This is a genomic window from Paenibacillus sp. MDMC362, assembly GCF_003269305.1.
GTDB lineage: Bacteria > Bacillota > Bacilli > Paenibacillales > Paenibacillaceae > Paenibacillus_AQ.
This window is the reverse complement of record NZ_QLYT01000053.1, coordinates 57,672-115,342: the sequence shown is the minus strand read 5'-3', so window position 1 is coordinate 115,342 and position 57,671 is coordinate 57,672. Positions and strand designations below refer to the sequence as shown.

At 49.0% G+C, this 57,671-nt stretch carries 61 protein-coding genes, 2 pseudogenes and 1 riboswitch (2 of these 64 cut by a window edge); of the genes and pseudogenes, 42 read left to right on the top strand and 21 right to left on the bottom strand.

Annotated elements, in window-relative coordinates; all coding sequences use genetic code 11:
- The 5 genes from DP091_RS24980 to DP091_RS24960 all read right to left on the bottom strand — a co-directional run.
- Positions 1-54, bottom strand: the start of a protein-coding gene (locus DP091_RS24980) for an LLM class flavin-dependent oxidoreductase (protein ID WP_113060789.1). The gene continues 1,089 nt to the left of window position 1, outside the view; 54 of the gene's 1,143 nt are visible here — the first part of the coding sequence; it begins with the start codon at positions 52-54; the stop codon falls past the left edge of the window.
- Between the two features lies 1 nt (position 55).
- On the bottom strand, positions 56-955 hold the full coding sequence (locus DP091_RS24975; RefSeq protein WP_113060788.1) for an aliphatic sulfonate ABC transporter substrate-binding protein: 900 nt from the start codon (positions 953-955) through the stop codon (positions 56-58).
- Positions 952-1,968 carry an ABC transporter substrate-binding protein gene (locus DP091_RS24970; protein ID WP_113060801.1) on the bottom strand — a complete coding sequence of 339 codons (1,017 nt, stop codon included), beginning with the start codon at positions 1,966-1,968 and terminating at the stop codon, positions 952-954. Before DP091_RS24970 ends, DP091_RS24975 begins: the two co-directional genes overlap by 4 nt.
- Before the next feature lie 114 nt (positions 1,969-2,082).
- Positions 2,083-2,880: an ATP-binding cassette domain-containing protein gene (locus DP091_RS24965; RefSeq protein WP_113060787.1), complete on the bottom strand. Its 798-nt coding sequence runs from the start codon at positions 2,878-2,880 to the stop codon at positions 2,083-2,085.
- Between the two features lie 13 nt (positions 2,881-2,893).
- On the bottom strand, positions 2,894-3,673 hold the full coding sequence (locus tag DP091_RS24960) for an ABC transporter permease subunit (RefSeq protein WP_113060786.1): 780 nt from the start codon (positions 3,671-3,673) through the stop codon (positions 2,894-2,896).
- A 1,209-nt stretch (positions 3,674-4,882) separates the two neighbouring features.
- Here DP091_RS24960 and DP091_RS24955 point away from each other — a divergent pair.
- From DP091_RS24955 to DP091_RS32080, 3 genes are all read left to right on the top strand, one after another.
- Positions 4,883-5,608: an SMI1/KNR4 family protein gene (locus DP091_RS24955; protein WP_113060785.1), complete on the top strand. Its 726-nt coding sequence runs from the start codon at positions 4,883-4,885 to the stop codon at positions 5,606-5,608.
- A gap of 348 nt (positions 5,609-5,956) precedes the next feature.
- Complete coding sequence (locus DP091_RS32085) at positions 5,957-6,253, top strand: hypothetical protein (protein WP_258394685.1); 297 nt, start codon at positions 5,957-5,959, stop codon at positions 6,251-6,253.
- A gap of 35 nt (positions 6,254-6,288) precedes the next feature.
- The gene (locus DP091_RS32080; protein WP_258394684.1) at positions 6,289-6,615 is read left to right on the top strand and encodes a hypothetical protein; all 327 of its coding nucleotides are present in this window, start codon (positions 6,289-6,291) and stop codon (positions 6,613-6,615) included.
- A gap of 83 nt (positions 6,616-6,698) precedes the next feature.
- On the opposite strand, the gene DP091_RS24945 is transcribed toward DP091_RS32080, so the two are convergent.
- Positions 6,699-7,568, bottom strand: coding sequence for a helix-turn-helix transcriptional regulator (locus DP091_RS24945; RefSeq protein WP_113060784.1), 870 nt, complete (start codon positions 7,566-7,568; stop codon positions 6,699-6,701).
- 239 nt (positions 7,569-7,807) lie between these two features.
- Here DP091_RS24945 and DP091_RS24940 point away from each other — a divergent pair, with 239 nt between their 5' ends.
- On the top strand, positions 7,808-8,233 hold the full coding sequence (locus tag DP091_RS24940) for a DUF6157 family protein (protein ID WP_113060783.1): 426 nt from the start codon (positions 7,808-7,810) through the stop codon (positions 8,231-8,233).
- Between the two features lie 143 nt (positions 8,234-8,376).
- Here the strand turns inward: DP091_RS24940 and DP091_RS24935 are convergent, their stop codons facing one another.
- Positions 8,377-9,729, bottom strand: a complete 1,353-nt coding sequence (locus DP091_RS24935) for a uracil-xanthine permease family protein (RefSeq protein WP_113060800.1) — start codon at positions 9,727-9,729, stop codon at positions 8,377-8,379.
- 57 nt (positions 9,730-9,786) lie between these two features.
- Positions 9,787-11,151, bottom strand: coding sequence for a guanine deaminase (gene guaD, locus DP091_RS24930; RefSeq protein ID WP_113060782.1), 1,365 nt, complete (start codon positions 11,149-11,151; stop codon positions 9,787-9,789).
- Positions 11,152-11,417: 266 nt separating this feature from the next.
- On the opposite strand from guaD, the gene DP091_RS24925 reads away from it, so the two are divergent.
- The 4 genes from DP091_RS24925 (at position 11,418) to DP091_RS24910 (ending at position 14,147) form a co-directional block, all read left to right on the top strand.
- The gene (locus DP091_RS24925; RefSeq protein ID WP_113060781.1) at positions 11,418-11,702 is read left to right on the top strand and encodes a hypothetical protein; all 285 of its coding nucleotides are present in this window, start codon (positions 11,418-11,420) and stop codon (positions 11,700-11,702) included.
- A gap of 165 nt (positions 11,703-11,867) precedes the next feature.
- Positions 11,868-12,719: a P-loop NTPase family protein gene (locus DP091_RS24920; RefSeq protein WP_113060780.1), complete on the top strand. Its 852-nt coding sequence runs from the start codon at positions 11,868-11,870 to the stop codon at positions 12,717-12,719.
- Positions 12,720-12,751: 32 nt separating this feature from the next.
- On the top strand, positions 12,752-13,192 hold the full coding sequence (locus tag DP091_RS24915) for a YhfM domain-containing protein (protein WP_113060779.1): 441 nt from the start codon (positions 12,752-12,754) through the stop codon (positions 13,190-13,192).
- 202 nt (positions 13,193-13,394) lie between these two features.
- Entirely contained in the window at positions 13,395-14,147 is a 753-nt protein-coding gene (locus DP091_RS24910; protein ID WP_113060778.1) for a superoxide dismutase family protein, read from the top strand.
- A 126-nt stretch (positions 14,148-14,273) separates the two neighbouring features.
- Here the strand turns inward: DP091_RS24910 and DP091_RS24905 are convergent, their stop codons facing one another.
- Entirely contained in the window at positions 14,274-14,933 is a 660-nt protein-coding gene (locus DP091_RS24905; protein WP_113060777.1) for a DUF6022 family protein, read from the bottom strand.
- A 107-nt stretch (positions 14,934-15,040) separates the two neighbouring features.
- Here DP091_RS24905 and DP091_RS24900 point away from each other — a divergent pair, with 107 nt between their 5' ends.
- The 3 genes from DP091_RS24900 to DP091_RS32405 all read left to right on the top strand — a co-directional run bounded on the left by DP091_RS24900 (position 15,041) and on the right by DP091_RS32405 (position 17,034).
- Complete coding sequence (locus DP091_RS24900) at positions 15,041-15,757, top strand: TetR/AcrR family transcriptional regulator C-terminal domain-containing protein (RefSeq protein ID WP_113060776.1); 717 nt, start codon at positions 15,041-15,043, stop codon at positions 15,755-15,757.
- A gap of 201 nt (positions 15,758-15,958) precedes the next feature.
- Entirely contained in the window at positions 15,959-16,474 is a 516-nt protein-coding gene (locus tag DP091_RS24895) for a DUF4241 domain-containing protein (protein ID WP_113060775.1), read from the top strand.
- Positions 16,475-16,797: 323 nt separating this feature from the next.
- Positions 16,798-17,034 carry a GNAT family N-acetyltransferase gene (locus tag DP091_RS32405; protein WP_113060774.1) on the top strand — a complete coding sequence of 79 codons (237 nt, stop codon included), beginning with the start codon at positions 16,798-16,800 and terminating at the stop codon, positions 17,032-17,034.
- A gap of 799 nt (positions 17,035-17,833) precedes the next feature.
- On the opposite strand, the gene DP091_RS24885 is transcribed toward DP091_RS32405, so the two are convergent.
- Together DP091_RS24885 and DP091_RS24880 are read right to left on the bottom strand one after the other, a co-directional pair.
- Entirely contained in the window at positions 17,834-18,976 is a 1,143-nt protein-coding gene (locus DP091_RS24885) for an ATP-grasp domain-containing protein (RefSeq protein WP_113060773.1), read from the bottom strand.
- On the bottom strand, positions 18,970-19,806 hold the full coding sequence (locus tag DP091_RS24880) for a 2OG-Fe(II) oxygenase (RefSeq protein WP_113060772.1): 837 nt from the start codon (positions 19,804-19,806) through the stop codon (positions 18,970-18,972). The genes DP091_RS24885 and DP091_RS24880 overlap by 7 nt, the downstream gene beginning before the upstream one ends.
- Positions 19,807-19,995: 189 nt before the next feature.
- Positions 19,996-20,082: riboswitch (cyclic di-GMP riboswitch) on the bottom strand.
- A 458-nt stretch (positions 20,083-20,540) separates the two neighbouring features.
- Here DP091_RS24880 and DP091_RS24875 point away from each other — a divergent pair.
- From DP091_RS24875 to DP091_RS32070, 3 genes are all read left to right on the top strand, one after another.
- Positions 20,541-21,497 (top strand): SDR family NAD(P)-dependent oxidoreductase, encoded by a 957-nt coding sequence (locus DP091_RS24875; RefSeq protein WP_181469915.1) that lies wholly within the window; start codon positions 20,541-20,543, stop codon positions 21,495-21,497.
- A 54-nt stretch (positions 21,498-21,551) separates the two neighbouring features.
- Complete coding sequence (locus DP091_RS32075) at positions 21,552-21,839, top strand: hypothetical protein (RefSeq protein WP_258394683.1); 288 nt, start codon at positions 21,552-21,554, stop codon at positions 21,837-21,839.
- A 197-nt stretch (positions 21,840-22,036) separates the two neighbouring features.
- Complete coding sequence (locus DP091_RS32070) at positions 22,037-22,363, top strand: multicopper oxidase domain-containing protein (RefSeq protein WP_258394682.1); 327 nt, start codon at positions 22,037-22,039, stop codon at positions 22,361-22,363.
- Between the two features lie 179 nt (positions 22,364-22,542).
- On the opposite strand, the gene DP091_RS24865 is transcribed toward DP091_RS32070, so the two are convergent.
- Positions 22,543-23,250 carry a hypothetical protein gene (locus DP091_RS24865; protein ID WP_113060770.1) on the bottom strand — a complete coding sequence of 236 codons (708 nt, stop codon included), beginning with the start codon at positions 23,248-23,250 and terminating at the stop codon, positions 22,543-22,545.
- Positions 23,251-23,514: 264 nt separating this feature from the next.
- Between DP091_RS24865 and DP091_RS24860 the strand changes: the two genes are divergently transcribed.
- The 3 genes from DP091_RS24860 (at position 23,515) to DP091_RS24845 (ending at position 25,836) form a co-directional block, all read left to right on the top strand.
- Positions 23,515-23,775 carry a DUF3221 domain-containing protein gene (locus tag DP091_RS24860; protein WP_113060769.1) on the top strand — a complete coding sequence of 87 codons (261 nt, stop codon included), beginning with the start codon at positions 23,515-23,517 and terminating at the stop codon, positions 23,773-23,775.
- Positions 23,776-24,330: 555 nt separating this feature from the next.
- Entirely contained in the window at positions 24,331-25,188 is an 858-nt protein-coding gene (locus DP091_RS24850; RefSeq protein WP_113060768.1) for a hypothetical protein, read from the top strand.
- A gap of 87 nt (positions 25,189-25,275) precedes the next feature.
- Positions 25,276-25,836 (top strand): delta-aminolevulinic acid dehydratase, encoded by a 561-nt coding sequence (locus DP091_RS24845; RefSeq protein ID WP_113060767.1) that lies wholly within the window; start codon positions 25,276-25,278, stop codon positions 25,834-25,836.
- Positions 25,837-25,930: 94 nt separating this feature from the next.
- Here the strand turns inward: DP091_RS24845 and DP091_RS24840 are convergent, their stop codons facing one another.
- From DP091_RS24840 to DP091_RS24820, 5 genes are all read right to left on the bottom strand, one after another.
- Positions 25,931-26,719 (bottom strand): response regulator transcription factor, encoded by a 789-nt coding sequence (locus tag DP091_RS24840; RefSeq protein WP_113060766.1) that lies wholly within the window; start codon positions 26,717-26,719, stop codon positions 25,931-25,933.
- Entirely contained in the window at positions 26,712-28,412 is a 1,701-nt protein-coding gene (locus tag DP091_RS24835) for a sensor histidine kinase (protein ID WP_113060765.1), read from the bottom strand. The genes DP091_RS24840 and DP091_RS24835 overlap by 8 nt, the downstream gene beginning before the upstream one ends.
- Before the next feature lie 140 nt (positions 28,413-28,552).
- Positions 28,553-30,208: an ABC transporter permease gene (locus DP091_RS24830; RefSeq protein ID WP_113060764.1), complete on the bottom strand. Its 1,656-nt coding sequence runs from the start codon at positions 30,206-30,208 to the stop codon at positions 28,553-28,555.
- Positions 30,205-31,314 carry an ABC transporter ATP-binding protein gene (locus DP091_RS24825; protein WP_113060763.1) on the bottom strand — a complete coding sequence of 370 codons (1,110 nt, stop codon included), beginning with the start codon at positions 31,312-31,314 and terminating at the stop codon, positions 30,205-30,207. Before DP091_RS24825 ends, DP091_RS24830 begins: the two co-directional genes overlap by 4 nt.
- Before the next feature lie 22 nt (positions 31,315-31,336).
- Positions 31,337-32,359, bottom strand: a complete 1,023-nt coding sequence (locus DP091_RS24820; RefSeq protein WP_113060762.1) for an ABC transporter substrate-binding protein — start codon at positions 32,357-32,359, stop codon at positions 31,337-31,339.
- A gap of 245 nt (positions 32,360-32,604) precedes the next feature.
- On the opposite strand from DP091_RS24820, the gene DP091_RS24815 reads away from it, so the two are divergent.
- The 6 genes and pseudogenes from DP091_RS24815 to DP091_RS24785 all read left to right on the top strand — a co-directional run bounded on the left by DP091_RS24815 (position 32,605) and on the right by DP091_RS24785 (position 38,900).
- Positions 32,605-32,832 (top strand): glycine zipper domain-containing protein, encoded by a 228-nt coding sequence (locus DP091_RS24815; RefSeq protein WP_113060761.1) that lies wholly within the window; start codon positions 32,605-32,607, stop codon positions 32,830-32,832.
- Positions 32,833-33,095: 263 nt separating this feature from the next.
- On the top strand, positions 33,096-33,470 hold the full coding sequence (locus DP091_RS24810; protein WP_113060760.1) for a BlaI/MecI/CopY family transcriptional regulator: 375 nt from the start codon (positions 33,096-33,098) through the stop codon (positions 33,468-33,470).
- Between the two features lie 8 nt (positions 33,471-33,478).
- On the top strand, positions 33,479-34,846 hold the full coding sequence (locus DP091_RS24805) for a M56 family metallopeptidase (RefSeq protein WP_113060759.1): 1,368 nt from the start codon (positions 33,479-33,481) through the stop codon (positions 34,844-34,846).
- A 293-nt stretch (positions 34,847-35,139) separates the two neighbouring features.
- On the top strand, positions 35,140-36,015 hold the full coding sequence (locus DP091_RS24800; RefSeq protein WP_113060758.1) for a radical SAM/SPASM domain-containing protein: 876 nt from the start codon (positions 35,140-35,142) through the stop codon (positions 36,013-36,015).
- A gap of 304 nt (positions 36,016-36,319) precedes the next feature.
- Positions 36,320-36,487: pseudogene (locus DP091_RS32065) on the top strand (group II intron reverse transcriptase/maturase); the annotation flags it as partial.
- Between the two features lie 937 nt (positions 36,488-37,424).
- The gene (locus DP091_RS24785; protein WP_113060757.1) at positions 37,425-38,900 is read left to right on the top strand and encodes a DEAD/DEAH box helicase; all 1,476 of its coding nucleotides are present in this window, start codon (positions 37,425-37,427) and stop codon (positions 38,898-38,900) included.
- A gap of 129 nt (positions 38,901-39,029) precedes the next feature.
- On the opposite strand, the gene DP091_RS24780 is transcribed toward DP091_RS24785, so the two are convergent.
- Positions 39,030-39,758 (bottom strand): class I SAM-dependent methyltransferase, encoded by a 729-nt coding sequence (locus tag DP091_RS24780; protein ID WP_113060756.1) that lies wholly within the window; start codon positions 39,756-39,758, stop codon positions 39,030-39,032.
- A gap of 25 nt (positions 39,759-39,783) precedes the next feature.
- Complete coding sequence (locus DP091_RS24775; RefSeq protein ID WP_113060755.1) at positions 39,784-39,981, bottom strand: hypothetical protein; 198 nt, start codon at positions 39,979-39,981, stop codon at positions 39,784-39,786.
- A gap of 184 nt (positions 39,982-40,165) precedes the next feature.
- Here DP091_RS24775 and DP091_RS24770 point away from each other — a divergent pair, with 184 nt between their 5' ends.
- Positions 40,166-40,411 (top strand): PepSY domain-containing protein, encoded by a 246-nt coding sequence (locus tag DP091_RS24770; RefSeq protein WP_113060754.1) that lies wholly within the window; start codon positions 40,166-40,168, stop codon positions 40,409-40,411.
- Positions 40,412-40,493: 82 nt separating this feature from the next.
- Here the strand turns inward: DP091_RS24770 and DP091_RS32060 are convergent, their stop codons facing one another.
- Both DP091_RS32060 and DP091_RS32055 read right to left on the bottom strand, forming a co-directional pair.
- Positions 40,494-40,865 carry an MFS transporter gene (locus tag DP091_RS32060; RefSeq protein WP_258394681.1) on the bottom strand — a complete coding sequence of 124 codons (372 nt, stop codon included), beginning with the start codon at positions 40,863-40,865 and terminating at the stop codon, positions 40,494-40,496.
- A gap of 14 nt (positions 40,866-40,879) precedes the next feature.
- Positions 40,880-41,085: pseudogene (locus DP091_RS32055) on the bottom strand (MFS transporter); the annotation flags it as partial.
- A gap of 228 nt (positions 41,086-41,313) precedes the next feature.
- On the opposite strand from DP091_RS32055, the gene DP091_RS24760 reads away from it, so the two are divergent.
- The 18 genes from DP091_RS24760 to DP091_RS24675 all read left to right on the top strand — a co-directional run.
- Complete coding sequence (locus DP091_RS24760; RefSeq protein WP_113060753.1) at positions 41,314-41,745, top strand: NUDIX hydrolase; 432 nt, start codon at positions 41,314-41,316, stop codon at positions 41,743-41,745.
- A gap of 46 nt (positions 41,746-41,791) precedes the next feature.
- Positions 41,792-42,238 carry an NUDIX hydrolase gene (locus DP091_RS24755; protein WP_113060798.1) on the top strand — a complete coding sequence of 149 codons (447 nt, stop codon included), beginning with the start codon at positions 41,792-41,794 and terminating at the stop codon, positions 42,236-42,238.
- Between the two features lie 16 nt (positions 42,239-42,254).
- A complete protein-coding gene (locus DP091_RS24750; protein WP_113060752.1) occupies positions 42,255-42,797 on the top strand; it encodes a histidine phosphatase family protein in 543 nt (180 codons plus the stop codon).
- A 215-nt stretch (positions 42,798-43,012) separates the two neighbouring features.
- Positions 43,013-43,201, top strand: a complete 189-nt coding sequence (locus DP091_RS32050; protein ID WP_074961888.1) for a hypothetical protein — start codon at positions 43,013-43,015, stop codon at positions 43,199-43,201.
- A gap of 217 nt (positions 43,202-43,418) precedes the next feature.
- Positions 43,419-44,027, top strand: coding sequence for a DUF2087 domain-containing protein (locus DP091_RS24740; protein WP_113060751.1), 609 nt, complete (start codon positions 43,419-43,421; stop codon positions 44,025-44,027).
- The gene (locus DP091_RS24735; RefSeq protein WP_113060750.1) at positions 44,024-44,953 is read left to right on the top strand and encodes a sigma-70 family RNA polymerase sigma factor; all 930 of its coding nucleotides are present in this window, start codon (positions 44,024-44,026) and stop codon (positions 44,951-44,953) included. The genes DP091_RS24740 and DP091_RS24735 overlap by 4 nt, the downstream gene beginning before the upstream one ends.
- Before the next feature lie 79 nt (positions 44,954-45,032).
- Entirely contained in the window at positions 45,033-45,479 is a 447-nt protein-coding gene (locus DP091_RS24730; RefSeq protein WP_113060749.1) for a VOC family protein, read from the top strand.
- 223 nt (positions 45,480-45,702) lie between these two features.
- Positions 45,703-45,966, top strand: coding sequence for a B-box zinc finger protein (locus tag DP091_RS24725; protein WP_113060748.1), 264 nt, complete (start codon positions 45,703-45,705; stop codon positions 45,964-45,966).
- A gap of 69 nt (positions 45,967-46,035) precedes the next feature.
- Positions 46,036-46,824 (top strand): prolipoprotein diacylglyceryl transferase family protein, encoded by a 789-nt coding sequence (locus DP091_RS24720; protein WP_113060747.1) that lies wholly within the window; start codon positions 46,036-46,038, stop codon positions 46,822-46,824.
- Between the two features lie 17 nt (positions 46,825-46,841).
- Complete coding sequence (locus DP091_RS24715; RefSeq protein WP_113060746.1) at positions 46,842-48,257, top strand: radical SAM protein; 1,416 nt, start codon at positions 46,842-46,844, stop codon at positions 48,255-48,257.
- Between the two features lie 72 nt (positions 48,258-48,329).
- The gene (locus DP091_RS24710; protein WP_373456950.1) at positions 48,330-49,475 is read left to right on the top strand and encodes an SGNH/GDSL hydrolase family protein; all 1,146 of its coding nucleotides are present in this window, start codon (positions 48,330-48,332) and stop codon (positions 49,473-49,475) included.
- A gap of 234 nt (positions 49,476-49,709) precedes the next feature.
- Positions 49,710-50,768 carry a LacI family DNA-binding transcriptional regulator gene (locus tag DP091_RS24705; protein WP_113060745.1) on the top strand — a complete coding sequence of 353 codons (1,059 nt, stop codon included), beginning with the start codon at positions 49,710-49,712 and terminating at the stop codon, positions 50,766-50,768.
- A gap of 1 nt (position 50,769) precedes the next feature.
- Positions 50,770-52,647, top strand: a complete 1,878-nt coding sequence (locus DP091_RS24700) for a sensor histidine kinase (RefSeq protein ID WP_113060744.1) — start codon at positions 50,770-50,772, stop codon at positions 52,645-52,647.
- Entirely contained in the window at positions 52,640-54,145 is a 1,506-nt protein-coding gene (locus DP091_RS24695) for a response regulator (protein ID WP_113060743.1), read from the top strand. Before DP091_RS24700 ends, DP091_RS24695 begins: the two co-directional genes overlap by 8 nt.
- Positions 54,146-54,259: 114 nt before the next feature.
- Positions 54,260-55,144: a carbohydrate ABC transporter permease gene (locus DP091_RS24690; protein WP_113060742.1), complete on the top strand. Its 885-nt coding sequence runs from the start codon at positions 54,260-54,262 to the stop codon at positions 55,142-55,144.
- The gene (locus DP091_RS24685; protein WP_113060741.1) at positions 55,141-55,971 is read left to right on the top strand and encodes a carbohydrate ABC transporter permease; all 831 of its coding nucleotides are present in this window, start codon (positions 55,141-55,143) and stop codon (positions 55,969-55,971) included. Before DP091_RS24690 ends, DP091_RS24685 begins: the two co-directional genes overlap by 4 nt.
- A gap of 36 nt (positions 55,972-56,007) precedes the next feature.
- Positions 56,008-56,964, top strand: a complete 957-nt coding sequence (locus tag DP091_RS24680; RefSeq protein WP_113060740.1) for a glycoside hydrolase family 113 — start codon at positions 56,008-56,010, stop codon at positions 56,962-56,964.
- 193 nt (positions 56,965-57,157) lie between these two features.
- Positions 57,158-57,671, top strand: the start of a protein-coding gene (locus tag DP091_RS24675) for an ABC transporter substrate-binding protein (RefSeq protein WP_113060739.1). 803 nt of this gene lie beyond the right edge of the window; 514 of the gene's 1,317 nt are visible here — the first part of the coding sequence; its start codon is at positions 57,158-57,160; the stop codon falls past the right edge of the window.

The following is a 57,671-nucleotide window of genomic DNA, read 5'->3' as shown; positions in this document are numbered from 1 at the left end:
ATCCGGCGCGGTTAAATACCAATACACTTCAACGTTCTCTTTGTGTACAGCCATGCTATTCTCCTCCAATTTCTACGGGGACAGGTAAAACCGCCTCTGAAACGATTATTTCTTTGGGCAAAATGTGCTGACGTGCTAACAGATCGGCAACCCGCTGCTGTTCAGTTATGAATTCTTCGGTAATCGGCTGCAGCCCCCAAGGTCTCCGCTGAAGCGCGGCTTCCCATGAATCCACGGAAGGCCAATGGGGCAGGTCCCGGGTAAAAAGCTCTGCCGCTTCGCGCGTATTTTCCTGAATCCAACCATCGGCCTGCTGCAGCGCTTCGACAACGGCCTTGAGCAATTGCGGCCGATTCGTCGCAAAATCCCGGCTGGCAAACCATACGGAACGATGAGAGATATGGGATTCAAGCGGCACCAGCGTACGAATGAGTCCTTTGTTATGCAGCTCCGTCAGCTGCGGATCGTTGCCGACCCAAGCCTCCACTTCGCCGGCCAGCAATGCCTTCGCCCCATCATTGCCTATATCAACTCGAGCGACATCATCATAAAGAAGGCCTTCTCTATCTAGCGCGGTTGCCAGAAAGCTCGTATGCCATGACCCTTCGGAAAGCGCAATGCGCAACCCTTTCAAATCTGCAACGGATTGCACCGGCGTTGCTTTGCGAACGACCAAAGCTCCGCTAGCTGTACGAGGATTAGATACCGCAACGTACACAATATCGATATCCGAAGCTTGCGCGGTTAACGGCGGCGTAGACCCTGTACCTCCAAAGTCGATTTCTCCCGAAGCGATACGTAGGGGCGTCTTCGCTCCATCGGTGTAATCGACCCAAGCAACGGATGCGTCATGGTCTTTAAGAATTTCTTCTAAAAAGCCTAAGCGGCGCAATACGAATAACGAATGATTATTGGGATGAACGCCGATGGTTACGTCTGCTTTACTTTGAGTCATATGAGGGACACTCCTTTAGTAATGTTATATTCAGCCGCAGCTAACGGTTCTGGAAGAATCCAGTCCCATACGTTCACGGGATTCGGGAGGAAACCATGCTCGAACAGGAACCTGCTCTGGGCATCAAGCGCTGTTAAATAGTCTTCGCGCAGTGCCGGTCGAAGCGAAATATTGCGATAAGCGGATGCTACATATTCGGATGAAGCGCCGGTTTCCTTCGTAACGACCCGAATGAAATCATCGGGATGATCTTTGGACCAATCCGCGGCGCGAAGCAGAGAAGTGAGAATCTGTTCCACAACATGTTCCTGCTCCGTCAAGGCCGTATCGACCGTCACGGTTCGGGGCACGCCATTGTTGACTCGGACCAGCGGATCCGGATGGAACCCGAGCTCGATCACTTCCTTCACGGCAACCGTACGAGCGGCCTCAAGCCCGGTAGCTCCTTTGACAAAAACGGCATCGACTTCACGCCGCTGCAGCGCCTCGATCTCGGTATGCCATGAATCCCTTCTTCCTTCAGGAACCGCCTCAAGATGAACGATGTTGACATCATCCAGCGTAAGATTCGCCAGCGAGAGCGCATTATGAAAACCGCGAAGCGCTTGGGCCGCTCGAAAATCAATCTCTAAATAACGATGGCGAGGAATTCCGATTCGTTTTCCACGCAAATCGCCAGGCTCATGAATATCCGAGTCAGGAAGGGTGAGGATCGCTTGATATTCATCGACCCAGCTTAGTCCGATCAGTCGCGTATCGCTCCCGGTTGAGCGTGCCCATAAAGCCGGAATGTTGCCTCCTTCCCGCACCAGGAAAGGCAAGGTGTGATTAAAATGCGCATCAGGCAAAGCATGACTGGTGTCTCTCGTTAGTTCCGCCGCCGTACATCCGGACTTTTCAAGCTCCTGTTGAAGAAGCCCGAGGTCAAGGGCCAAACTGGCTGCTGTCGGAACCGGGCAGCGTGTAATCCTGATTTCCTTCACGATTTCTTGCGGGTTATTGATGTTAGGCATGCTTTCGGGCTCCTTTCTTTTTTCGGTTTCACGTCCGGTCAAAAGTCCTCTTGTGATCCACCTCCTTCAAGAAATGGTTATCGGTTTCCCCTCCAAGCGGGATGGTGTTAGAACCTATGATCCTTTCTTTAAGGGATAGGGGAGGTCTTCTGCTTCATGTCGGCTTGCCATTTCGGTTATGCCCATGACCCGTTTCAGGATGTGATCGATGAATGCTGCCACTTCGGCATTTCCCCGTTGACGCGGACGCGAGAAAGGGACGGCTCGATCCATCGCGATACGGCCTTCTTCAATGAGCACCACGCGGTTGGCCAAAACGACAGCCTCTTCGACATCGTGTGTAATCAAGACGGTCGTGAATTGCTGCTGCTGCCACAGCGATTCGATTAATTGCTGCATTTCAATGCGGGTCAATGCATCCAGCGCTCCTAAAGGTTCATCGAGCAGCAATAATTTGGGCTGGCTGGCGAGCGCTCTTGCTAAGGCGACTCGTTGTTTCTGGCCGCCAGACAGTACGGACGGCCATTCATTGGCCCGTGCACTCAGCCCAACCTGCTCTAAAGCGGCTTCAGCTTTATGACGGTCTTCTTTTCGAAGTCCGATCGCAACATTATCGATGACCTTATCCCAAGGCAGCAGCCTCGCATCTTGAAACATCATGCGAGTTTCGGGATGTACTTGCTGAACCGGATGGTCATTGATCCATATGTCTCCTGACGTGGATGGTTCCAATCCGGCGATCACGCGCAATAGCGTGCTTTTCCCGCAGCCGCTTCGCCCGATGATGGCAATGAACTCTCCTGGCTTCACGTCCAGCTCAATGCCTTGAAGTACAGGTTGTTCGCCAAAGCTTTTCTGTAATCTTGTTGTACGAAGATGTACACCATGGGTAGAGGAATTCAGGGTCGACACATCCTTTCAGAGCTTACTTTTGATAGTTCGGGTTCCATTGTAAAAACCGCTTTTCTAAGAGCTTAGCGATGGAATCGGCCAGCTTTCCAAATAAGGCATAAAGCAAAATGGTAAGCAGAATGATGTCGGTTTGCATGTATTCTCTTGCGTTCATGGCCAGAAAGCCGATACCCGAATTCGTAGCGATCGTTTCGGATACGATTAGGGTCAACCACATGATGCCTAAAGCGTAGCGGAGTCCGACTAGAATGGAAGGCAGTGCGCCAGGCAGAACGACTCTCCAAAAGAGCGAAGCGGAGCGCAGCCCGTATACGTTCCCCATTTCGACCAATCCGTTGTCCACGGAGCGGATGCCGTGCAGGGTATTGATGTAGACCGGGAATAACACGCCGATCGCGACCAAAAATATTTTCGACTCCTCGCCAATGCCGAACCATAGAACGACTAGCGGAATCATCGCCAGATGAGGAACATTGCGTACCATTTGAATCGTTGTATCCAACAATTTTTCAGCGATGGAGGATAAGCCGTTTATAAAGCCAAGCACAAGACCGATCCCCCCGCCGATTAAGAAACCCATGAATGCTCTTTGAAAGCTGATCGAGATATGTTCGATTAATTCTCCTGACAACAGCAACTCCCTGAAAGAAAATAAAACGTCTTGAGGCAGGGGGAGGATTTTCCTCGATATCACATCAAGATTGGATAAGATGGACCACAGAACGATTAGTAAGATGGGGAGAACCCAAGACAAACATTTTCCGATCAATGGATTGGAAAGGAACTTTCTCATCACTTCAACTTCACCTAGCTTTCAAAAAGAGGATGATCAACAATAAAAGGCCACAACTCCAGCAGAATATCCTGCTGAGGCCGTGACCTCCATTTGAATGGTCGGTATCTTTTTAATGCTTAATTATTCCTATAAGTTTAATATGGATTTGATTATACTTCTCGGTTTTGGTTTCGTCAACCGGAATTTCGGATGTATTCATTTCGTGAAAGAGAATTAACTTATCTTGACCCCAATCGTATTGACGATGACACATTGTTAGTTGAAAAGGTGATGCAGAGGCGATATTTAACTGAGCTTATCTAGGGTATGATCAATGCGGATTCACACCGTCAACCTATTTTCTAAGAAGGTATCTCAAAAACGTTTTAACAAAAATAGGACCTTTCTTTTGAAGGAGTTGTTTCATATAGAAAAAAAGAAGCCTAGATAATACTACTAAGCTTCTTTGAATACCTAATTTGAATCATGAATTATGATTGTACAGATACTCGATAATTATATTCTGTAATCCGTTACTGTACTTCATTTCAAAGTAGATAAGGCCAAGAAATATGGCAATCAGCATCAGTAGAACAGACACGATAATTCGAAACTTGCCCATTACCAATTATACCCTACGTTAAATGTGTTATCTAAATCCAACATATGTTGAACGGCGCTGTGCCATTCCGATACATGTGCATATAAAGATGAGCTAGTCACTGTGAACATGAGCGATGCAGCCAAACTTAGTCTAAACAATTTCTCCTTAATCTTAGACATTTCTTCATGCTCCTATAATTTTTTGATCAGGAAAATGATCGTATAAAGTAGAAAACATATAAAATCATTTACCATGTCTATTAATATTTAACAACGGAAATTGAACAAAAGTTATAAAAATATTAGAATTTTTTAATTATTTGGTGTCGATTAGGCAAATGGGTATTTAAACATTATGCTGACTCTTCCTTACTAATCAGTTAAATGGCTAGAATATAAAGTACGGTGAAAATCACGGCTAACCTTTTGCGAAGGATGGACCACACAACCTATAAGTCAGATAGGGAAAACGCAAGGAATACATTTACGATTCAACGGATTGGATGTGAAGTTTCTACTCTGGACTGCAATGATACCTTATTCCTGGGCACATCTTCAAATCTGCAGTATATTTAGAGAAGTAGATGATACCCAAACGCATCACGAGGAGGTTGACCCAACTAAATGGAAGCGAATATAGAAACACTTCTCCGTATATTGGGAGAGCATCATAAAGAGGCCCACGGCATTTCGGAAGCGGACATTCAGGCTAAAGAACAAAGCCTTGGCTTTTCGTTGCCGACTGCATTGCGGGAATATTATAATAATTTGGGACGTTCCCCATATATCACCCAAGGGTGCAATAACCAATATGAACCGCTCCTGCTGCAGGACGTGTTCATTCCCGATGATACTTTTTTTACGACAGACAAGGCGTTTCTGGTCTTCTATCAAGTGGAGGAGTCCGTGATCTATTGCGGGATTCGCATTCAGGATTTGGAGCAGGAAGATCCACCGGTTTACCTGTGCGCGTGGAATTCCCCTGATTGGCAGCTGGAAAATCGATCGCTTCAACGTTTTCTCGCTGGCAAGGCAATGGTTCAGTTAGGAGTTGAGGATCGGCTGCCCTATTGGGCCATTTTTGATGAGAGCATGTGGGGCTTGTCCGATTATTGCAGCAGTATGCATTTGGAGCGAGAGCATGAGCTAGAAGAAGGGTCGGAGCTGAACGCATGGAAAATCTACGTAAAGGACGATGTGCTGATCGTATGTGAACTCGACGTATCCGAAGAGGAAACGGATGAACTGTTGGCCGTATATCTGGTCTCGTTTCAGCGAGCAAGTATGGAGAGGTTGCTGAGCGAGATGGGGAAAGTAACCAACTTGCCTTCATATCGTACGAATCTGTAAGCACAGTGATAGGTTGAGGAAGCGAGTACCACAAGTAACGGCGAATGGTTGATATGGTTATGGTCCAATAGATTGAATGGGGAAATATATTGTAGATTCGTTTGCATCTCGAGAGAGGTGCTTTTTTTTGTTATAAGGTTCTTGACGATTTCTTCACTAATTACAGCAAGATCTGAAAAGTAAGAGGAGGCTATATTTGTTAAGTTATATTCGACAAACATAATAAGGAAGGGGCCCTTAGCAAAAAAAAATCAAAATAACCTTAATGGATAGTTGGAGTCAAAACCTGTCATGTCGAGAAAGGACTTGGCGATCATGTGATTAATATCTAGAAGTGGAGGAATCATCGTGAATATAGAGCTCAATACAGAGGTAAGTAAATCAATAATAACGGCACATGTTCTCAACCGGTGGTCAGGATTTATGGCAATAATAGCGGGGATTCTATATATCGTCATTCAGTTTATCCACCCAACAGATGATATCTCTTCTGTGCACACAAACTCTTGGGTAGTGGTGGCATGCCTGACTATGGCTATGTCGTTCTTTAACCTGATCGGAATTACGGGATTCTATGTACGCCAAGCGAAAGAAGCGGGGTGCTTTGCTTGGTCGGTTTCCTTTTGTTCAATCTGTTCTGGTTAATCTCATTCATTTTTAGTTTCATTGAAGCATTCGTTTTGCCGTTGTTGACAAGTGATGCTGATAAGTTTGTGGTAGGAATGGTTGGGCTCTTTGGAGAAACAGTCAGCGAGGTTAATCTGGGGATCTTCCCAATAATAGCACCGCTCGCGGGTATATTGTATATGCTAGGAGGTCTCCTGCTAGGCATCGCCGCATTACGTGCCAGAGTCTTCCCCCGCCCAGCAGCAATTCTGCTGGCTTTCGCTGCTGTAGTGACCTTTGCCGCTGCAATCATTCCCCATCCGTTTGATCGGGCATTGGCGATACCGATGGGCGTTGCTCTGATATGGATCGGATATATTATTTGGTCGGAACGTAAGTAAACATCGAATTAGAGATGTCTTCGATCTTACCTATATGGATGAAAATAATAGTTTCTCTGACGGTTTGGTTCCTCAGTGCAACATTAAATGTCCAGATCGTCAGGAAGTTTCTTGATGGGTGCATAGATATGGTAGGCTGAATCCAGATTGTGGACGTCATTAAAAACCTGGATAAGTTCAATATCCGATTGATCGGACTCTTGCTTGGAAATTTTTAGGAATCTTGCATAGTCTGTTTTGAGCACTTCTCCAATATCAAGCAGGTCACCAAAATAGTTGAACCTCGCACAAAAAATAGTCGGTACATCAACCGTGAAATAAAAGGGTTTATGAATTTGAATGTCACTTGGAATTCCGAACAGCACTTTGAAACGGGTTGAATTGGGTTGACAGTTTGAATAAATGACAAAACAAGAACCATTTATGTTCTCATCAATATGATTCAGCAGCATTTTTGAATGGGAGTGAATCTTCTGCTTGTAATCATCGGTGGCTAGGTCTACTTCAAAGGCAATCCCGCTGATTCGGGTCTCATTGAACTCTGTCAGAGTGAAGTCCGTGACGATATCACCATTCATATTTTTAAATGGTCTTTTAACTACAGTAGGTATTGGAGTCGGAGTGATCGGTTTGAACCCTGCTCTAAGCGAGCTTGGAGCTACGCCGTAATGTTGTTTGAATGCCCGGGTGAATGAGGCCTGCGTACCAAAGGCTAACTGATAAGCAATATCGGTTAGTGACAAGTTGTTGTTATAAATGAGTGATAAAGCGGCATTCAATCTTCTAGATAGGATGTACTGATTTAACGAACAGCCTATCATGGCAGAAAAAAGCCTATGAAAATAAAATTTGGACATATTGAAAGTAAGCGCAACGGATGACACGGATAAAGGCTGTTCTAAATTTTCCTCAATATGAATCAATGCTTGTTCTACTATCCTATGATGGTTCATACTAACTCCTTCGTCACGCGCTCTAATTTTTTGTGCTAAGTATACCACACGCGTTATACCGCTTAGAAGGCAATTCGCAATCTACTAACCAAGTATGTCACTACTGCTGGGATACATTAGTTGGTATTATGGAAAATTGATTAACTGACCGATTCTGTCAGGGATAAAGGGTTATAATTAGTTTTAAATAAGTCGATGTGTTATGAGCGGTGCTATATATTGGTTTAGGAGGAACGATAATGGATTGGAATTACTATGATACATTTATTACCGTTGCTGCAGATTGCCCTGTTGAGACTGGTACGCAGCCGCCGGACAAGAAAGACGGAAAAACCAAGCCGGGTATCGAGTTTGAGTTAATCACGAATAATCCGTACGCCTATACCCAGGAGGAGCTCTTGTACGAAGTGCATATCCGGCACAAAAACATTCCGGAGACGGAGTTAGCCGAGAGAGGGAACCAGATTCGAGACGAGTTTTTTAGGAAGCCGCAACCATGCTTGAGAGCATCAATGCTCCCGAAGAAATACGGGTGGGGGATTCATTTCAATGCGAAGGGGCAAATCGCGATCGTTCCTGTGGAATCCCCCGACTATTGGCGCTTTGTGGAAGGAGCCAACGGGAAGGTGAAGCTGCTCGCCGCCATGAGGAACAAGAGGAAGTGAGTGCAGTCACAGGTTCAGTAAACACATGTTTGATTTGATCTGTGTCACCCATACAAAAAAACCACCCCTAAACGACAAACGTAGTCTCTTTAGGGGCAGCACCATTTAACTTACATATAACTCCAATTGCCTCGCCCTACAACCTACTTCGCACTCGGCAGCAATTTATTCAACAAGATCGCTGCAAGCGAAGCAGCCAGAATCGGTGATCCGAGTAAATACTGCACGAACGTAGGCAGTGTGTACAAGAAATCTTTAGGAATAAGTACTAACGCTAACGTTAAAATCATCGGGATAGCAATAATGTACATTTCTTTTTCCCCGATTTTCACGTTCTTCATGACCTGGATCCCGTTGATCGAGATGATGCCGCAGACGATGGCGAATACGCCGCCGATGACCGCGGTTGGGATCGAGGAGATCAGCGCGGCCAATTTGCCGGAACAGCCAAAGAGGACAAACCATCCGCCTACCGCCAAGAAGACCCGGCGACTGGCCACACCCGTGATGGAGATAATGCCTGCATTGGTGGAATAGCCGGTAACCGGCGTCGAACCGAGTCCCGAAGCAATCAGGCAGCTAATCCCTTCGCCAATCACCCCCCGGTTAATGTTCTTATCCGTTAACGGTTTATCAATGACGTTACTGATGGCAAACCACGTACCCGTTGTTTCCGCCAGAAGTACGAGATAAATGATGACCATGGTGATAATCGCCGAGAAGTCGAACGAGAAACCAAAATCCTTAAACGGAATCTGCGGCATGCTGAACCACTTGGCGTTTGCGACTGCGCTGAAATCCAGCACACCCATAAAGTTGGCTGATATACATCCGATAATTAATGCAACCATCACGGACGTAACGCGGAATATCGCGCCTCTTGTTCGGAACAGAGAACCCAGGATGACGAACAGGATGAGTGCAGCCGCTGAGATCAGGGCCAGCAGCACATTCTGATTGATGGTAGCGTCCGTGGCGCCGTAGATATTGTCTCTGATGGCAACAGGCAATAACGACAGACCGACGATGAAGATGATCGTGCCCCCGACAATGGGAGGGATGAAGGATTTAACGATTTTATTGAAAACTCCCGTATATCCCAAAATAATGACGAGGATCGCGCCAATCAAGCTCGCGCCCAGTACGGAACTCCAACCCATCTCCCCTCCGCCGCTGGCGGCATAGATGGCGACAATCGCGCCGAGTGGAACATAGGAAGGACCCTGCGCCATCGGCAGCTTCATACAGAAATACGTTTGCACGATCGTGGCAAGCCCGGCCGCAATAAACGTGGATTGGATCAATGCGCTGGACTGATTAGGCGCTAAGCCGATTAACATGGCAATCAGGAAAGGAACGACATAGACGTCCATCGCGACGACATGCTGTAAACCGAGAATGGCGGATTTCCCGAAAGATATTTTGCCATCGGGAGGTACCGTTAAATGCTGTGACTTCGTTTGCTCGTCATTTTGCTTGTCTGCTTGTGTATTCACTCCGCTGGACACCTCGAATGTTAGGATGAATTGCTTTTTGAACAACCTCTATCTTTCTTAACGCGTATGAACCTTTTCCCCTTGCACCCACACCTCGCGGATATGCTCAGGACGTGCCAGATACATGATTTTCTGAAAAATATCTTGTGCGTCTTCATTCTCATCAAAAATCGGCAGCTTGGCGGATGGAAGTCTCGTATCGATCACCTGCACATCCCATGCGTAGTTTTCTTGAATGCGGCCGATCGGCAGGCTCAGACTTTCGCCGCCTCCGGCCGTAGCCAGATAGAATGCCTCATGGACCGTAATCCGCGACTCGGGCACGCCGCGAGCTTCCGCAGGAAGGGAGGTGTTCACGCCATCTTCCAGCATCCTCGAGGACATTACGGCCTGTCTTATATTATCGAAAAGACTCGGTGAGAAGCCGCCGGATAGATCCGAGCCTAAACCGATCTCCACATTTTTGGCGTGGAAGCGGGCGACCGGGATGACGCTGTTGGCGAAATACGCGTTGGATATCGGGCAGTGCGCGATCGCGGTGCCGGTGTCAGCGAACAATTCGGCATCCTGGTCATCGAGAAAATTACAATGAGCCATGACCGATTTATCGCGCAGCAAGCCAAAATCATGCAGGGCAAACGCATCGTTTTTCTGGAATCGATCTTTCACATAATCGTGCGCCCAATCGCTTTCGCTGCAGTGGGATTGCACATACGTATCGTATTTGGCTGCCAGCTCGCCTAGCCCCTTCAGCCCCTCATCGGTGCAGCTTGGAATGAAGCGTGGGGTCACGACGGGATACACGCCTTGTTTGGTAGTCTTGGCGAGCTCCTGTACAGCGATAATAAATTCCTCCGTATCCGCCAGTGCCGTGGATGTGTCCGCATCGCGGTAGTAGTCCGGATTCTGCTCGGGATCGTCCATGACGACCTTTCCGACAAGTCCGCGTTGGCCTTTGCTCGCACAGATCTGGGCTAACAACAAGCTGGCTTCTTTATGCACCGTGGCAAAATAAAGCGCCGTCGTTGTTCCGTTGGCCAGCAGGGTGCTTACCACATCGTCGTAAACCTGTTGCGCAAACGCCAGATCGGAGAATTTGGATTCCAGCGGGAACGTATACGTATTCAGCCAATCGTAGAGCGGAATGTCCAATGCGGTTCCGGATTGAGCCCATTGCGGGGCATGAACATGCAAGTCGACAAAACCAGGCAGGAAATACTGTCCTTCCTCTAGTCGATGAAAGCTGTCGGTGCCTTGATACGTATCCAGCAAGGATTGATAGTCGGCGTCTTCCGGTGCCACGACTCGCTCAATCATGCCGTCCGTGTTGATGCAGTAAAGATAGTCTCTCAATACTTGAATTTCTTTGGGAGATTTGCTTGAAAAAGAAGTCCCTTGAAATAATAACATATATTTACTCATTTTTACCGCCTTAATGTTCGTTTTTTGGAGCGCTTTTGTCATTATAGTCCGTTAAAAAAGAGATGTCCATAGTTTAAAGGCGAATAGATATGAGCTTGAGTTATTAACGAAGATTCCATAGTGATGACAGGTCAGGAACTCGATTGTTTAATTCTGTGTATGGTAGATTATTAAGAGGTGACTAAAGGAAATGAAAATGAAATAGAGAGTAGGACCGTCGGCGGGTTTTCATTACACAATGATGAATGTTAAAGGAGTTCCTGTAGATGAATAAAATTATGACGGTTAGTCTTGCATTTGATCACAAGGAAGAGGGGACGATCTTAGTAGGTATAAATCCTGAACTTGATTCCTTGTCGCATCCCGAAATTAAATCGATGATAGGGGATCGGATCATCTTAAAACATGGTGATCATGAAGCTATACAAGAAGTTCAATCGATACAGATTTCAACTTCGATGGCCAATAGAAAAAACATAGGTATTTGTATCGGTAAGAATATATCAGCAAAGGATATTCATATAGGTTCTAATGTATATACACTTAATTGAGTGATTTACGACTGAATCACCTTTGAGATGTGTGGGTCTTCATGAAAGATGGCTGTTGACGTAAAACGTCCGCAGCCTTTTTTTGTATAGAGAAAAGGATATCAGCCGGCCCCCACAGAATAACTTGAAGCTGCCATCATTTTTGAGACTTGAAGGGGATTTAAAATGAAGACAAAATTGATCATGGTCGAAGGTCTGCCGGGTTTCGGCAAATCGACGACGTCCCGTATGATTTATGATATTTTAACCGAACGAAATATTGAGACCAGGCTTGTGATGGAAGGGGATGTTGACCACCCGGCGGATTATGAGGGAACGTCGTGTTTGACTGAAGAAGAATTCGGGCGGTTGCTGCAAGCCACAGGCTCCTTTAAAGAAATATGGATCGAACGAGCCGCCAAAAAAGGCAGCTGGAATCTCATACCCTACCAGAAGCTGAAGAACGAATACGGCACGTCTTTTCCGGATGATCTATATCATTCCTTGTCCAAGCAGGATATTTACGAGCATCCGCTGGATCTCAATAGAAGATTCATCACCGAGCGGTGGGAGGCATTTGCAGAGCAGGCGTTGCAAGAGCCCGCCGTTATGATTTTTGAGTGCTGCTTCATTCAGAATCCGGTGACCGTTGGCATGGTGAAATATGATGCGCCGGATGACCAAGTGATGGACTACGTGCTAGGGCTGGAAAAAGCAATCCTTGGCCTGAATCCCGTATTGTTCTACATTGAACAGGACAACCTGGAATACGCATTCCGCAAGGCCATCCGGGAACGCCCGGGGGCTTGGTCCACAGGATTCGTCCATTATTACACTCAGCAGGGATACGGCAAACAGCGCGGTCTGGAGGGCGTTGAAGGGACGTTGGAAGTATTGGAGGCCCGGCGCAGGCTGGAGTACCGGATCTTGGACAGTCTTGGACTGAACAAGGAACGAATCAACAACTCCCATTATGATCAAGAGACGTACAGAACCATGCTGAGGAACAAGCTGAAGCTGCATGGGGTCATCCAATAGTATTATTTTCGTAGATAAGAAAGGACGATTTGATGAAAGGTCTTCTAACGATCATGCTGCTCTATATGACGGCTCTATTAACAGGCTGCGAGAACGAACCCGGTTGGGAAACGATGCAGCTGCTGGACGAGAAGGTTGTTGAAATTCGGATTTTGGTATTTGAGTCATGGGACGAGATGAACGGGGACACATTGTTTTCTTTCAAGGAGGCAAAGGCTGTAAGTACATTTGAGGAAGCGATCCGTACGGCCCGCAAGCAGCCAGATGATGCCAAAAGAACGGATCCGGATTACGACGTGATGGTCATCTATGATCAGCAATCCCCGATTCATGCCATTAAGCTGTGGTTGGGGGAAGAGGGTCAGGAAAGTGTGTTTAGCTACGGTTTCAGAGATGGGGAAGAAGCTGTATATGTGACATCAGCCAAGCATACCGATCGGATGAGAGAACTCATTTTGCAAGAGGGGCGTTAAGGCCGATATCGGAGTCCCGTTCTTTTTCTGTAAGTGTTGGAGATTATACCGAAGACAGATTTAGTAGGTTATTCGATCCGTATATCTGTCTTTGGGAACAATAAATAACGCCGAACGCCTCATATCCCATAAAATAACGACTTAGACGTATAAAATCAGGGGATTGGGAGATGAATGAATACATCATTCAGGAGGCGATGAAGTGAAAAAGAAGACCAACAAGTTAAAATATATGGCTGGAGCATTTCTTGCCGGAGCCCTGCTGTTTACAGGTATTTTGTTCGCTGCTGCAAATCCCGAAGGAACTTTAACTGCGATTAAACACACGATGTCTAAAATAAGCTACTACGTGAACGGCAAGGACAACTCCACCACGGACGATCCATTTGCACAACAAGGGACGGCGGCCTCGAATTCCGAGACTCCTACCGGGAGCAGCGATGTACCTGCTCGTATGGTTTCGGATCCGGTTAATCAACCCGTGTTCTGGGACCAGGCTTTCAGGAAGGAATCTCAGGGGCATCTCGAAGTCCAGCTGTACAATGCGGCGGGGGAGTCTGTCGGTTCCGCTATCTTGGAGCAGATCAATGACGGGGTGAAGGTGAAGATCACCGCATCCGGCCTCACACCAGGCAAGCATGGGTTCCATGTACATGAGAACACGATCAAAGATAGGGATTTCAAATCTGCCGGTGGGCATTTTAATCCGACCGACAAGCATCATGGCCTCAAGCATCCGCAAGGAAGCCATGTTGGCGATATGCCGAATCTGGTCGTAGGCGCCGACGGCACCGTGGAAGCGGAGACCATCATTCAGCATGGCACCCTTGAAAAGAACCAGCCAAACTCGGTGCTCGGACGCTCGCTGATCATTCATGCCGGTGAAGATGACGGCGTAACCGATCCATCGGGCAATTCCGGCGACCGGGTGGCCGGGGGGAATATTCCGGAGTAATCCTGCAAGCTACAGGTAACATGTGGCTTGTAGCATATGAATGCCGGTGTAAGACGCATCTCTTTAGGAGGTGCGTTTTTTGTGATGGTTGTGTGGCGGGACGGTAAGAGGAGAACGTATTCTTAGTTACCGAGCAGGCCGTTTGAAGAACCCGATGGTCTGACTGGCTGTGGACGTAATCGAGACAAGCTCCCAACCGTAACGTCCCCAATGAGACAAAGCTTCATCGAGCATCCAGTTGCCTTGGTCCAAGCATTCGCCGAGCGACACATCCGTTGCATATTCCCACCTCGATGCGTATGACGGATGATCACCCGGAAGAGGAAGAGGATCATCGACACGATCCCATCGAACTCGATTGGATGGCTTCGATAATGCGGCAATAATATCCTCTCGCGCTGTAGCTTCTAATCCAATAAACCGAGGTGACCTAGGCATGAAAAAAGCAGTGTGCGAATGGTACACTTGTAAAACCATCGTTCCGAGCGGTGTCCCATCTGCCATATGGACAGGGTACCAAATACAACGTTCCCGCTCCTCTGGCGGCCCCCAGTTCTCTATCGAATTCTGCAGGTTAAAACCGGGCTTAACCACGTAGCCGTCCGTAATTAATTGTTCGGATACTATAGCCATGAACGCTTGAATCCACACCCCGTAAGCCCTATCACCATGCATTTTAAACATGTGCTCCAACTCTTCCTGCTTCTCTTCATAGACAGCTCGCCAAGCAAGGGATAGCATTTGTTCCGCACTTCGAATCATTTTGTAAAGCAAGTTGGTTGTCATAAAAACATCACTCCTGAATTAATCTAACAAAGTTAGATAATAATTTAATATCGTTAGATTAATTTGTTTGTGTTATACTTGTCAAGGATTATTTTAGGAGGTTGGTTATGGCACGAAGACGAATTCATCCCACACAAAAATCAGAAAACGGACAATCCGAACCGCTGCATATCCCTCTCGATCTTCCTCGAATTATCACGACTGCCTTGACGCTTTTGCAGGCTGAAGGCCTAGAGCCCATTACGATGCGCAAAATCGCCGATTCACTTGGCGTCAAAGCAGCGTCCCTATATTACCATGTCAAAGATAAAGAACAATTGCTGCATTTATTAGCGGAGAAGATCAGTTCTGAGGTCGAAATGCCAATCGACGCGATGGATTGGCGAGTCCAGCTTACACAGTGGGCGACGAATTTTCGACATGTTCTCGGTCAATATCGCGATGCTGTGAAGATTATGAATGCAACCATCTCCGCGACACCTCAGCGCCTATCCCATATTGAATTCTTATTTCGTGTATTCACGGAGGAGGGATTTCACCCCCCGCAAATTCCATGGCTTGCATCCATGTTGAAGAACTATGTGTTCTCGTTTGTAGATGAAGAACATCGCCACATGGCTCGTGCGGAACGGGAACTCGCGGATCTGGAACAGATGGGGAAGAACCAAGCCGTGAAATTTCAGGCCCTCTCGGGTGCAAATTATCCACATGTGATCCAACTCGCGGAATATACGACTTCAGTTGATATGGATCAAGAATTCCAGTACGGCATTCAGGTATTACTAGATGGGTTCGAGGCACAGCTTGCAAGAGCTCAAGACTGAAGAACACCCAAACAACATAAATTTGTCGGAAGCTTTAGCATTCTTTGTATTTGATAGAACTATTAAGTTCCACCGACACATTTTCCTATCATTCTGTTCAAATTGTGAAGGTGAAGCGCCATTGGAGATTAGAGATAATCGGGAGTTATTGATACGTGCTAAAATAGAACCATCATAAACTGCTATTGGAGGTATCTATCATTGATCATTCAACTGGGCGATTTTGAAGTGAATTCCGGACAATTGGTTGTCGCGGATCCGTGTTATGAATTGGATACGAACATTATCATCATGGGCGTGTTGGAAGCTGTATTGAATGGAACGTGGGCCTCGGAAGTGGAGAAGGTAGAGATCCCGGATTGGGGCGAAGCCAACGCCAAGCTAACGGCTTACCATCACTCGGCAGCTGAACAGGGGGCTTTCCTGGAATGGATCAAGTGTCCTTTTGTAGCTGGGGTGGATAGCGGGCAAGCCGGGATTTTTGATATTCAGAAGTACCGAATTCCGGACGCTGATGCGACATCGGATAGCTCGGATACGGATAGTGATTGGTATCTTGCATGCTGCGACATCACCGAGAGCGGAGAAGAGGCGGGTGTCCTGGATGGAGGCGTCGTATCTCGTACCGGCATGGGCGATGGTGCATACGGCGTGTATAAGGCCGTGAATGAGCAGAATCAGGTAGTTGGCGTAAAAATTGTGTTTATTAAGAGCTAGGATACATCCGCACCGACTAACGCATCGTAGGTCGGTACATGACGTTCACGTGTCTTTAGGCAGCGGGACAGTCGAAATAATTTTTATAAGGGGTGGTTCCTATAGAAGGAATATGCATTAAACCGATTCATAAGTTCAAGGATGAAGAACAAAATGAACTTGGGGAGTGTGGATATTCCTCAAACTCAAAGTACAAGGTGACTAAAATTGAAAATGAAGAAAGAACCACGATCGACATTCAATTAGTAGAGCTTGAAGAGCCGTATCATAAAAAATAGATCGATCAAGATGACGATTGGGAACTTTACAGCAAGATCGCTCCCATGGGATATGCACTAGGTTCATACATAGGTGCTCGATTAATCGGGGTAGTAATCGCTGAGGATATAAAGTGGAATAATAATATTTTGATTTGGCATTTCCAAGTCTCGGAAGGCTATAGAAGAATGCGTGTTGGCAAACAGTTGATGGATGAATTAGTACGTCTTGCAGAAGGAAGCGAAATAGGAGCAATAAACCTGGAAACGCAAACCACGAATGTACATGCTATAAGGTTCTAAAGAAAATGTGGATTTGAAATTGAAGCATTGATTTATCCTATTACACCAATCATGATGTTGTAGATGGGGGGTGGCTATAGCCCGTAGACCCGATATGAGGCATCCAACGGAAGCTTGCAAAGGTTGTATCCTTAAATGACGGAACTGTTCCAACTTTATCTATTAAAAATTGGTTAATAAATCGTTTGAAGTGCTTGGTTTATCACCTGGGAGGCCCTGCCATTTCAGATAAGCCGTATGGTTAGAAATTTCATTGGCTCTTGAAATTGATGACATATCTGATATAGCTTTCGTTATGGCCTTAATGTTAATGTATGTATCAGAATAAACTGTTCCATAACACCTTTTATCAAGGGTTGGATAATTACTTTAAGGTCATTGGAGCATTGGACCATGGCGATTTGGGCATATTGCAATATCTACACTATCTCTTCTGGACAATGAGGATGTAACGATTAAGTTTAACAAACTTTTTGAGGGACTAAGTGATAATGATAAATTTTTAGTGGGAAATGTAGAAGACGGCTTAAATACGGGGCATTTATTGGCATAAAATAGTCCCCCACTATATTGGTGTTAGTCCTGGGGATATAAAAGAAGACTGTCTCAAAAGAGTCTTAGCTAACGACCTTTTGGGACAGCCTCTCATAACACGATGGATGGATACGTTAGTTCGACGCTTCCAGTTTAAGTGGACACATCCTGTCCAAATTTGTGACATGAAGGTAATCCTAGTTCGAATCATTGCTTAAATCGTGGATAAAGCCGTTTTAGAGCCTGTTTTAAAATTACCGTTGTTCTAAGGCGACCGAAGGCTCAGCAGCCGGGGAATTTCCTCCCGCGATGACACTCGCGTGAAGGCGATGCCAAGGAAAGGCGACTCCTCCCGATCCGCCGCGACAAAGCCGACGCGATCCGGCCCGACCGCAGCTAGAAAATCTGCGGTCTGCGCCATGCGGTCGGTGCCTGGTGCCGCGAGGCTGACTACCAGCGCACAGATGTCGTCGTCTCCCATACAAAGGGCTGGCCAGTCTGGGCCCGTGTCCGTGAAGAAGCACAGGTACGGATTGTGGCCGAAGGCATGGAACGCGAGATCCGAGAAGCCGATCTGCCCGAAGCGCAGGGGATTCAGTTCGATTGGCACCAGCACGCCGTCGCTGCGCAGCCGGGCTTCGAGGTGGAACGCGAACCGGCGTGCCCCAGGGCCGAGGCGTGCGCCGATCCGGTTCAGCAGCTCAGTGGCGGGCGGCAGCAGTGCACGCATGATGGGGCGAGAAGTGAAATAGACGACATCCGCCACATCGCCCGGCGTGTCGAAGGGATGTTCGTAGATACCGGTGATCACCGCCTGGCCATCCCGGTTCCAAAAACCATCGCAGGCGAACTCGGTTCCCTCGACATAATCCTCGACCAGGAACAGCGTGTCGGACACCACATCAGTGCCGACACGAGCCGACGCGCGGTTGATCTCGTCCAGAGACTGCTCGACAGCTTCCGCCCAGGCGTCAGCCGAAGCGACCACCCGGACGCCGATCGAGTTGGTGCCGATACTTGGCTTCAGCACCACCGAACGGTCGCATGGTGGTCGGAACGTGCGGAGTTCGTGCGGACGCAGCTCAACGCAACGGAATGCGGGAGTGAGATCGGACGTCAGTCGGCGGAAGGCCGCCTTGTCCTTGCATAGGCCCGCAAGATGCTTGTGCGCGGGTGAGGTAAGGCGCATGATGGCGGCGTAGCTCGGCTCCCAGCCATAGAAAACGGGGTTGTCGTGCCGGTCGGCCTCATCTGGGCCCGCTGGTGCCCGGTCTCCGAGGGCGGCCACGACGTCGTCGAAGGCCGGCTCGGCACAGATCCGGACCGGGACTTGCGTTAGCGCGTCGTGGAGGACGGGCGAAAGCGCGGGGCCGGAGAGCAGGCAGCGGACCGGCTCGTGCGTCAGCACCACAGCCTCAGCGGCTTGCCCGGCTGGTATCCGATGAAGGCCTGGACGCTGATCCGGATGCCGCCGGAGAAGCTGCTGACTGCATGCGGCTTGCGGGTGTTGATCAACACCAGCTCGCACTCCTGGGGATGGATGACAACCGGCTTCGGCAAGTCGGTGCGCGAGATGGTGCCGTCGGGGAGCCGCTCAATGTCGGCATACGACAGGGTCGGGACGTTCCAGCTCTCGAGCGTGCCGCCGACCGGAGGCATCTTCAGGTAGATATTCGCGCTGAGCTGCTGATCGAGCGGGCAGATCGAAGCAGGCAGGCAGTCGACATGCGGCTTCTCTTCGAGAATATGCGAATCGTCGGGCGGCATGATGCGCACCATGCCGGCGAACATTTTCCGGCCCTCGAAGGCGGCGATCGTGGCGCCATCCATCCAGGCCTCATCGAGATCGAGCCGGAGCCGGTCGATCGGAGACAGATTCGGCGCACAGAGATCGCGTAGCCGGCGCAGTCCCGGCAGGGCTGTCTGGTAGTAGTTCTCCCGTTCAGCGCTGCCCGCCGGGGTGCCGTATGTCGAGTTGAACGGGATCCCGACGCGGTAGACTCCATAATATTTCTGCTCCGGCACGCCGTCGATGTAGACCTCGTGTGTATAGGCATCAAGCGAGGCCTGGGCGAGAATGAAATCGATTATTTTCTGCGCTGTTTCCGAAGAGACATAATTCGGGATTCGAATCGCTGGCACTTTCTCTTCGATCAGATCGCGAATGCTCTCAGGCGAGAGAGAATGGTGAATGGGAACTTCTTCGTAATTACCAACCATTATGTTCGTATCAGACATCGCATCATTACCTCCAATTCAATAAATGACTTATGTAATTCTCTTCTAAATCCACGCTTGTACTTCAATCCTCCCTCAAGCAGTATTCATCTAGATCGTGGTAATACATCCATATATTTGCTTTTTTAAACAACACAAATAACCTCCCATCAGGTATTCTAAATGAATAGACGGAGGTTTTCCGTCGTATTCGGTAACTGGCTGGCATAGCGAACATTCACCTTAGCCCCTGTAGCTTTGCGTCCCCGTTTTTCAGCGGGTTTGCCATTATCGTACGAGATATAGAATTGTTGTTTAATGTAAATTTATATGATATTTTGTCGAAATGAAATAGAGCTATGGTTTTGTTTATAATTAAATGCGTAGTCTTAAAGTCCTGGCTTTGCAATAGTTTTATTTTTTTTACCTATATATTAGTTGTATTTATATAATTAACTTTCGCAGCTGCGAAATCCTTACGGTGAAAAGAAATATGGGAATACTCATGCTAAGATATCATCTGAAAGAACACAAAGAGAAGGCAAATAACGAACAAACAGAAACGGACTAGCGTACGAGTTTGCGCTAGTCCGTTTTTTTCTGGCAACACTTGACGGTCGTCCCGGCCAATTGTTCGGCCATTTGCCGATGCCATAAATTTGAAATTTGGTTATTGACTAATCAATCACAAATTGCTATAGTGTGATCATAAGTTAGTGATTGATCAATCACAAATAAGAGGAGTGTTGATGAACATGAAAAAAGCAATTGTAGTGGGTGCAACGGGTGGCACTGGTGCTGTTATTACGGCTGAGTTGGTAAAAAGGGGGTTGCCTGTGATTGCATTTGGACGGTCGCGGCAAAAGCTGGAGGAGCTTGCAAGAGAACTCGGCAATCCTTCACATCTTACATTAGCAATCGGGGATGCATACCGGCCGGATGACATTGTAACTGCGGCAAAAGAAGCGGAGGTATTGTTCCATTGTGCGAACGTCCCATACCACGAAATGGAGAGTAAATTGATTCCGCTCGGCGAAGCCATCATGGAGGCTGCCAATCGATTAAGCTTGAAGGTTGTCGCAATAGACGGAATTTACCCTTATGGAAGAAGGCAGATGGATCGGGTAACCGAGGAGCATCCCAAAAACCCTCATACCAAAAAGGGTAAAGTGCGCCTTGCTATTGAGCAGATGATCTTTAGCAGCAGATGGAAGAATGTGTCTGCCATGATTGTTCGTTTGCCGGACTATTACGGACCGACTGCCAATCAAGCTTCCTATCTGGGAGGGACACTCGAAGCGATCGCGGCAGGCAAAATGGCATTTTTCATCGGAAACATGAAAGTTTCTCGCGAATATGTGTACTTGCCTGATGCGGCAGATATGATTGTAGAGCTTGCGAGCCGGGATCAAGCATATGGTCAAAATTGGAATATCCCCGGGGCGGATATTATTTCCGGTCATGAGATTGTCCGCATCGCCCAGCAAGCGTCGGGTATGAAGAAGCCCGTTATTGCTCTTGGCAAGGCTGGATTGTCGCTGCTCGGTCTATTCGTCCCCGTCATGAAGGAGATTGTCGAAATGCTTTACTTAACGGAAGAGCCGCTGCGCCTAAGCGGGGATAAATATAAGCGTTTTATCGGCCCGATTCCGGCTACGAAGCCGGCGGATGGAATTGCCGCAACGATACGGGAACTACAGAAAAAACGGTAAACATTTTTATGAATTAGTAATTGATTAATCAATCATAAAAGAGGAGTGGATTTTATGCGGAGGCTAACTTGGAAAGGGAAGGTCGGTATAGCGGGGTTGGGAGTGGCGATTCTGCTGGGTGCGTTGGTTGGCACGTACTTTTGGCAAATTCGCATGCAAAAACCATATGAAGTAAATATGGGCGAAATGCATCACATGGAAGGGATGGCGGGCCATCAGCATGGAACCGCCTCTGCGGCAACCCACCAGGCTTCACTGGCGACACGGTCATGCGAAGCTATTACAGAGGGGGAGAGCGACTCGCCCAAGGTAAAGTTGTCGTCACGAGTGAATCAGGCCTGAAGGTGACATTGGGGACCGGTAGCGAACCGGAGATCCGCTCGGATTACAGCTTATTCAGATGGACTGACTAGGGAGAACCAGATCCGAATGCTCCTGTAGACAAATTAACCTACGATCAGTCCTATACCTTAAAGCTCGATCAGAATCTGTTCATCAACTCCATTAACGGAAAAGGTTTCCATGAAATACCATCACTGGTGGTCAAGGAAGGCCAGCGTGTAAATATGACGATTACGAATGCCGGCGGAGGTGACCACCCTTTTCATTTGCATGGGCACATATTTCAGGTGCTGAGCCATAACGGTCAGGCTTTGAGCGGAAGTCCCGTTTATCTTGATACATTATTAACGCAAGAAGGTGATACTTACGAGGTGTACGTTAAGGCAGACAATCCGGGACTATGGATGATGCATTGCCACAATCTGATGCACGCATCTATGGGGATGAGCATGATGTTCAATTATGAAGGTATTTCGACGCCATTTCGGGTCGGGACAAAATCGGGAAATTTACCGGACTTATGATCGGTATGTTGTTCGAATTTGTGTAAATTATTTTACCGAGGAAATGCACTATCACCCTTGATAGTGCATTTCCTCTAGCTAATCTATTCTGATATGAATTATTTTTTTATTGCTTCACAATCAATATAATACTAGTAAGGATGGTGGAGTCATTTCTCATAGAGCCAAGTTGGCTCTAATTATTTTGGACTCACTAATTCCTCACCCTTGACCCTCCAGATATCCGCACCGACTACAAAAGTATTGGATTCTTTATCATATGTCACTTCCTGCGCATCAAACGTCTCGTTTAGACTCGTTGCAACGATATGAGCATTCTTGATTTTGTAAATTGATGTTTGGGCAGCAGTACCAACGGTAGCAATAATTTCATTGATTCCGTCCTGGTCAACATCTGCTTCCACCGTATGCGCTTCAATTTGCAATACTTTTGGAGAGTTTGTATCCGTTTGAATATAGTAACTAATTGGGCAATTAGCTCCACATGCTCCTGTTACTTTTATATAATTCTTATCAAGTGCATTAACTCGACTAATTGTGTATTGATCGGTATTTTCAGCAGAGTAACCAACTTGACCAATTTCAAAAATATTCGTTCCAATCTTTATAGCTGCAAAAATATTTTCATCATCTTGATTTTTTTGATAATAATAGGTAGTGTAATTATCTATCTCTTGTTTGAGTATGACTTTGGTCAAGTCTGTTTCAACAATTTTTTTCAGTGGTTTTTCTAGGTCCACTTCTGTGAAACTTAGGGAATATGGTATGCGATGTTCGCCGATGTCAGATTCATCAATTGTTGAATTAGATACGAGGACATCAGACGCCTGATTGCAACCGGCGAGGAGACAAAATACTGTTAACAACGCTATTCCTATTCTTCTCACGTAGTACCCACCTTTTTTCGTGGTGTTTTAGTTTACAAATTTCATTATATTGGATATATGAATTCGAAAAGTTGATACTATGTATTTCTTTAAATAAATTTTAGTAACAATTTAGGTCAAATAAGGATTTAACTAAAATATCTCCAGTGGATATTATTCCCTAATAAAGATGATTTATGGGATATCTTTTTAAAGAGTCTCCTAGGTGGAGAATATAAAGTTATTAGAGAGAAGTAAACAGTGAATATGTAAGGGGGCAAACTAATGAAGAAAATAAAATGGATGCTAGTAATATGCTGTCTCCTCTTTATATTGAGCGCTTGTAATATTGTCGATTCCGATTTAAAGAAAGATACGCACGAAGTGATCAAATCTGGCGAATATAGGGAAGTCGTATGGGTGAGTAAGGTTGATCCCTCAAAATTTACAGTTGGTGAAGAAATCATTGTTTACTATGAGACTAGGGAAGACTCTTATCCTGGCAAGATGGCAGCTAAAAAATACGAGAAGCTAGAGATCCAATAATATTGCCGATTTAAGCAGCTCATTATAAAAAAAGTCCCAACACCTCCGCCAGCACCAGCTAAAGCTAAACCCTCCGCTTACTATTACGACCTCCTGTGTAGTGGATGGGATCGAGTTTAAGGTAGACCATGCAAATTATACTGGCCAGAGAGTAAGAATTACCGCTGATACTGATCAATTAGAATCTCAGCCGCCAATAAGAGCAGTTAAAGAAATAAAAAAAATCAAATAAAACATACATCCATATATACATATTTAGTGAAATAGGGAATCATGTTGTTAGATATCCATAGGTAGAAGATTTTCCATGTGCCTTCAACCGAGGCTCAACATAAACGAAAGAGCGGTAATTAACGGCTTCACAACGTTATAAAACGCCTTCTTATGCGTAGGATTTGCGCCCAGCTCGATAATACCAGCTGGGCGCATTTTTGCGTGATCAAATAGCCGCCAGCCATCATCATGCAATGGAAAATTTCTTCAATAATATAAAGAGGAAAAAACACCATGAATTCGAATATACTCTAGAAACTATACGAAGAGAGGGATACGCTAATGGATATGCAGACGCTAGCAGAGAAAATGAGTGCCGGCGTGTTTAACGATATTCTGAAACGTGACTTTTCACAGGACATGATTTCTGAATTAAAACAGATGAACGCGGTCCAAATGGAAAACAAATTAAAAGACATATTAGCCGTACCGATAGGTATATCCAAGCAGAGGGTATTCGAATATCTTCAATTGTATTATTCGGCATCTTGGCAGAATCTTTTCATGGAGCTGAATATGCCCCGTGCTTTAAGTCTTTTGGAGGTTGGTGCCGGTGATGTTGTTTACATTCCAAAGGCTTTAGATGCTTATTCCAACAACATGGGGACCTATGTGACCGCAAATCTCAACAGGGATCTGACACAAAACTTTCAGGAGAAAACGAAGGGAATGGACATAAACATACAGGTTGTTGAGGACGATGCAGCAAATATTGGACTATATTATCCTGAGTCTTCTTTTGACGTTGTCGCTTATCATCACGCTATTAATGATATCGTTCAGACCATTATCGCCAACCGTGAGGGCATGGATACCGTAAATAATGATTGGTGGTCAATCGAACCTCAAATGTTACAAGCTGTTATGGATTATCACCGAAAAGGCATATTGAAGGATGCAGTATATCATGCGTTTATCCAAATCATTGACACAAGCCATAAGCAGTTAAAAAGAGGGGGATACATGATATTCGATAACATTACTTATTCTGGATATGATGAAATGGGGTATTCCTCTGAATTCCACAGCAACTATATCCAACTGGCCAGAAGCTGGATTAGCGAAGCGAATCTAGGTCTGGAAGAGGTTGAAGTCGAATCGTATGATAAGCAATGGTGGATGATACTGAGAAAAGTGTGATGACTGGTTGAAAAAGGAAATGCTACCGGCAATAATAGAAGGGGCTCCAATTCCAAATCCATACCATTGTCAGGAGTTGATACAGAAGTGAGTAAGCCGGTTATGCAGGTCGCTCTGGTCGTCGGACCGGATTGCGATATGGAGAGCCAAGCCGTAAGGGCGGCTCTGGAGTATTTTGGGGTGCGCGTTTTTACATATTGGATCGGCAGGCCGAATGATCTGATCTCCGTCTTGTCAGGCGACGATCTATATGAAGGCACCGATATGATCCTGTTGAATTTTCACGGGGATGAAGGCAGCTTGATCATGCCGGAGCTCGGCGAAGAGGTATACGAGGAAGAGGAGCCGAAGGGCGACTTCGGGGCCGATGAGATTCGACGTTATGCGAAGCTGGACGGGAAGACGGTGATCGCGAACGGCTGCTCGCTGGGGGATCCAGCACTGGCTGACGCTTTCCTGGAGCGGGGCTGCAGGATGTATATCGGGCCGGATGACTATCCGGACGGCAGCGATGCGCTGATGTTCGTTCTGCGGCTGTTCTATGAGATCGTTCAGCAGGGCAGGGACGTAAAGGAAGCCTTTGCCCAAGCAGTAGCGATGAGTGACGAACTATCCATGTACCGGTTGTATGAACGACAGGAATCATAGATAAAAATTTTGCACCCCCCTGCTCATTCCTAGCAGGGGGGTGTGCCAACAATCAGTACGATCGAGCACCTCTTGCATCTAGATACCCGTTGTTCTATCCATTCTTCTCCTCGAAATACTCCTGATACTGGCTTGGCGTTACGTGTGCGTACTTCTTAAAGATGCTGATAAAATACTTGTAGTCGCTAAATCCGATATCCTGCGCGATGGTATATACTTTGTTATCGCCTGACTTCAGTAATTCGATCGATTTCTGGATGCGATAACGATTGAGAAACTCATTAAACGTATAGCTGGTCTCTGCCTTGAATTTCTGGTTCAGGTAATAGGCGCTTAAGCCGATCTCCTCCACGAGATCATGAATGCTGATTTTCTTGGCATAATTCTCCTGTACATAGGAGATCATTTTGGCCACGTATTTCGAGGTTTTGGTTTCCTTCTCCAGAAATTTGCTGTTTAGAATCTCCTCCTTTTCCTGCGGATGATTCGAGATCACTTCATATTTGCGGATTAGATCCACTTTAGCTTTGGCCGATTCGAGTGCCGCCACCAGCTGCTCGTCCTCTAAGGGCTTTACCAGAAACTCGCTCACGCCTAACTGGAGCGCCTGCTGCGCAAGGTGGAATTCATTATAACCGGAGATAATAATGCTGCTGAAGGTATGCTGCTTGAGGCCTTCCCGAATCATCGAGATGCCATCCATGATCGGCATGGTGATGTCGGTTATGACGATATCCGGCTTGAGCTGGCAGATCTTCTCGTAACCATCCTGTCCATTCAGCCCTTCCTCAATGACGATGCAATCGTATTGAACCCAATCGATGCTGAACCGGATGCCCCTGCGAATCATATCCTCATCTTCGACCAGCAGTACTTTAAACATGATATCCACTCCATTCGAAAGGAATTGTTAGTGCCACGCAGGTGCCTTTTCCTTGCGCGCTGTCAATGTGGATGCCGGATTCCTCACCATACAGGAGAACTAAACGACGGTGAACGTTATACAGCCCGATATGCTGCGTCGTATTCGTCTGACTTTGCAAAATCTGATTCACTTCCTGCAGTCTCTCTTTACTCATGCCTTGTCCGTTGTCGCGAACCTCGAGAATGAGCTTGCCGGTGGAGGTGTAGATGTTAATCCCGATCTGCACATCACTTTGATTCTCATAGCCATATTTGATAGCGTTTTCGATAATCGGCTGGAGCAGAAGCTTGGGGACGTATACATCCAGTGTTTCCTCCGCTACGGCAATCCGATATTTCAGCCGATCATTGAACCGAATTTGCTGCAGCTTTAGATAATCCTGTACATAATTCATGTCATTCTTCAGTTGAACGCTGCGGTCATGTCCGATGCTGTACCTTAGCAAGCGGGATAGAATCAGCACGATGTCCTGAGCCTGATTGGCGTCGATCTTAATGGCATAGCGCAGGGTTTCCAGGACATTAAAAATAAAATGCGGATGGAACTGCGATTGCAGCTGCTTCACCTCAATAATGGTGCGAAGCTCCGACAGCTCTTTATTTTTCTCGATCAGTTCTTTCAGCCGATCCAGCATCGCATTGTACTCATCGCCCAAAATTTGAAATTCGTCATTCGTCTGAATGTCGACATAGCCATTGAAGTTACCTTCGCGCAGCTGTGCCAAGGCATGAATTAATTTATCGATCGATTCGGAATTGCGCGTCGACATTTTGTTCGCCAGGAACTGGATCAAGACCCACAGCAGCAGGCTGGCCGCAAGGACAAAGAAAGACACCGTGTAATAAGTGTATTGCTCCGATTTATAGGAGTTCAGCGTGATGACTTGAATCGGTGTGTCAGGGATTCGTTTGGCATACATATAATACTTGCCTTCGTTCAGCAGAACATGTCCCCTGTTATCGAGCTTGGGGCTGAATTTGTTGAGAACGCCTTTGGTCACATTGCTGGTCGTGGCAATAATGGTGTTATGTTCATCGGTGATCATGGCAATCTCGTTATTTTGTTCGAAAATCACCTTCTGAATGTCGGATTCGTACAGCTGATAGATGATATAGCCTATCGTCCGCTTGTCCTTCACGATGGCTTTGCCAAACGTGTAGCTCGTATCGCGGTCATGCGAGTAACGAAAGCTGTTCATTTCGGTAAGCGTGTCGCCGGGCCGCTGATCGATCCGATGAATGAGATTGCCGAAGGCAAAATTGGAATACAGTGCATCTGCCGGGGCGGAGCTTGCCAGGAAGACCCCGTCCGTATTGACGATATGAAAAACACTCTTGACCTTCTGCCGGTTGTTGAAATCATAGAAGGCAGAATACACTTGTTCGCTGCCCAGATGCGAGCTTACATAATTGATCACGGTAGGAGAAACGGCCATCCGGTGAATCTCCTCGTGGTACTGCTGATACACGCCGGAAATGGATTGACTGATGGACTGGGCGGCTTCGGTTGTTTTTTGGGTTAGGTTCATTCTGCCATTAATAATCGTGAACGCCAAAAACAATACGATTAAGATGGAGAACGGGATCATCGTATAGATGCGAAATAAATGACGGGTTGATTCCTTGAAGTTGCGATAATGTGTATGTTTCATGCTGCCCTCCATCTGCGATAAGGCCCTCGATCCTATTATACTGACTCGCGGTAACCGCAGATAATCCAAATACATCCAAGCCGGACCTTCATGCTGCAGGTGCCGACTTGGATGTAGTCTTTCGTTATGAATTCTTCACATTACATGGAAACTTCCTTCTGTCCGGAGAGCTTGAGGAAGACGAGCAGCGACACGACCGTAATGACGGTAAGAATGGTTGACAGCGCTGCCGCCACGCCATAGTTCCCGCGGATGACCTCGGTGTAGATGGCCACCGTTACGGTCTTGGTCTTGCCTGTATAAAGAATGATCGAGGTGCTTAGTTCGGTTATGATGGTAATCCAGCTTAAGATCGCGCCGGAGACTACGCCTGCCAGCATCATCGGAAGCGTGATCTTGAAGAACGTCTTCATCTGGGAAGCCCCCAGACTGATCGCCGCTTCCTCGATCCCATCGTTAATCTGATGCAGAATGGCCGCGCTGGATCGAATCGTATAGGGCAGCCGCCGGATGACAAACGAAATGATCATGATGACGGCTGTTCCGCTTAGCGCCAGCGGCTTATTGTTGAACGTAATCAATAGAGCAATCCCGAGTATGGAGCCGGGAACGATATAAGGGAACATTGTGAAAATGTCCAATGTGTTCGTCAGTGCATTCTTCCTGCGAACGGTTACGTAAGCAATCAGTATCGCTAACAGAATGATGGCGACCAGCGACACGATGGCCAGAAAGAACGTGTTCAGAATGACGCCGCCAATATTACTGAAAGCCTCTTGATAGCTTTGGAGCGAAAATCCCTTTACAAAAATTCTGCCGTTGGATTTCAGGAACGAAGTATAGATGACATAGAGCTGCGGCAGCAGTGCGATTAACGTATACAGATAGATAACGGCATGAGCCGCGATGCTGCCGATGCCCTTCTTCTTCTTGGCTTCGATCGGATGCAGTGCACTCATCGTAAAGGATTTACGATTGGCAACGAATTTTTGCAGCAGGAATATCGTGGTGGCGAACAGAACGACGATGACACTGATTGCCGCCGCAAAGCCGTCATCGCCGCCGACTTCACTGATGAACTCGTTAAAGATCAGTACAGGCACGGTCTTGTATCCCTCACCGATCAGCATCGGCGTACCAAAATCGGCAAGCGCGCGCATGAAGACGAGCAGGCCGCCTGCCAGCAAGGTTGGCGTAATGAGCGGGAGGAGCACTTTGCGCATTTTGCCTAAGCCTGTATACCCCATGCTCTCGGCTGCTTCCATCAACGATTGGTCCATATTCTTCAGTGCGCCGGACACATACATGAAGATCAGAGGCACCATCTGCAAGGTTAAGACCACTAAGATCCCCGTAAATCCGTAGATATCCGGCATCGTAATGCCGAATGTGCTGCTAACGAATTTCGTAATGACGCCGCTTCTGCCCAGCAGCAGGATCCAGGAGTAAGCACCAATGAAAGGAGCTGACATTGAGGAGATCAGAATCATGACCCGAATGGCCGAGCTGCCTTTAATCTTCACCGTTGCCATGATGTAGGCCAGCGGCGTTGCGATAATGGCGGCAAGCAAGGTTACGCTGACAGTGACTTTCACGCTGTTGAACAGCGCGTTTAAATAATAGGGCTTACTGAAAAACTTCGTGAAATAGGCGATGGAAAAATCGCCTGTCGTACCGTTGTACACACTCTTGAACAGCATCGTAAACAAAGGCAGAGCGAGAAAAAGAATGTAGAACACAAAGATCAGTAACGAAATGTTGGTCCAGACGTCAAATCGTTTGCGCGTCTCTCTCATAGCCGAGCGCCCCTAGTATAGTTCAGTTCGCCTGCCGCGTCATAGACATTGATCTTCTCTTTTTTCACTTTAAGATAGATGACTTGGCCGGGCTCGAGGATCTGAGACGTTTTCGATTCCTGCGTGATCTCCAGGCGTTGACCGGACGACAAGTCCACAAAATAATGGGTGTTCTGCCCCAGAAATACGCTGTGCACAATCGTTGCTTTCATGCCGGTTTGGTCCTCGGTTAGAATGAACTCTTCCGGCCGAACCGAGATTTGAACGTTTAACGTATCAGCCTTGGCATCGGTTTTCGGAACCTCGATGTTAGACAGCTCTTCCATATAGCCGGAGCCGAAGTGCAGGACATAGTTATCTGCCAATTTGGTTAAAGTACCCTCGAGAATGTTGGTACGGCCGATAAAGGTTGCAACGAATACGTTTGCAGGACGCTGGTAAATCTCCTGTGGCGTTCCGAGATGCTGAATGACGCCGGATTTCATGACCGCGATGCGGTCGGATACCGCCATGGCTTCCTCCTGATCGTGCGTAACGTAAACGGTGGTAATCCCGACTTCTCGCTGAATGTCTTTAATGGCGTTACGCATATCGACCCGAAGCTTGGCATCCAGGTTGGATAGAGGCTCATCCATCAGCAGGACATCCGGGCGGATGACGATCGCTCTGGCTAGCGCAACGCGCTGCTGCTGGCCGCCGGACAGATTCTTCGGCATACGATCTTTATAGGGCTCGATCTGAACGACCTTTAAGATCTCATCTACCTTGGCGTTAATCTCCGCTTTGGTTAATTTTCGGTTCTCCAGTCCGAACGCGATGTTTCCTTTGACGGTTAAGTGGGGGAAGATCGCATAGCTCTGAAAGACCATTCCGATATTCCGCTTGCCCGGTTCCACCTGGTTAATAACGCGCTCGTTAAAATGAATGGTTCCGCCTTCAATGCTGTTGAAGCCGGCGATCATGCGCAGCAGTGTCGTCTTGCCGCACCCGGAAGGCCCGAGAAGGGTGAAGAATTCACCCTTTTTAATCTCCAGGGACAGCTCGGGAATGACGGTTGTGTCGCCGTATTTTTTGATTAAGTCTTGAATGGTTATGGTTACGCTCATGGTTGTCACCTGATTCTATAGTTTATTTAACGCTAGTAAACAAATCGACATAACGCTCAACGATCTCGGATTTATGCTCGCTGACATAGTCCGTGTCTTCATCAATCATGTGAATTTCTTCATAAGGCTTCATGTGGTCGCCAAGCTTCGTATCCTGACGGAGCGGCCGGTTCGTTAATTGCGTGCCGAACGCATCCTGCGCTTCTTGAGACAGAATGAAGTCGATGAATTTCTTGGCGTTGTCCATATGCGGTGCATCTTTGATAATGGCAGATCCCGCATCCAGGAATACCGCGCCTTCTTTTGGATATACGATTTCTACCGGAGCTCCGTTCTTTACATAGGTGCTGGAAGGGTCTTCATAGGTAAGGCCGACCACATATTCACCGTCTGCCACGCTTTTGTGAACAGCACCGGAACCGCTCGCGATTTTGCCGTCCAGGTTCTCGATCAGCTGACCGACGTAGTTCCAGCCTTGTTCATTCTCATAATCGCCGCCCATCGCTTTCAGCATGTTGGTTAACTGGGCGAAAGCGGAGCTTGAGCTTGCCGGGTCAGCGGAAGCAATCTTCCCTTTGAGCTGCGGGTTCAGCAAATCCGCATAGCCTTCGATTTTGATGTCGCCGATCAGATTTTTGTTCACGAGCAGCACGCTGCCATCCGAAATATAAGGAGTAGCGAAGCCCGACGTATTGCGGTGACCTTCTATTAAGTTCTTGTCTTCAGGTGATACGTAAGGCTCGTATAATGCTTCATTTTCACGGAAACCGGCCATAGAACCGCCGAACATCACGTCAGCGTAAGGGTTTTGCTTCTCAGACTGTAAGCGCTTAATAATTTCGCCCGTGCCGGCCGTTACAAGCTCAACCGTAATCCCGGTCTGCTTCTCGAACATCGGAATGATGGTCTTGATGATCTCCTCGCTATTCGGACTGTAGATGACGAGTTTATTAGACGAAGCCGAGTCGGACTCGCTGCTTCCGCAACCGCTTAGCGCCCCCATAATCAACACGCAGGTTAACAGTAAAATCGACAGCTTTTTCATGTATAATCCCCCTTGAACAAAGTTCATTTCGTAATTGCATGTTCATTGTAGCAAGCTTGGTACCGTTTACATAATCCCATAATCCGCAAACATCGTCTAAAATACGCAACCTATTTTGGAGTAGAAAGAGAATGAATCGATATCCTTTTCAAGAATTCTTTCCGTTCCGTTAGGGCAAGATATGCTTGGAACAACGTCTGGCAAGATGGAGCTGTTCCTATCACAATGTCGAGGGAGTGAGATGGATGGCTAATAAAAACGATCGCAATCAAAAGGTTGATTCTGACCGCGACACAACCAACATGGATATTGAAACTGGAGAAGCTTTAGGAACAGCTGGCGGCGGCGTCGTGGGTGCTGCTGTAGGTTCCGTTCTGGGTCCAATCGGCACGATTGCCGGCGGTATTGCAGGCGCAGCATTGGGAAACAAAGCTGGCGACACTGTAGACAATGACGACAACGATTCAAAATAAACGGCGTTAACACGCACCATCCTGTACGAGTACAAATAAGAGAAGCCCCAGGAATTTCGGTGCCCTCGATAATTTGTGCTGTATTGTAGATAAGAACCGCGCTCTCGCGCGGTTCTTTAATTTTCCCTATAAGTTCATTGTGGTGGTAAATTTCAACACCATTGGCTTGACATACCACTACGTGATGTAGTAGGTTATAATCACTACATCGTGTAGTGATTAAGTTCGTTATGGACGCATAACGACGTAAAGAGGTGTTCAACGTGAACCAAGTACAAAAATTATCGGATACCGAAATGGAGCTCATGGAGGTGATTTGGGAGTGTACGCCGCCTGTCACATCCACCGAATTACTCGCTCTGTTTGCCCAGAGAGGAAGAGAATGGAAGGCACAAACCATTTCCACCTTCCTATCGCGTTTGGTGGACAAAGGGGCACTCACGGCTACGAGGGATGGGCGGACAAATAAATATATGCCGCGCATTTCGCCTGAAGATTATAAGCTTATGGAAACGCAGCATGTCCTGGACGGATTATATCAAGGCTCGGTTAAAAATTTAATTTCAGCTTTGTATGACGGCGAAAAGCTTTCAGATGATGATATTGCAGAGCTGAAGCAATGGTTTTCGCAGAAGTAGGGGGGCTTATGAATACGATTCTTGAAATGCTGTTTACCCTTACCGCTGCTGGAAGTGCCGTCGTAGCCAGCATGCTTGTCCTGCGGATCGTATCCGTCCATGCCTTTCCTACAAAGTGGCGTTATGGAATGAACAAAATGGCAACAGGCTGTTATCTTTTACCCGTAGTCCTTGGTATTCAGTGGATCTTTCCGCTTATTACATTCAATGCAACAGCAACCGTTCCCATCGTGAACGAGCTGCCTTCAACTGTGCACCATGCGCTGCCCGGTCCATATTCGGAGATTTATCCGGAGCCGCTCATCCGAGATCAGACCATATCAGCAAACATAGCACTTTCCCTAATTGTCCTATGGGCAGTCGGCGCCATAGCTTTTGCTGCATGGCAGATGTATTGTTATCGCAGATTTTTAAAGAAATTAGAACATACGCGTACCAACGTTCCGATAAGCAGCGAAGCAGCCAAACAGCTCTCCTTCATCAAGGAGGCCCTTGGTGTGAAAGGCAACGTCAGGCTTGCCTACAGCTCCATCATTCGGAGTCCTGTTCTTGTCGGCCTATGGAAACCAACCATTTACCTTCCTATGGAGAATACCGTTAACGTGGACATGGTGATCCGACATGAGTTGATCCATCTGAAACGGAAAGATTTATGGGTCAAAGCGTTCACGCTCGGAGCAAGCGCCTTGCATTGGTTTAACCCTTTGGTGCACATTCTTCGCAAGGACATTCATATATGGAGCGAGCTGTCATGTGATGAAGAAGTCGTAAAAGAGATGCCCTATGCCGAGCGAAAACGCTATGGGGAGACGATCTTAAGCGTCATGGCAGGATCAAGGAATTTACCCGTGCAATTCTGTGCCTCCTTATCCGGTGACGGCAAACAATTAAAGAGGAGATTAATGATGATGCTGAATGTAAAGAAACAAAAAAAGAAAACGATGTATCTCACGATAACAGCGGTGTTTTTGGTTGCTGCAATTAGCACATCCGCAGCGGCATGGGCTTCTAACCATACGCCCAGAGTCATTGGAAATGAGAAAAGTCATGCAGAAGCTCAACCACAAGAAGCAGCCCCTAGACCGGTACCTTCTGAAGCCGTCGTTGAACATGAACGAAACGATGTAATAGCTCCTCCACAAGAAGCTCGTCCTGTACCTGTAGTTGAGCATGAAGGAAGCAATGTTGTAGCTCCTCCACAAGAAGCTCGTCCTGTACCTGTCGTTGAGCATGAAGGAAGCAATGTCATAGCTCCTCCGCAAGAAGCTCGTCCCGTAGCTGTAGTTGAGAGTGAAGGGGACCAAGATGCAGCTCCTCCAACAGCTCGTTCTGTAGACGATCCACACGAGCTCCCCCAGGTAGTTCCATCACGGTAAGATTTATAACGCCCGAAGAACTCTTGCCGAGTATAATTCTAGATAGAAACCGTCATTTTTACAAAAAGCACCTGTCATTAGGGCGGTGCTTTTTTTTGTGGTTTGTATCACTACTTATCAATGTTGATAAAACTAGTAGCAGGCGATTAATCTAATTTGGCTTCATACAGAATGGCTCAAATAGCATCTGTAGTTGTAGCTGTATAAGCCCGCCTATGGTACGATATGAAGGATTAGTAGGCGACTAAGCTAGCAAATCATGCGATTATAGACATGGGATTGGGGATAACATCTTGAAGACATTTAAGAAAGTTTACATAGAAATCACGAGCATCTGTAATCTGGCCTGCACGTTCTGCCCGCCGACGGAGCGCAAGGCCAACTTCATTAAGGTGGAGGACTTTGCGAGAAGATTGGATGAGATCAAGTCGCATACGAGTTATATTTATCTGCATGTGAAGGGGGAGCCGCTGCTCCATCCGAAGATCGATGAGCTGCTGGATATCAGCCATGAAAAAGGGTTCAAGGTCAACATTACGACCAACGGCACGTTGATCGCGAAGAATCGGCATAAGCTGCTGGGCAAGCCGGCCTTAAGACAGATGAATTTCTCGCTCCACAGCTTTGACGGCCATGTCGGCTCCACGGACCGTGAGGGATATTTGCGGGAGATTCTATCTTTTGTTCGTGCCGCGGAGGAGCATAAAGTCATCTTCTCGTTCCGTTTGTGGAATCTGACCCAGGACAACCAAACGAACCTGGAGAAGAGCCGCAACCGCCAGACGCTCGAAATTTTGGAGCAGGAATTCAACCTGGACTACCGGATCGAGGAAAAGGTTGAACCCGGCGGTGGCGTGAGGGTGGCCGACCGTGTCTATCTGAATCAGGATTATGAGTTTCAGTGGCCAAGTCTGACAGCCCCGGAGGATGAAGGCAAAGGCTTCTGCCATGCGCTTCGCAGCCAGGCGGCCATTCTGGTAGACGGGACGGTCGTGCCGTGCTGCCTGGATGGGGAAGGGGTCATCAATTTGGGCAATATCCATCAGAAGTCCTTCTCGGAGATTGTTGACGGGGAGCGGGCGAACAATCTTGTGGATGGATTTTCACGTCGGGAAGCTGTTGAGGAGTTATGCAGAAAATGCGGGTATCGGCAGCGATTTGGGGCATAACTGGGTTAGAACATTGGGACAATGCCTCCATAAAAAACGATCCTCATTGAGGATCGTTTTTTATGTCAGTACGCCCAGCATGGGCGTCATCTCTAGGGTGAAAGTCCCGAACGGGGCTGGCGAGCGCCTACCGTTAACCAATGGCAAGGGGAATTGCCGGTTGAGTAGCCTGAACACAACGATATCCCAAGTAGCCAAAAGGCTATCTCTGTAAACTCCAGTGGCCGTGGGCGGAAAGATGACGTTCTTGTCTGGAGCGAATGCTTGAAGGAGACAATCTTCGACTCGCCTACAAACGAGTGGGGACCTAGATAAAGAACTCACCAAACGCGGGTTGCGATTCGTCCGCTATGCGGAGACTGTCATATCTTTGTCGCAAGTAAACGGGCAGGTGAAACGTGTCATGAAATCGATAACCCACTTTGTAGAAGGAAAACTGAAGCTGAAAGTGAATCGGGATAAAAGCGCAGTGACTCATTTTATGCTTCAAACGAGGGGGAATCCTCAAAACAGCTTCATGATCAAACGCGGGATATAGAGGATAACATCCAGGACCAGAGTGGCGAAACTAGATGAGTTTTCCAACTTGGTTCTTCCGGGCCAGATAATCTTTTTCATGTTATTGACCTCATTTCTAATGGATTTAGGGGTCTCGTTAATAGTTAGAAAAACGACGATAGTCCTACCTAAGTGATTAATCATCATATGTTATTGTTTTTAGTTCTTATGTAAACCCATCTAAGAATCAATAATACAAGCAAAGAAGTTGTTATGTACCAGGGTGTTACGTTACCAACAAATCGGCCAAGCAGGAAAATGCCCATAAATAGGAGGATAAAAACAATAACGGCCAAAGATTTGACCATAAAAATGATTAATTTATAAATAAAATCACGCTCCAAAAAGATAAGGTATGACGTAAAAGCTGAGTTAATAAAACCAATCTAGTTTAATCCCAGTAACTAAGAACAATATAATCCAACCCCATAGTATCAATAAACGGAAAGGGCGCGGGATAATTAAATACTCAGAATACAGCTTTGAAATAAGCTTCAACGTCTCGACCCCTTGTTTGATGTAGCGTAGCGTTATATATAACCCCAAATCCTAGACCGGGGCATTTGGTAAATCACTTCTCTCCGGACATTATAACATAATGGAGATTGAGGGAATCAATGGTAAAGGGCAAGAACCAACTTATTCCCAAAAAGATGAGGCTAGAAATCCAGCGGGACAAGGAAAAGCGATTGTGGATGAACCAACGGATAAAAATTCCGCTTCTTTTTTTATACCGAAGTATGGTATCGTTATATGTTACGACGTAAAGGAACGGCTTGTGGAAACTCGATCATGAGATGCCCTATGTTACGTGATGAGACAATATAGATATTCACCTTAAAGGAGACCCCATGACATTTCAAGATTTAAATATATCCCCCGTGATTCTCAAGGCTTTAGCGAAGGAGAATTACAAGACGCCAACGCCTATTCAGGCTCAGGCGATCCCGGCTGTGTTGGCCGGCAGAGATTTGCTGGGCTGCGCGCAGACCGGAACAGGGAAGACCGCCGCTTTTTCGGTACCGATGATTCAGCTGTTGAACGAACAACCCCCTAAACCGGGCATGACGCGCCGTATTCGTGCGTTGGTGTTGTCGCCGACCCGGGAGCTTGCCCTGCAAATTTCGGATAACGTGAAAGCCTACAGTCAGTTCACAAAGCTGCGTTCGACGGCCATTGTTGGCGGCGTTTCGCAAAAAACACAGGAGCGGGCACTTCAGCAAGGAGCGGACATCCTCATTGCTACCCCAGGCAGACTTCTGGATCTCATGAATCAGAAGCGTGTCGATCTCCAGCATGTGGAGATTCTGGTGCTGGACGAGGCTGATCGGATGCTCGATATGGGCTTTATTCATGACGTAAAACGAATTATTGCCAAAATGCCGAGCAAAAGACAAACGCTGTTCTTCTCAGCTACGATGCCTGCGGAAATTACCCAGCTTGTCAAAACCTTATTGCAAAACCCTGTAAAAGTAGAGATTACGCCGGTTTCATCAACGGCCGAACGGATTAAGCAATCGGTGTACCTGCTGGAAACAGGAAATAAGCAGAAGCAGTTGAATGAGCTGATGAAGGATCCATCCATCGTATCGGCCTTGGTCTTCACACGTACCAAGCGCGGGGCTGACCGGGTTGTGCGCGACCTGACGAAGGTGAACATCTCGGCTCAAGCCATTCACGGGAATAAATCGCAGGTCAGCCGCCAGACGGCACTCAAAAATTTCAAAAGCGGGGAGACCCGGGTACTGGTGGCTACGGATATTGCCGCGCGAGGCATCGATATCGACGAGCTGTCGCATGTCATTAACTTTAACCTTCCGAACATTCCGGAAACCTACGTTCACCGGATTGGCCGGACGGGGCGTGCGGGACTGAGCGGAACGGCGATATCGTTCTGCGAAGTGGACGAGGTGCCTTTTCTCCGGGATATCGAGAAGTTAATCGGCAAGTCCATTCCCGAAGTGAAGGACCATGCCTTCCCGATGTCGGGATCATTAAGAGCCGCCAAGGTAGACCGATCGCCGAAATCGGGCTCGGCCAAGCCCGGCAAAGCCAAATCAGCAGCAGTTAGACCAACTGCTAAACCGAAGGCCGATGCCACCCGTAAGCCAAAGACCGACACGGCTCGCAAACCGAAATCAGACGCGGCACGCCAATCGAGCACGAATTCGGCACGTAACCCGAAGGCGGAAGCTGTTCTTAATCCGTATTCAGAGATGGCGCGCAAGTTCAAAGCGGAAGCGGTTCAGAACCCTAAGGACGGTCAAGCCCGCAAACGCAAGTCCGGTGGATTCAACAAAGGAAGCAAGGCCGGCAGACACCAGTAAGAGGAGATGACGATTGCTGGTGATTTCGCGTAGACGTTCCCGGCATTTCTGACAATCATCCTAAACTTAAGAAGCACCCTGTTCCACTTGCGATGTGGAAGGGTGCTTTTTTTCGGAATGGAATGGGAGTTACGCGCTCTTTCTCCCCGCCAGAAACAGGAACAGTGGAATTCTGCGCCTGCGCTCATAGGTTTCCTTGTGTATGAAATGTTCTCGCACAGGACTGGATTCCCTGAGCTGCTCCACGATCAAGCCGGCTTCCTGCATCGCCCTGAAATAATCCTCGACGGTTCGATGGTACTTGTGAACGGTACCGCCGAGCCATTGCTGCTCCCGGTAGCCTTCGATGAAGTAGTTGTCCACCACCCAATTCGTTCTGGTACCGGACGGCTGAAGCGTGGAGGTAATGACGGGATGCTCGACGGAGAAGACAAACCTGCCGTTCGGCTTCAAGCTCTGATAAATGCATTGAAAGACGCGCTCGATATCCTGCAGATAATGAATGGCGAGCCTGGAGAGCACCAGATCATAGGAATCGCGGGGATATGCAAAGTCCTCGAGCCTCGTGTGCACAACGGTTCCGTTGCAGCCGGCGAGATTGTTCGAAGCGGCTTCCACCATATTACGGGAACCCTCGATTCCTACATACGATGCACATCCTTTTTCCAACAATTCCACGCCAAAGCCGGCATCGCCGCAGCCCAGGTCTAATACGAGCTGGCCTGAGACATCCCCCAGCAGCTGCCAGATGACGGGCTTCTCCAATGTATCGTTGGCGTTCTCCTGCCCTTGCCGTCGCTGCATGTAGTTCTCGAAATTCGTATCGTTATCATAAAAATCGGATCCGTTATAGCTCATAGGCACCTCCTGCTTGGAATCATTCTTACACTCGATACTTCAGAAGATCAGCCAGCCGTGCTAATCCACCTAACACAGCCGTGAGATAGTCCCCTTGATCGTCGGTGCCGCTGTCGAGTAAGGTTACGGTTCGACCTTCAGGATGAACAAGGGTTTTTCCTGTCACATAACTCACCTCAATCCGTATTTGGGATAATGAGGGACGTTTTTCCTTATGGTTCATTATAACGGAACGTTCCTCCCGGAATAATACCTAGGCCATGATTTAAGATATAAAATACCGTGCCGATATAAATCCACGCGCCGGCTGAATAATGTAAATATTAGACCACGTCAATAGGCACCAAGGAGCAGCCTCTCTCATATGGTACAAGAGCGGACATTTTTATTGAGGGGGTTACTTCCGAATGTACGGAAATTACTATCATGTATCAGGGCCGATGACCAGGCAGAGGGTCTCCATGCAGCAAGCTCAAGAAATAGCACTGGCCCGTGTGCCTGGTCAAATCGTTCATGTCGATATGGATCTGGAGCATGGCGTGTTGGTTTATGAAATATTTATTCTGACATCCGACAACAGATTGTTTGAAGTCGAAATTCTCGCAAAATCGGGACGAATCTTAAAGGTGGAGGAAGAAGACGACGCGGATTAAGGCGTCATAGGCTATAAAAGCAAAAAAACCGAGTGAAACGGCTGAAATCATCGTTTCGCTCGGTTTGTATTTGTGTAGAGTGTTAAGTTTCGGTTGCTTCACCAGGTCCTGACATCGTGTGATTCCCATGAAAGAGAAGTGGAAGAATCATCAAGAATCCAACGAGAAAACATGCGCCAGCCAAAGCGTATACGGACGTAAGTGACATGGCCTGCTTCAATAGGCCGGAGCATCCCATTGTGAGCAGCATGGCTCCGGTCATGAGCGGCGTGTGCAAGCCGGTAACCCGACCGATGTAGGCTTGTTCCGTTTGCTGCATGACCATGGCGTGGTTCCCGACAAAAATAGCCGGCTGCAGCAGCGCAATCAGGAATTGCGAGAGCATGGTCAGCCAGAGGATTGTCGACAGACCCAACAGGAGAATGCCTGCACCGTTCACGATTAGTCCCATCATCAGTAACCGTTCACGGCGAATAAACCCCCTATGAACGCAAACAGAAAGATCGGTCCATATTCGGCGACGGAAATCATGGAGATGGCGAAGGCATCCCCGCCCGTCATGTCCATGACATACAGCAGAACCGCAAAATTTCGGATCCGAGCTGGGAGCATACATTGGAAATCAGGATCGCTCGGACGAAGCCGTTGCGTAGTAAACGGATGGAGCTTGGCATGGTGATATTCCTCCTTACAGAATCAATGCTGGGACCTATTTTGCGGTCTCCTGTAAGGTGAGAGTCAACAGGTTAAAACAACTAAAGCTGCTTAGTTACATTCAGAGAACAATGTTGGAATATCTGTGTGAATGGAAGTTGGTTCATCAGCGGAAACATCGTACCCCCTTATCAACAACGGTCCGTATCGTGTAAAGTAAGGAAACAGGTTGTTAGAGGAGGGATTTCATGTTTATCGTCAATGTGGAAGGGGCCGTCTACAAGGACGGGCAATGGCTGATGATTACGCGCAGCCTTAAGGAAGAGCATGCGGGCGGAACACTCTCGTTACCGGGAGGCAAAGTGGACAGGGAAGGGCACACGCTGGATATTCTGGAGCGCACGGTGAAGCGGGAGCTTTACGAAGAAGTTGGCGTCGAGGTGAAGGAGAACGTCACGTACGTCTACAGCTCTTCTTTTGTAACGGACGATGACCGTCCTGTCATCAACATGGTGTTCTTGTGCGAGTACGATAAGGGGACGCCTTACAGCAAGAGCCCGGACGAGGTCGAGTCGGTACAGTGGATGACGCTGTCCGAAATCATGAATCATCCGAAGGCACCGCCGTGGACGAAGCAGAGTGTGCAAAGAGCGGAGGAGGCACAGCCCAAGCTAACTTAAGTATTTTTCTATGGAAAGAAGAATCCAACGAATTGGCGGTGTGGTAATGAACAACCTGTTGCAGGTTAGAGTCACTGGAATTTTGATTGAAGATGAACGTATTTTACTGGTCAAACAGAGCGTTTCGGCAGAACGTGGCTGGTCGCTTCCCGGAGGAAGGGTAGAGCAGGGGGAAACCCTGGAAGAAGCCATGGTTCGGGAAATGGTGGAGGAAACCGGACTGACCACCAAAGTGAAGAAACTTCTGTATCTATGTGATAAACCAGATTCATCGCCCTCACTGTTACATATTACTTTTTTGCTGGAACGTTTAGAGGGTGAGATCCGACTCCCATCGAACGAGTTCGATTCCAATCCCATAGGTGATGTGGTCTTGGTCCCAATCGCAGATTTAACAAGCTACGGGTTCTCCGACAAGTTTATGACGATCGTTCAGCACGGATTTCCGGAGTCCGGAAGCTATCAAGGGCGCAAGGGTAATATTGGATTGTAAAGGAGGCACTGGTTCCATGAAAAACGTATTTATTGTGCGGCATTGCAAAGCGGAGGGACAAGCTGCCGACGCTCCGTTAACCGGGCAGGGCGTTCAGCAAGCGCTTGAACTTGCGCAGTTTCTCTTGGATAAAGGGATTGATCATATTGTTTCGAGCCCTTACCGTAGAGCCTGCGATACGATAAAACCGTTGGCGGATCTCATTGGCGTGGAAGTTGTGATGGATGAGAGATTGACGGAGAGAATTCTATCGGGTCGCAATAAGCCTGCTTGGCGGGAGATGCTTCGCCGAACTTATGAAGATTTGGATATGTGTTATGAAGGCGGGGAATCAAGTCGTACAGCCATGCACCGCGCCGTTCGTGTAGTGGAGGAGATCCGGCAGAACTCCAGCCAGAATGCTGTCATCGTGTCGCATGGCAACCTGATCTCACTTCTGCTGAAGCATTACGATAACCGAATTGGATTCAGGGAGTGGGAGGGCTTGTCCAATCCTGATGTATACCGTCTTAGCTTTCTGCAAGATGCACCCGGCATACAACGAATATGGACCTCATGAAGGCTTGAAACAACTTATGTAAAAAAGAATTCATAAGCGTTTATTCCCTATATTTGACGATTGGTCGTCCACTATAATGGAGTTGCACAGATATCCAGCTTGCTCGCCTTGAGGTTTAAATTCTCATAACAAAGAATAAACGAAATGCAGACAAGCTGTGTGCATGGGTTCGCAACAACATTAGAGAGATTATGAAATAAAGGGGATACAAAAACATGGCCAAAACAAAACGGGGACGCGCACTCTGGAGTATGCCATCACGTGGCCGCGGCACATGCCCGGTATGCAGCACTTCTCGCATCAAGCTCCTCTACGTCGCCAACAAGTCGGACGGCACGGCGCTGAAGGTATGCAAGAGATGCCAGAATGCCGATCAGTCCAGAGTCGACGCTGCTGTCGTGTAAAGACGCGGTTCGTCGGTTAACTGCATGTGAATACGAAACTTGAGAAACGAGAGTCATGCAGCAGCCCGCTCCTTTATAACAATGGAGCGGGCTATTTCACGTTCTGTGAGGATCAGGCGTTACTGAAGGTTTACTTTGAAATTCGGATGGGTTAATATCTGATTTAATGAAACGTAAATTAGATGTTCGTCAAATTGTGTAGGGAGTGAACATATCCATGCAATTGGATAAGGTGGTTAGTTATCATAAGGCGCTTGCAGATCCGACGCGAATCAAAATGCTGATCCTGTTAGCCGAAGGCGAATTGAACGGACAGGTGCTGGCCGAGAAGATCGGCGTCACGCCGGCAACGATTACGCACCATGCAGCGAAGCTGCGGGAAGCGAGTCTGATTAAAGAGCGCAGGGATAAGAACACGATCTATTTTTCGCTAAACGATTATTTTATCGAAAATAGTGCAAGAGCGACGGAGAAATTGATCTATCAGAGAGTAAGGCCCGCAGGCGGTAGGGAGCGCTTGGAGGAAGACGATCAGCGGACGAGGGACGCTGTCGTGAAGAATTTTTTCACTTCCGATGGAAAGCTGAAGAGCATCCCTGCCCAGCTGAAGAAGAAACTCATCGTGCTTACGCATATGGTATCCCGACTTGAGAAGGGACGTAAGTACACCGAGAAGGAAATCAACGAGTTTATTCAGGGTTACCATGAGGACTTTGCGACTCTTCGCCGGGAGTTCATCATGCATCATTTCATGTTCAGGGATAATGGGGTATATGAGCTCAATCCGCAGGAGATGTGGGCACGGTGGGAGGATCTATCCTCATGAAAGAGGATTCGCCGCTATCGGAGCAACGGATAGAGGATGCTAAAGCGGGGGATTTTGAAGCTTACCGGATGATTGTCCATCAGTATTCCAACGCCCTGTTATCCGTTGCGTACAGTGTCCTGGGGGACTTCCACGAGGCGCAGGATGCCGTACAGGAGACGTTTTTAAAGTGCTACCGTAACCTGCATACGCTGAAAGATCCTGCCAAGCTTGGCAGCTGGCTATATGCGATTGCGCACCGGACCAGCCTCGATTTTGCCAAAAGAAGCAGGCGAACGCTCCCGCTGCACGAAACGGCTCCATCATCGGACAATATCACGCCGTGGCTGGAACAATATGTGATCCATGATTCCGTCTGGGGAGCCTTGCAGGAATTGGAGGAGAAGAGTAAATCCGTTGTCGTGCTGCATTATTTAAGCGAGTGGTCCATGAAAGAGATCGGACAGTTCCTTAACATGTCGGTATCTGCAGTTGAAAGCCGTATACGGCGTGCCAGAGAAGTTTTGAAACAGCATCTTGCCCGTGATTTCGAGCATTATTTCCATACCCATCGCCTGGGGAGGGATTTCGAGCAGCAGGTCTCGGAGCAAGTCCTTAAGCGAGCCGGTCATTTCTATATTCCAGTCACGGATAAGAGGCAGGCGACCGCATGGTTTATCCTCCATTTTCATCTGGAAACCAGCAGGCATGGAAATCCGGTACTGGAATCCGGACAGGAATTGTATTTGCTCGAATGTCAGCATCACTCACCGGCCAGCATGCCGGTACTCACGTTCGAAGTAGCGAGCGTTGGGCAGTTAGGGCACCAGCTGCATCAACAGGGGGTTAGAAGCGAGACGATCCGGGAGGATGATGTATTCGGCAAATGGCTGGCATTTTATGATCCTGATGGCAATAAGTATCTTGCGATTGAAAAACATGGATAAAAAATAGGGAATTCGTGACGGAATTGATCCGGTTCCATCGTCTATATATTGAAACCACATTGAACAAGAGGTGAATAGGATGACGACAGACAACCAATTAAACGAAGTGCCCAAGCTCCACTCCGTGAACAAGCCTTTGCTAAAGAAGGTTCATTGCAATTATCTCCCGGTAAGGAATCTTCCGCTGGCGGTAAAATGGTACTCTGAGCTCTTTGGCCTTACTGTGAGAAAATGCGACGATACGGGCGCTATCCTGATCCTAGGGGACGGACAGTGGCTATTCCTGCTGGAAACGCTCGATAACCGAACAGCCAACTTTGTAACCAACCAATGGGATGGGGAGAACTATGAGATGTTCTCGTTAACCTTCGAGGTCGAGAACATTACCGAGCTGCACAAACGGCTGCGGGAGAACGGGGCAGAGGTTGAGCCGCTGGTTGATCACGGTTCCTGCGGGTTGCAGTTCAAATTCAAGGATATGGACGGCAACAAGTTTAATGTTTGGCAGGATGCACCCACGAGCTGACGGATAGAAGACCGGAATGGATAGGCAAGCGCTGGCTTTCATAAGGCAGATGGCTTGCCTTTTTATGTTGTTAACGCGCCGGGTCATCTTTGCTGCTGGGTCTGGCGCCTCCTAATGTGACTCATAATCACGGGGCAAGCATCGTTATGTAGGTGGTAGTCTAATTCTCGGGCAACGTTTACAATAGGGGATATAGGGATTAAATGCCAAGTGAGGTGATTGGATGGAATTCTACCGCTGCATGAATCATCCCGAGAGGGAGGCCGTCGCTCAGTGCACACGCTGCGGGAAGCCACTGTGTCAGGAATGCCATAATCCGGAGACGGGCCGCTGCCGCTATCGCTGTGGTGAGATGAACTCCGCTCCCGGCATGCCGGGACGGCAAAGGAACGTATGGGTGACCGTGATCATCTCCATACTGGCCATCTTGGGCGGCCTTGCGCTGCTGCTGCTGACGATTTGCGGTGCAATCTTGTTTTCTTATTAAAAGAACGCTTGCCTATTTCCGGTTAGATTGCTTTTCCAATTCAAGTTTTTGATATCAAGGAGTGGACAGATGGAGTTTCCTGTTTATGTGTACCTGGGTTCTTGGCGGATTCATCCGCACGTGCTGTTTGAATCGCTGGCCTACTTTATTGGCTTCCGCGTGTATTTATGGACCCGCAGGCCAAGCGGCATGACGAAGCTGATGAGCCTGCAGATTCTGGCTGGAATTATTGCCGGCGCGGCCATTGGCTCCAAGCTGCTATTCTGGCTGGAGGATCCGGCCGCCACCTGGGAACAGCTGCGCCAATTCCATCTGCTGTGGGGAGGCAAGACGATTGTAGGCGGTCTTCTGGGCGGATTGATCGGCGTTGAGCTGACGAAGCGCTTGGTGGGATGGAAGCATTCCACGGGCGATGATTTTGTCTACCCGCTGATGCTGGGCCTGGGACTCGGACGGATCGGCTGTTTTCTGACCGGTCTGGATGACCATACCTATGGTACGCCGACGACCTGGTTCACGGGCGTGGATTTTGGTGACGGGGTTTATCGCCACCCGACTCAGCTGTATGAGATCCTGTTCCTGATCGTGCTGGCCTTGCTGCTGATTCCGCTGTACCGCCAAAGCCGCGGCAGATCCACTCGAGAGGGTTATGTGTCCGGGCGGATGTTTCAATGGTTCATGGCCGGGTATCTGCTGTTCCGCCTGGTGATCGACTGGATCAAGCCGACGCCGCATCCTTACCTGGGACTGAACAATATTCAATTAGCCTGCATCGCGGGCCTCATCTATTATGCATGGCTGATCGGCGGCAGAAATAGGTTTCGCCGTTCGATGCCGGGTTCCCAACTTCCAAGCTGACCAAAGGAGTCTTGATTATGCCAAAAAACCGGCCTTATCTGTATCATGAACTGACAAATAGCATATGCACGACCTGTTACCGAAAAGTGGAAGCCAAGATCATCGAGGAGAACGGCATGATATACATGCTCAAAAGATGCCTCGTTCACGGTCCGGAAAAAGTGCTGATCGCCACCGAGGCCGATTATTACCATCAGACGCGAAAGTTCATCAAGCCGTCCGAAATGCCGCTCGTTTGGAATACGCCGATCCGTTACGGCTGTCCTTACGATTGCGGACTCTGTCCGGACCATGAGCAGCATAGCTGTCTCACGCTGCTGGAGATCACGGATCACTGCAACCTGCAGTGCCCGATCTGCTTCGCGGAATCGTCGCCGCATCGCACGTCCTACAGGTCGCTTGCACAGATCGAATTCATGCTCGACCGGATCGTCGAGAACGAGGGGGAGCCCGACATCGTGCAGATCAGCGGCGGCGAGCCGACGACGCATCCGGATTTCTTCGACATCCTGGACATGTGCAAGAGCCGCCCCATCAAGCATATTATGGTGAACACGAACGGTATCCGCATTGCCCAGGACCGCGATTTTGCGCGGAGGCTCGCCGAATATATGCCCGGCTTCGAAATCTACCTGCAGTTCGACAGCTTTGAGGCGCATGTGCTGAAGGAGCTGAGAGGGGCCGACCTGCGGCGCATCCGCCAGCAGGCCATCGACCATCTGAATGAATTCAACATATCCACGACGCTGGTCGTCACGCTGAAGAAAGGCCTCAATGACGGCGAGATCGGAGATATTATTCAGTACGGACTTCAGCAAAAAGCGGTGCGCGGCGTGACTATTCAGCCGATTCAGGCAGCAGGCCGGCTGGAGGGGTATGATCCGGCAACCGACCGGCTGACCGTGAGCGAAGTCCGGCGGATGATCATCGATCAGTCCGAGGTGTTTACGGATGCTGACATTCTGCCGGTGCCTTGCCATCCGGATTGCCTCGCTATGGGCTACGCCTTGAAGCTGGGCGGGGAAGTGCTGCCGTTGACGCGGATGATCGACCCGGAAATCCTGCTCGAGGGCGACAGCAACACGATTGTGTTTGAGCAGGATCCGGTGATCCGGGGCAAAATGTTCGAGCTGCTGTCAACGGGCCATTCGCCGCAATCCTCGGCGCTTTCCCTGAAGAGCCTGCTCTGCTGTCTGCCGCTGGCCGCCGTACCGGAGCAGATTACCTATGACAACGTCTTCCGGGTCATTATCATGCAGTTCCTGGATGCCCATAACTTCGATGTCCGCTCCGTCAAGAAATCCTGCGTCCACATCATGCATCCCGACGGACGGATGATCCCGTTCGATACCTACAACATGTTCTACCGGGACGACAAGGAAGAGCTGCTGGAGGAGCTGAAGGCAGAGGTTGCCACGGCCTGGGACCGGTAAGCTGTTCTAAGGCAATGCACTCCATGCCTATGAAACGAAAAGTCGATCCGAGCTTACATAGGGAGGTGATACATTGTGCCGAACAATAGCCCTGAACCTGATAAGGTGTCTCCGTTTCAGTTGGATCAGAACATGAAGATTGATAACGCCGGAGCGGACGAACGGTTATGGTATTCCCCATTGGAGGAGCCGCTCCGAGTATCAGGCTTTGCCTGGCTCGACGTTGAACATAAATATCGCAGGCTGCCTACCGTACCTGATGTTTCCATAGTGCCGGAGGTGGATGCATTAGCGAACTGCACATCAGGCGGCCAGATCCGCTTCCGCACGAATTCGCGGAGCGTCTCGGTCCGCGTACGGCTGACCGCAGGATCCGGCATGTATCACATGCCGCCAACGGGGGAATGCGGCGTGGATGCGTATATCGGCGGGCCGGGTGAATGGAAACATGCAGGAACCGCCCGTTTCCAGCCAGGTCAGGCAGAGTATGAGAGCAGCCTTTTCACTGTCGTGGACCGCAAAGTACGCTCGTTCCTGCTCAACATGCCTTTATACCAGGGCGTCGAGGAGATATGGGTTGGACTTGAACCAGAAGCGGAGGTCTGGGCACCGGAATCCTATGATTCTTCCAAAAAAGTGATTGTATACGGAACCTCCATCACGCAAGGCGGATGCGCGTCGCGGCCCGGCATGTCGTACACGAATATCTTAAGCCGCAGGCTGCATCTGGAGTTTGTCAACCTGGGCTTCTCCGGGAACGGCAAGGGAGAGCCGGAGCTTGCCGAGCTGGCCGCCCAAATCTCGGAGCCTGCCTGTCTTGTGATTGATTATGAGGCGAATTGCGGGGGGACCGAAGCTTATCGGCAGACCTTGCAGCAGTATATCGAGACTTACCGGAAGTTCCATCCCGAGGTTCCCATCATCCTGGTATCCCGCATCCCTCATGGAGCCGAGTCATTTATGCCGGAGTTTCGCGAAGGACGGCTCGCGCGGAAAAAGTTTCAGAAGGAGCTCATTCAGGAACTGATTGAAGCCGGAGACCGTAACCTAACGTTTGTGGATGGATCGGATTGGTTAGGTGACGATCCCGGGGAGACGACCGTTGATGGGGTTCATCCGACCGACCTCGGCTTCAAGCTGATGGCGGATGGGCTTGAGCCTGTGCTAAGGCAAGCGATTGGCGATAAAGCCGCTGCAGCAGGGCGATCCAACAGTTAACCGTCCAAACGTTAGCGTGTCGGTGTATGTAGGTGTATGTATGGAGTTTCATTATCGCAATGAAACGTAGATATGGTGAATCATTAGGTTACAAAGTCCGTTCCTGGTTGGAACGGGCTTTTGTCCGTGCCCTTGTCTAATTCAAAAAGTTTTGATTGTTTGCCTAATAAATGGGATGTTATGATAACAAATAACTAATAACTAACCGATGATGCTAAAGGATGTGTGCAGCTTATGGCAGGAAAAGTTACGATGCAGCAAATTGCCGATCATCTCGGCCTTTCAAAGTTCGCAGTTTCTAAAGCGCTTTCAGGTAAATCCGGCGTCAGTCTGGAGACAAGGGAGAAAATCGTGAACGTCGCGACCCAGCTCGGCTATTTTGCCAACAAGTCGCCGAAGGCCGGAGGCAAGAAGAACGAAACTAACGCCAGCGGCATCCTTGCCGCAAGGGAGACCGTAATCGTGCTCGTTCCGAATGTCCGTTATCAGACACGTGATTCCCTGTATTGGGGACGAATTATCGATGGAATCACGAACGAGCTTGAGCTGAGGGAGACGGGAATGGTCATCGTGACCGACCAATTCAAGGACAGCTTTGCGAACCTGATTAATCCGAGCGGGGTGAGAGGCATCATTGGCGTCGGATTCATCTCGTCGCAGCTGCTCCTCGAAATCCGCAGTCTGGATATCCCCTTCGTATTGATCGATCATGAAGATCCGCTGATTCCGTCAGACTCCCTGTTCATGAACAATGTGGAGTGCATGAGACGGGTAACCAATTACTTGACGGGGTGCGGGCATCGAAAGCTTCAGTTCGTGGGCAACATCCGGTTTTCGCGCAGCTTCACCGACCGGTATCAAGGGTACCTCTCCGTTCTCGGCGAGCAGGGGATCCCGCTGAATCAGAACGAGGAGCTGCTTAGCTTCGAAGGGGACAACCGCTCCGAAATGACGGAGGCGCTGGAGATGATTATAAGTCGGATGGATGAGCTGCCGACCGCCTTTGTGTGCGCCAACGACTCCATTGCCATCTGCATTATGACGGTCCTTGGCAAGCTGGGTACCAAAGTGCCTGCCGATTGCTCGGTTACCGGCTTTGACAACATTGAGGATGCGGCTTTTGCGACCCCGTCGCTGAGCACCATTCACGTCAACAAGGAGGCGTTCGGACGCAGGGCGGTGGAGATGCTGATGAGACGGGTGGAGCAGCCGGATAGTCCGCTGGAAAAAATACTGCTTGCCGGCGACTTCATCCTCCGCGAATCCACGGCTTATGCCAAGAAGGTCGATTGAGATGAATATGCGCGGCTGCATTGCCCGTCTATGGAAAGAGCGGCCGGCCGGGCGTCTGGACCGGAAGCTGTTTGTAGTCTTTTTGTTTCTGATCATCCTGCCGATCGGACTCATCACGTATTTTGCGGCAGAACGCTATTCGGCCACCATCGAGAATAATACGGTCGCCTACGTGTCCCAGCTGTCGAGCAAAATGATGGGCAAGCTGGACGATTACGTGACCGATATGATGAAAATTTCGATCATTCCCTCGTACCTCAATGAAATTCAGTCAGGGCTTGAGCTGTCGAATCGGCATTACCAGGCGGAAGGGCAGCCGAAGGAATCGGATAGCGTGAACGAGAGCGAGCTGAAGCTCCAGATCACGCGCAAGGTCGAGCGGAGCATCTATTTCATGAACAACATAAAGGAAGGCACGAGTAACGTGTATCTGTTCGACCTTTTCGGCAACCCGTACTACGTGGTCAAAAGCGGCGGAAACCGCTCGAATCTGCAGCAGTACTATGACAACTGGCGCAAGCTCGCCACGGCGGCCGGCGGCCGGCCCGTGCTGGTCAGCACGCAGGAGATCGCCGTGTCCGCCGGCAGCAAGCAGTATATGTTCACGGTCGTCCGCGACATTATCGATAAATCGTATCATTCTATCGGCACTATTGTTGTGGACGCCAACATCGGCGTGATCGAGAACATCGTCACCGACCTAGAGGAAACGACGCACGGCACTACCTTCATCCTGGACGACAACGGGACCGTGATCTATGACAGCGAGAAGAAATATCTGTCCCGCAGCATGACCGATAATGAAGCGCTTGCCCTGGCGACCGGTAACGAAGGAAGCTTTCGGCTTGACGTTGGCGGCGAGCAGCAGCTGGTCGTTTACCGGAAATCCGAGCAGACGGGCTGGCTGATCCTGATTACGGTGCCGGAGCGTCAGCTGATGCAGGATGCGCTTAAGACCCGCAAGATTACGATCGCTGCGGCTGTCGGCGTTATCAGCTTTGCCCTCATCATTTCCCTGATTCTGATTTATGCGCTGACCAGACCGCTGCGGTCCATCGTCCATCTGATGAAGCAGGTGCAGACCGGCAAGCTGGATGTGGTGTTCCCGGTCCGAAGGCGCGACGAAGCATCGCTGATCGGGGTTTCGTTCAACCGGATGATGGCACGCATCAAACAGCTTATTGATGATATTTACACAATCGAGAAGCGGAAGAAGGAGGCGGAACTGGAGCGTCTACAGCACCAGATCAATCCGCATTTTATCTACAACACGCTGGAGACGATCCGGATGACGGCCGTCCTTCATGATGATCATGAGGTGGGGGATATGGTTCAGCTGTTAGGCCAGCAGCTCCGTTACAGCATTCATGCCGGCAGCGAGGTCGTGGAGGTGAAGCACGAGTGGGAGCATGTCAAAGCCTACATCGAGCTGCTCAATTACCGATACGGCGAGCGGTTCATGCTGACATTGCCGGATGATCCGGCAGCTAATTCCATCAAGGTGATGAAGCTGCTGTTTCAACCGATTATCGAGAATGCCGTCAATCATGGCTTTGACGAGAACACACCCGCGCTCCATCTGACCATTACCTATGCCATGGATGGCACGGACCATGTTTTTACCGTAACGGATGACGGGCTGGGCATGTCGGCAGAAGCGCTTGACAGGCTGCGCCGCGTGCTGGATCAGGGGCAGCCTCAAAGCACGGACGGCCGGGGGGTCGGGCTGCGCAATGTGCATGAGAGACTTCAGCTCCGTTACGGCAGACCTTACGGCCTTGCCGTAGACAGCGAGGAAGGGCAGGGCACTTCCGTTCGGATTACCTTTCCCGCGGACCATACAGAAGAACCGAGAACAGGAGGACTTGCGAATGCTTAACATTGCAGTGGTGGATGATGAGGAACGGATCAGGTTAGGGCTGGGCAAGCTCATACAGGATGCAGGCGAGCAGTACCGCGTCGTGGGGACGTTCGCAAGCGGTCAGGAGCTGCTGGATCAATGGCATGAGCTGCAGCTCGACCTGGTTATTACCGATATCAAAATGCCGCAAATGAACGGGCTCCAGCTGATGGCGAATATCAAGCAGATGGCCTGCCATACCAAATTCGCTGTTCTGAGCGGTTATAACGATTTCGAATATGCCCGGACCGCCATGCGGCAGGGAGCCCTGGAGTATTTGCTCAAGCCGGTCAACATGAAAGAACTGCTTCGCATGCTGGAGAACGTTGACGAGCTGGTCAAGGGCGAGCAGAACGAGCGCAAGCTGGAGTCGGACGATCTGGCGAGCTTCCTGTTAGGCGCGGATCAGCGAAAAATGCCGGAGCATTTGTTCGAGGAAGTCTGCGACCGACTGGATCAGCAGGCGCTGTTCCACGGATATTATGCGGTCGTCCTGCTTCGCACATTCCCGGAAATCGCGGAGGAGAGGCTGCTTGAATGGACATCGGCTTGGGGGGCTGAGCGGAAAATTATCGACTGCGAAGGGGGACGGCAGGCGATCCTGGTGTCCATTGCAGAGTCCAGCCATGCGAATATCGTAAGGGAATGGGCTGCGATGCTCCTGCAGCAGCTTCCCGCGGGCACATCGGCGAATGCAGGCATCAGCGGCGTGTTCAGTGGCAGCCGATGGCTGCCGCAGGCCTATAGGGAAGCCGCGAGCGTGCTGGAGCAGGCTTGGTACAGCAACGAAAGACGCTGCTGTGGGGGGGAAGACAGACAGCCGGTTTCGAAGGAAGAGCGCTACCGGCTTGTCCGTTCGCTGGATAAGCTGCTGCTTCCGGCATTGCGTGCCGGCGAGTATGCGCGCTTGCCGGCGGCGCTGCGGGCATGGCTGGATGAGACGGCTTCCCTGCAGCCGGGCTGGTCCGAGCTGAGAGAGGTTTGTTTTGCCCTGGAGTCATATGTGGCGGAAGAGATGAAGCAGCGGGGCATCCCGGCCGGGGATGTGGATTGGAACCTGGAGCCGGGGAACAGCGAGAATTGGCGCTCCTTCGCGGGCCGACTGAAGACCGCTGTGGAGCAGGCTGCCGGGCTTCTGGATCAAGGGAAGAACGAGCATCGGGCCGTGGAGACGATCAAAGCTCATATTCAGCGGCATTATACCGAGGAAATGGAGCTGCAGCACCTCGCCGATCTGGTCTATTTGACCCCGAGTTACTTGAGCAAGCTGTTCAAAACCGAGACGGGGGAGACGATTACCGACTATTGCATCGCCGTGCGGATCGAGCATGCCAAGCGGCTGCTGAAGGAGGATCACGGGCTCAAGACATATATGGTCGGCGAACGCGTGGGTTACCCGGACCCGGCTTATTTTAATAAAGTATTCAAAAAAATGACGGGGAAAACACCAAAGGAGTACCGCGATTTTGTTAGGTGACTGTTATCTAAATTGAGGACAATAAAAGCAAACAAAGTCTATTATTTTTCGGGGCGCTGTCTTTTATAATGATTGAAAACGGTACCATTTCATCAAGAAAGCGAGGAAGGGAACGTGTTCAATTTCAGTTATAAAACGCAGCGCTATCTTATTCTGTTCGGTTTCCTTGCCATTCCGGTGCTCTTGTCACTGACCTTCTCTTATTATCCGGCACTATCGCTGTTGTATTACAGCTTGACGGACTGGTCGGGTCTCGGCTGGGATATGAACTTTATCGGATTTGACAACTACGTCGAGATTTTTACGAAGCCCGAAGTGTTCAGTTCACTCAAGAACAATCTGTATTATCTGGTCGGGGGCCTCATCCAGGTCGTGTTTGCCCTCTATTTTGCCGTCATTCTGACGAGCAAGCTGAAGGGGAGAAACGGCTTCCGGGTTGCTTTGTTCCTGCCGTACGTGCTGCACAGCGTGGCCACGGTCATCATGTTCAAGAACGTATACCACATGGAGTACGGCTCACTGAATACGCTGCTCGGCGCGTTGGGGCTCGAATCCTTGCAGCAGAGCTGGCTGGGCGATAAGGGGATCGTGAATTTTGCCCTGGCGTTCATCTCGATGTGGAAGTACATGGGACTGAACATGGTTATTTTTATCGGGGCGCTCCAATCGATTCCGGGTGACCTCTACGAGGCAGCCTCGATTGACGGGGCTTCGGGCTGGCAGAAGTTCCGTTACATCACACTGCCTAGCATCCGGGGGGTGCTGGAGCTGATGCTCATCCTTACCTTGACGGGCGCGCTCGAAGCGTTCGATATTCCGTTTGTGATGCTGCTCGGGGCGAACGATACGTCGACCTTTGTCATCAAGACGGTGGACACGGCGTTCAAGTATCAGAACTTTGGACTGGCTTCGGCGATGGCGGTTGTGCTGCTAATTATCGTGCTGCTGTTCATTGTCGTCCAGCGGAAGCTGCTGTTCAGAGAGGAGAAGCAATCATGAGAAGGGAACGCTCGATCGGCTTTACGATGTTCAACTATTTCACGCTGGTTGTCGCTTTGTTCGTGGTGTTCTTCCCGATTTATTCCATCTTTGTAGGGGCGTTCAAGACCCAGGTGGAGTATTATCAATCAGGCCTTAGTCTACCGGATAACTTCTTTAACTTCGAGAACTTTAAGCGGGTAATCGATATCGGGGATTTGGGACTGGGCTTTCGCAATATCCTGATCGTATTGGTCATTTCCGTTGTCGGCAATATCCTGTTTGGCACCATGGTCGCTTATGCCGTCGGACGGTTTGAGTTCAAGATGAAAAAAGCCATCATGGGCATGTATCTGGTCGCTCAGGTCATCCCGATGGTCACGACGCAGGTGGCTACCTTCAGCGTCATCCAAAGCCTGGGGGCCTACAACACGATGTTTGCGCCGATTCTGCTGTACCTGGGGGCCGATGTGCTCCAGATCGTCATCTATCTGCAATTCGTCAACAGCATCCCGCGGGATCTGGATGAGAGCGCCATGCTGGAAGGGGCGTCCCTGTTCAAAATCTACCGTTCCATCATCTTTCCGCTGCTTGCGCCGGCGACGGCCACCTTGGTCATTCTGAAGAGCATCTCGATCTACAACGATTTTTACACGCCGTACCTGTATATGCCAAGCCAAGACCTGAAGGTGGTGTCTACGGCGATCTATTCCTTCATCGGTCCGAACGCGGCGCAGCTGAACGTGATCTCGGCAGGCATTCTCATTATTTTCATTCCGACGGTCGTGTTGTTCTTGTTCATGCAGCGGTACATTTTTGCGGGGGTTACGAACGGAGCGGTCAAATAACGAACACTAGACGATGAAGAAGAGGAGACTCGATATATGAACTCGACGAACACGTGGACGGAAAAAGTATGCGGCATGACCTGGGGGTGGACCGGCGTACGGGGCTCCTGGACGGGACCCGAGGCGGAATTCTCCATGGAACGCATGGCGGACATGAACGTAAATTGGGTGGCCATTTCGCTGTCTGCCGTGCAGGCAACGCCGCAGTCGACGGAAATCCCGTTCCGGGAGGAACCGACGGTGACGGATGATGAGGTGCGATGGGCCATCCGCAAGGCGAAGAGCCTGGGCCTCAAGGTATGCTTGAAGCCGGTCGTGAACGTCGCGAACGGAACATGGCGAGCCCACATTAACTTCTTCGACGAAGAGGTTCCCGGTGAACCAAGCTGGGCCGAATGGTTCCGATCCTATGGGGAATTCATTCGCCATTATGCCGAAATCGCGGAGGAAGAGCACTGCGAGATGCTGTGCGTGGGCTGCGAGATGGTGCAGGCCGACAAGCGGGACGTGGAGTGGCGGGCCCTGATTGCGGATGTACGAAGCGTTTATAGCGGGCTGGTGACGTATAACTGCGATAAATATCAGGAGGAGCGCGTATGCTGGTGGGATGCGGTAGATATCATCTCCTCCAGCGGCTATTATCCGATCGACCAGTGGGAGGAGCAGCTGGACCGGATTGAAGGCACGGTTCGCCGGTGCAACAAGCCGTTCTTCTTCATGGAAGCCGGCTGTCCGAGCCGCGAGGGCTCTCCGGCCCGCCCGAACGATTGGTCGCTGCCCGGCGGCCCGTCGGAGGAGGAGCAGCAGCGTTATTATGAAGCAATGTTCGCGGCCTGCGCCAAGCGGGATTGGATGCAGGGGTACATGCTGTGGGACTGGCCGGCACGGCTGTACGACCTGGAGGAAGCGGCCCTGAACGATGATTATTGCATGTACGGCAAGTTGGCCGAGGAGACGGTGAAGACATTTTATGCTGCCGGAATCCGGGTTTAAATTGTTATCGGCTGGACTTACCGGAACCTAACAGGAAAATGATATGTTAGCATAATTTATGACAATAAAAACAAAAACACTTCATTTGTTTTGGGCGTGTTAGCGATTATCATTTGAAGTGTAAGCGATATCAGTAAGCGCTTCATGAGAATGTAGGAAGCGTAATACATTCATAGTACAGGGGGAAGACGAAATGAAAAAAAGATTCACGATGGCACTGCTTCTGCTCTTAACCGTATCATCCATTTTGGCCGCCTGCGGAGGAAATAAAACGAATAATGCAGGCACCGAGACGCCGCCGAGCAATAACGCAGGCAGCGAGCCGACCGAGGCATCCGGCAAAGCGGAGCTTGGCGGCAAGCTGAAGGTGCTGACGCACCGAACCGACCTGGTGAATGACGGCACGCTGGACAAATACGTGGAGGCCTTCAAAGCGAAATATCCGACGGCCGAAATTGAATTCGAAGGATTGACGAACTATGCGACGGATATTCAGGTCCGTCTGACTACGGGAGAAGCCGGCGACGTGCTGATGATTCCGACCGGCCTTGCCACCTCGGAGTACAGCAAGTATTTTGAGCCGCTGCCGGACGCGATGTTCGAGGATGTCTATTTTGCGGACAATACCCTCTTCGAAGGGAAACGCTATGGGATCTCCACAGGCGTCAATACGCAAGGGATTGTGTATAACAAGAAAGCGTTCGAGG

Bases quoted from the DNA above. Each gene is read 5' to 3' on its own strand.
- DP091_RS24975 (WP_113060788.1), bottom strand. From the start codon at position 955: ATGACTCAAAGTAAAGCAGACGTAACCATCGGCGTTCATCCCAATAAT.
- DP091_RS24970 (WP_113060801.1), bottom strand. From the start codon at position 1,968: ATGCCTAACATCAATAACCCGCAAGAAATCGTGAAGGAAATCAGGATT.
- DP091_RS24960 (WP_113060786.1), bottom strand. From the start codon at position 3,673: ATGAGAAAGTTCCTTTCCAATCCATTGATCGGAAAATGTTTGTCTTGG.
- DP091_RS24955 (WP_113060785.1), top strand. From the start codon at position 4,883: ATGGAAGCGAATATAGAAACACTTCTCCGTATATTGGGAGAGCATCAT.
- DP091_RS24945 (WP_113060784.1), bottom strand. From the start codon at position 7,568: ATGAACCATCATAGGATAGTAGAACAAGCATTGATTCATATTGAGGAA.
- DP091_RS24940 (WP_113060783.1), top strand. From the start codon at position 7,808: ATGGATTGGAATTACTATGATACATTTATTACCGTTGCTGCAGATTGC.
- guaD (WP_113060782.1), bottom strand. From the start codon at position 11,151: ATGAGTAAATATATGTTATTATTTCAAGGGACTTCTTTTTCAAGCAAA.
- DP091_RS24925 (WP_113060781.1), top strand. From the start codon at position 11,418: ATGAATAAAATTATGACGGTTAGTCTTGCATTTGATCACAAGGAAGAG.
- DP091_RS24920 (WP_113060780.1), top strand. From the start codon at position 11,868: ATGAAGACAAAATTGATCATGGTCGAAGGTCTGCCGGGTTTCGGCAAA.
- DP091_RS24915 (WP_113060779.1), top strand. From the start codon at position 12,752: ATGAAAGGTCTTCTAACGATCATGCTGCTCTATATGACGGCTCTATTA.
- DP091_RS24905 (WP_113060777.1), bottom strand. From the start codon at position 14,933: ATGACAACCAACTTGCTTTACAAAATGATTCGAAGTGCGGAACAAATG.
- DP091_RS24900 (WP_113060776.1), top strand. From the start codon at position 15,041: ATGGCACGAAGACGAATTCATCCCACACAAAAATCAGAAAACGGACAA.
- DP091_RS32405 (WP_113060774.1), top strand. From the start codon at position 16,798: ATGGGATATGCACTAGGTTCATACATAGGTGCTCGATTAATCGGGGTA.
- DP091_RS24880 (WP_113060772.1), bottom strand. From the start codon at position 19,806: ATGTCTGATACGAACATAATGGTTGGTAATTACGAAGAAGTTCCCATT.
- DP091_RS24875 (WP_181469915.1), top strand. From the start codon at position 20,541: ATGAAAAAAGCAATTGTAGTGGGTGCAACGGGTGGCACTGGTGCTGTT.
- DP091_RS32075 (WP_258394683.1), top strand. From the start codon at position 21,552: ATGCGGAGGCTAACTTGGAAAGGGAAGGTCGGTATAGCGGGGTTGGGA.
- DP091_RS24860 (WP_113060769.1), top strand. From the start codon at position 23,515: ATGAAGAAAATAAAATGGATGCTAGTAATATGCTGTCTCCTCTTTATA.
- DP091_RS24850 (WP_113060768.1), top strand. From the start codon at position 24,331: ATGGATATGCAGACGCTAGCAGAGAAAATGAGTGCCGGCGTGTTTAAC.
- DP091_RS24840 (WP_113060766.1), bottom strand. From the start codon at position 26,719: ATGTTTAAAGTACTGCTGGTCGAAGATGAGGATATGATTCGCAGGGGC.
- DP091_RS24835 (WP_113060765.1), bottom strand. From the start codon at position 28,412: ATGAAACATACACATTATCGCAACTTCAAGGAATCAACCCGTCATTTA.
- DP091_RS24830 (WP_113060764.1), bottom strand. From the start codon at position 30,208: ATGAGAGAGACGCGCAAACGATTTGACGTCTGGACCAACATTTCGTTA.
- DP091_RS24825 (WP_113060763.1), bottom strand. From the start codon at position 31,314: ATGAGCGTAACCATAACCATTCAAGACTTAATCAAAAAATACGGCGAC.
- DP091_RS24820 (WP_113060762.1), bottom strand. From the start codon at position 32,359: ATGAAAAAGCTGTCGATTTTACTGTTAACCTGCGTGTTGATTATGGGG.
- DP091_RS24815 (WP_113060761.1), top strand. From the start codon at position 32,605: ATGGCTAATAAAAACGATCGCAATCAAAAGGTTGATTCTGACCGCGAC.
- DP091_RS24805 (WP_113060759.1), top strand. From the start codon at position 33,479: ATGAATACGATTCTTGAAATGCTGTTTACCCTTACCGCTGCTGGAAGT.
- DP091_RS24785 (WP_113060757.1), top strand. From the start codon at position 37,425: ATGACATTTCAAGATTTAAATATATCCCCCGTGATTCTCAAGGCTTTA.
- DP091_RS24780 (WP_113060756.1), bottom strand. From the start codon at position 39,758: ATGAGCTATAACGGATCCGATTTTTATGATAACGATACGAATTTCGAG.
- DP091_RS24775 (WP_113060755.1), bottom strand. From the start codon at position 39,981: ATGAACCATAAGGAAAAACGTCCCTCATTATCCCAAATACGGATTGAG.
- DP091_RS24770 (WP_113060754.1), top strand. From the start codon at position 40,166: ATGTACGGAAATTACTATCATGTATCAGGGCCGATGACCAGGCAGAGG.
- DP091_RS32060 (WP_258394681.1), bottom strand. From the start codon at position 40,865: ATGATGGGACTAATCGTGAACGGTGCAGGCATTCTCCTGTTGGGTCTG.
- DP091_RS24760 (WP_113060753.1), top strand. From the start codon at position 41,314: ATGTTTATCGTCAATGTGGAAGGGGCCGTCTACAAGGACGGGCAATGG.
- DP091_RS24755 (WP_113060798.1), top strand. From the start codon at position 41,792: ATGAACAACCTGTTGCAGGTTAGAGTCACTGGAATTTTGATTGAAGAT.
- DP091_RS24750 (WP_113060752.1), top strand. From the start codon at position 42,255: ATGAAAAACGTATTTATTGTGCGGCATTGCAAAGCGGAGGGACAAGCT.
- DP091_RS32050 (WP_074961888.1), top strand. From the start codon at position 43,013: ATGGCCAAAACAAAACGGGGACGCGCACTCTGGAGTATGCCATCACGT.
- DP091_RS24740 (WP_113060751.1), top strand. From the start codon at position 43,419: ATGCAATTGGATAAGGTGGTTAGTTATCATAAGGCGCTTGCAGATCCG.
- DP091_RS24735 (WP_113060750.1), top strand. From the start codon at position 44,024: ATGAAAGAGGATTCGCCGCTATCGGAGCAACGGATAGAGGATGCTAAA.
- DP091_RS24730 (WP_113060749.1), top strand. From the start codon at position 45,033: ATGACGACAGACAACCAATTAAACGAAGTGCCCAAGCTCCACTCCGTG.
- DP091_RS24725 (WP_113060748.1), top strand. From the start codon at position 45,703: ATGGAATTCTACCGCTGCATGAATCATCCCGAGAGGGAGGCCGTCGCT.
- DP091_RS24720 (WP_113060747.1), top strand. From the start codon at position 46,036: ATGGAGTTTCCTGTTTATGTGTACCTGGGTTCTTGGCGGATTCATCCG.
- DP091_RS24715 (WP_113060746.1), top strand. From the start codon at position 46,842: ATGCCAAAAAACCGGCCTTATCTGTATCATGAACTGACAAATAGCATA.
- DP091_RS24705 (WP_113060745.1), top strand. From the start codon at position 49,710: ATGGCAGGAAAAGTTACGATGCAGCAAATTGCCGATCATCTCGGCCTT.
- DP091_RS24700 (WP_113060744.1), top strand. From the start codon at position 50,770: ATGAATATGCGCGGCTGCATTGCCCGTCTATGGAAAGAGCGGCCGGCC.
- DP091_RS24695 (WP_113060743.1), top strand. From the start codon at position 52,640: ATGCTTAACATTGCAGTGGTGGATGATGAGGAACGGATCAGGTTAGGG.
- DP091_RS24685 (WP_113060741.1), top strand. From the start codon at position 55,141: ATGAGAAGGGAACGCTCGATCGGCTTTACGATGTTCAACTATTTCACG.
- DP091_RS24680 (WP_113060740.1), top strand. From the start codon at position 56,008: ATGAACTCGACGAACACGTGGACGGAAAAAGTATGCGGCATGACCTGG.